Source organism: Zhihengliuella salsuginis, assembly GCF_014651715.1.
Lineage (GTDB): Bacteria > Actinomycetota > Actinomycetes > Actinomycetales > Micrococcaceae > Zhihengliuella > Zhihengliuella salsuginis.
Window position 1 is genome coordinate 115,344 of the sequence record NZ_BMXK01000007.1, and the last position, 55,966, is coordinate 171,309.

Here is a 55,966-nt window from a genome sequence, read left to right on the forward strand (position 1 = left end):
CAGCTGCCATGGCCCGGGGGGCGGCTCCACGCCGGCATCGCGGATGACCGGCGCCCGGCCGAGGTGCTCGAGCGCTTCGGCAGCGAAGCGCTGCTCCCCCGCCGTCAGCGCGCGCGGGGTGAACGCGCCGCGCCGCTCGATCAGGTTGGTGTCCAGACGGCCGGCGGCGACGTCGTCGTCGGCGAGCAGGAAGCGCAGGTACTCGACGTTCGTGGCGACGCCGAGGATGACCGAGTCGGCCAGCGCGGCGTCGAGGAGCCCGAGCGCCTCCGCACGGTCGGCGCCGCGGGCGATGACCTTGGCGATCATCGGGTCGAAGCTGGGGCTGATCGTCCCCGACGCGCCGAGCGCCGAGTCGACCCGGACGCCGTCGCGGTCCGGCAGGTCGACGCGGAAGGCGAATCCGCTGGAGGGCAGGAAGCCGGCGCCGGGGTCCTCGGCGTAGACGCGCGCCTCGATCGCGTGCCCCTCGATCCCGACCTCCGTCTGGGCGAAGTCGAGGGCGTGCCCGGCGGCGATGCGGACCTGCTGCTCGACGAGGTCCAGCTTCCGCCCGCGCACGCGGATGACCTCCTCGGTCACCGGGTGCTCGACCTGCAGGCGCGTGTTCATCTCCATGAAGAAGAACTCGTCCGGATTGTCGTCGGAGACCAGGAACTCGACCGTGCCCGCGCCGCGGTAGCCGACCGACTCGGCGGCGCGCACGGCGGCCGCACCGAGCTCGGCGCGGATCCGCTCACCCTTGGCCCCCAGGCCCTCGAGCAGCGGTGCCGGGGCCTCCTCGACGACCTTCTGATGGCGGCGCTGCAGCGAGCACTCGCGCTCGGCCAGGTGGACCGTGTTCCCGTGGGAATCGGCGAGGACCTGGACCTCGATGTGCCGGGGGTTGGTCACCAGGCGCTCCAGGAAGAGGGTGTCGTCGCCGAACGCGCTCGCCGCCGTGCGCCGGGCCGAGGCCAGGGCCTCCGGGAGCCCCTCCGCGGTCTGGACGGCGAACATGCCCTTGCCTCCACCGCCGGCGGACGGTTTGATGAGCAGCGGGAATCCGATCGACTCGGAGGCGGCGATCAGCTGCGTGTCGCTCAGGCCGGGCTCGGCGATGCCGGGGACCACCGGGACGCCGTGTGTCAGCACGTGGTTCTTGGAGCGGATTTTGTCGCCCATGAGGTTGATGGATTCACTGGGCGGGCCGATGAACGCGATGCCGGCCGCCTCGAGCGCGCGGGCGAAGCCGACGTTCTCCGACAGGAAGCCGTAGCCGGGGTGCACGGCGCGGGCGCCGGTGCGGCGGCAGGCGTCCACGACGGCCTCGATGTCCAGGTAGGTCTCGGCCGCGCTCGTGTGCCCGGAGTCGCCGAGCGCGACGGCCTCGTCGGCGAGGCGCACATGCAGCGCGTCGGCGTCGTCGGGAGCGAAGACCGCGACGGTACGGATCCCCAGGCGCTGCAGGGTACGGATGATGCGGACCGCGATCTCGCCGCGGTTGGCGATCAGGACGGTGTCGAAGAGTTCAGTCATGGTGTGGGCCCTACATTCGGAAGACGCCGAAGCTGGTGTCCGGCAGGGGCTGGCGGGAGCAGACGTCGAGCGCGAGGCCGAGGACCCGGCGCGTGTCGCCCGGGTCGATGATGCCGTCGTCCCACAGCCGCGCGGTCGAGTAGTACGGGTTGCCCTGCGACTCGTACTGGTCGCGGATGGGCTTCTTGAATTCCTCCTCGGCGGCCTCGCTCCAGGTCTCGCCGCGGGCCTCCAGGCCGTCGCGGCGGACCGTGGAGAGCACGCTGGCCGCCTGGTTGCCGCCCATCACCGAGATCCGCGCGGCGGGCCACATCCAGAGGAAGCGGGGCGAATAGGCCCGCCCGCACATCGAGTAGTTGCCCGCGCCGAACGAGCCGCCGATGACGACCGTCAGCTTCGGGACGCGGCAGGTCGCCACGGCCGTGACCATCTTGGCGCCGTGCTTGGCGATGCCGCCGGCCTCGTACTCGCGGCCCACCATGAACCCGGAGATGTTCTGCAGGAACACCAGCGGGATGCCCCGCTGGTCGCACAGCTCGATGAAGTGCGCGCCTTTCTGGGCCGATTCGGCGAACAGGATGCCGTTGTTGGCGACGATGCCCACGGGGTGGCCGTGGATGTGCGCGAACCCTGTCACCAGACTCGCCCCGTAGTTGGCCTTGAACTCGTGGAATCCGCTGCCGTCGACGATCCGGGCGATGACCTCGTGCACGTCGTAGCCCGCATTCACGTCCACCGGGACGACCCCGTAGATCTGTCCCGGATCGGCCTGGGGTTCGGCGATCTCCTGCACGTCCCACGCCGGCCTGCCGAGCGGCGGGAGCGTCTCCACGATGTCCCGGACGATCTGGAGGGCGTGCTCGTCGGTCTCCGCGAGGTGGTCGACGACGCCGCTGGTCTTCGCGTGCACGTCGCCGCCGCCGAGCTCCTCCGCCGTGACGACCTCGCCGGTGGCCGCCTTCACCAGCGGAGGACCGCCGAGGAAGATCGTCCCCTGGTTGCGCACGATGACCGTCTCGTCGCTCATGGCCGGGACGTACGCCCCGCCGGCCGTGCAGGATCCGAGCACGGCGGCGATCTGCGGGATCTTGGCCGCGGAGAGCTGCGCCTGGTTGTAGAAGATGCGCCCGAAATGGTCGCGGTCCGGGAAGACCTCGTCCTGCTTGGGCAGGAACGCGCCGCCCGAATCGACCAGGTAGACGCACGGGAGGCGGTTCTCGCGGGCGATCTCCTGGGCGCGCAGGTGCTTCTTCACGGTCATCGGCAGGTACGTTCCGCCCTTGACCGTCGCATCGTTGCAGACCACCATGACGTGGCGGCCGTGGATCAGGCCGACGCCGGCGATGACGCCGGCAGCCGGCGCCTCGCCGTCGTACATGTCCTCGGCGGCGAGCGGAGCGACCTCCAGGAAGGGCGATCCGTCGTCCAGGAGGCGGTTGACGCGTTCGCGCGGCAGCAGCTTGCCCCGGGCCAGATGGCGCTCCCGCGACTTCGCGCTTCCGCCGCGCCCCGCGCGGCGCAGGCGCTCCTCGAGCTCGACGGCGAGCTCGCGCTGCCCCGCCGCGTTCGCGGCGAAGGAGGCGGAGGCCGGGTCGACGTGCGTGTGCAGAGTCTCCATCATCAACTTTCAAAGTTAAGGATCACTAACTATGAAACAGGTTAGTGTTGATTAACTGCACGTGTCCAGCATTTCAGTGAGGCAGGGCACATAAACTGCGGAACCACCATCACCAACAGGACCGGATATGACTGAATTCCCGCTCTCCGAGACCGACTCCCCGGGCGACCGGCGCCAGGCCAAGGAGGAGCGCCGCACGGCCTACCTCGACGCGGCCGCGCGCCTCTTCGCGGACCACGGCTACCGCGGCGTGTCGATCGAAGACCTCGGCGCCGCCTGCGGCGTGAGCGGGCCGGCGGTCTACCGGCACTTCGCGAACAAGCAGGCCGTCCTTGCGGCCCTCCTGCTCGGAGTCAGCCGCTCCCTGCTCGACGGCAGCACGATGGTCGCCGACGAGGGCCTCGAACCCGACATCGTCCTGCAGCGCCTCGTCGAGTTCCAGGCCGACTTCGCGCTGTCCAACGCCGACGTCATCCGGGTCCAGGACCGCGACCTGGGCAATCTCGACGACGAGAGCGCCGCCCTGGTCCGCCAGTTGCAGCGCGACTACATCGGCGTGTGGACCGATCAGCTGCAGCGGCTCCATCCCCGCGAGAGCTCCGACGGCGCCAGGCAGCGCGCTCAGGCGGTCTTCGGACTGCTGAACTCGACGCCGCACTCAAACACCAGAGAGGAGTCCTCGACTCAGAGGTCACGTCTCGTCGCGATGGCATGGGCAGCCCTCTCAGCACCGGTACCCTAGACACAGACCGTGTCGCGCGAGCACCGCGACACCCAGTGATGCCCCTGAACAGGCGCCGCTCGTCACGGGCGCCGGACAGAGAAAGAGGAACGCCGTGAACCTACGCCCCGTGGAGCCAGCGGATCTCGACTGGTTTTTTGAGCACCAGCAGGACCCCGAGGCCAACATCATGGCAGGATTTACCGCCAAGAACCCGTCCGACCGCGGCGTCTTCGACCACCACTGGTCGTCCATGCTGTCCGACCCCGACGTCACGGTGCGCACCATCGAGCACGACGGCAAGGTCGTCGGATCCGTGATGGCCTACCCGAACGACGGGTACCCCGAGATCAGCTTCTGGACCGAGAAGGCCTACTGGAGCCAGGGCGTGACCACGAGCGCAGTGGACGCGTTCCTCGCGGAGTTCACTCAGCGCCCCATCCGCGCGCGCGTCGTCACGGACAACATCGGCTCGCAGAAGGTGCTCGAACGCCGCGGCTTCGTGGTCGTCGGCGAGGCGGACGGCTTCGCCAACGCACGCGCCGCCGTCGTGAAGGAACTCATCATGGAGCTCTCCTAGGGAGCCCCACGTGCCCAACCGACGCCCCACCGCCCAGGATGTGGCCAAGCATGCGGGAGCATCCCGCAGCGCCGTCTCCATGGTCATGAACGGCAACGCCGACGGCAACGTCTCGCCGGACATGCAGGAACGCATCCGCCGGGCGGCCGCGGAGCTCGAGTACACGCCGCACCCGATCGCGTCCGGCCTGCGCCGCCAGCGCTCGCGGATGATCGGGATCGTGACCGACGAAGCCGCCTCGAGCCCCTTCGCGGGCCGCATGCTGGCCGGCGCGTCGCAGGCCGCCGCCGGGCACGGGTACCTGACGGTCATCGCCGACGCCGGCGGGCCGGCCGCCGACACCACCCACTTCATCGACGAGCTGCGCCGGCGGCGGGTCGACGGGCTCATCCTCGCCACCCAGTCGCTGCGGACCATCGTCGTCCCGGACGGCCTGCGCCTGCAGCCCTCCGTCCTGGCCAACTGCCGCGACGCCGCGGGAACGATGGGCGCGATCATCCCCGACGAGGTGCGCGGCGGCCGCGAAGCCACGGAGCACCTGATCTCCCTGGGACACCGGAGGATCGTCTGGATCGGCGGAGGCGTGGACGTCGACGCCCGCCCCGCCCGCATCCGCGGGTTCCAGGCGGCGCTGGCCGCAGCGGGGCTGCCGCCCGGTGAGGTCGTCGAGGCGGGGTGGGACATCGATGACGGATTCCGGGCCGCCGAGGCCCTGTTCGCTCCGGAGAACGGGCCGCGCCCCGACGCCGTGTTCTGCGCGAGCGACCGCGTCGCGACGGGGGCCCTGCTCGCGGCCCGGACCGCCGGCCTCGACGTCCCCGGCGACATCTCGATCATGGGCTACGACGACCAGCGCCACCTCGCCGACGCCACGGTCCCGGGCCTGACCACGATGGCCCTGCCGCACGAGGGCATGGGCCGTGTCGCCGCCGAGCGGATCATCGCCGCCCTCGACTCGAACGCGGAGATCGGTGCGGAGACCACGCTTCTGGAGTGCCCGCTCGTGGTCAGGGGCTCGACGGGGCCCGCCGCCCGGGCCTGACGAGCCGCGAACCGCCCCCTCCGACTCAGTCCTCGGCGCGGTAGTCCACGGCCATCGCCTTCAGGGCCCAGACGTCGGCCGCGGCACCCGTGACACGCACCGCCCACGTCTCCCCCGCGACGGGGTAGGCGCGCACCGTGTGCGGCACACCGCCTTCCCGGAACGCCTCGACGATGCTGCGGTCGATGTAGACGCGGGCACCCGCGGCCGGCAGTTCCAGCACGGACCGCTCCCCCGCGTCCGAAACCAGCAGCACCTCGATCCCGGCGTCCGACCCCGCGCCCAAGCCCACGACGATTTCCGCCGGGTCGGGTACGGGATGGAGCGTGCCGGGCTCGAGCGTCGCGCGGTCCCCGCGCAGGGCCTCCAGCTCGGGCGCCGGCGCGACGACGAGACGCTCGGACTCCAGCCCTATCGTCCGGGGCAGCGTGAGCACCCCGGCCCAGCCGGACGCATCGGCGAACGATTCCTCGCGCCCCTCCCACGACCAGCCCCACAGCAGGACCCGGTCCTCGTCCACGAGCGCCTGCGGCGCGTAGAAGTCCGGCCCGGTGTCGGCCGGACCACCCGATGCGGCTGCGAACCGGACGGGCGCGCCGCTTTCGTCGGTGTCGATGTCGCCGACCAGCCAAGCGACGCTGTCGAGCCGGTGGCTGCCGCCCACCCACCGCCAGAGGGACAGCAGCAGGACCCAGCGCCCATCGAGCCGGACCAGCTGCGGGCACTCCCAGATCTCGGCCTCGGCCAGCTGGCGCGCCACGGGGTCGCCCTGATCGAGGAAGCGGCCCAGGTACCGCCAGGTCGTCAGGTCCTCCGCGTCGTAGAGCAGCACGGCCGGATCGCCGCCGCGCGATCCCGCGCCTTGGAGGGCGTAGCGGCGGCCGCCGAACGTGAAGAGGAACGGGTCGCGCACGTCCGTGAACGATTCGCCCTCGGGCATGCCGGTGGCGGGGACGGGCTCCTTCTCCCACGTGTCGAGGCCGGCGTCGCTGCTGCGGGCGAGCAGGACGGAGGACGTGCCGCCCTCCTGGCGCACGCCCGTGTAGACGAGCGTGGGCGTGCCGCCGTCGTCGACCGCGACGCCGGACCAGCAGCCGAACGCGTCCTCGGCCCCGTCCTGCGGGACGATCGCGACCGGGTGCTCGCGCCAGGACACCAGGTCGGCGGAGCTCAGATGGGCCCACGCGATCCGGTGGTGCCGGGCCGAGTCCGGGTTGTACTGGCAGAAGACGTGGTAGCGGCCGTCGTGGCGGATGAGTCCGTTCGGGTCGTTGAGCCAGCCCGCCCGCGGCCGGGGGTGGATGACGGGCCGGATCGGGTCGGCGGGGCCGGCAGCGCTGCCGCGCCGGTTCTGGTCGGCCTGGGTGGTCACAAGCTGTCCTTTCATGTGGGGTGGGCTACTTTCCGACGCCGGCGGTGAGGCCGGCCCGCAGGCTCCGCTGGCCGAAGAAGAACACGACCAGCGCGGGGAGCATGGAAAGGATCACGCCGGCGAGCACCACGGAGATGCTGCCGGTGCCCATGTTCCCCTGCAGGGACACGAGCCCGAGCGGCAGGGTGAAGTTCTCCTCGGAGATGGTGAGGATGAGCGGTCGGAAGAATTCGTTCCAGTGGTAGTTGAAGGCGAGGATGCCGACGATCGCCATCCCGGGCGTCGCCAGCGGCAGGTACACGGAGCGGAAGATCCGCCACTGGCTGGCGCCGTCGATCTCGGCCGCCTCGGCGAGCTCGGCCGGGACGCCCATGAAGTACTGGCGCATGAGGAACGTGCCGAACGCCGTCGGGATCGCCGGGATGATCAGAGCCAGGAGCGTGTCCGCCAGCCCCATGCCGCGGATGATCATGAACACGGGCACGATCGTGACCTGGACGGGGATCATCATGGTGGCCAGGACGAGCCCGAAGAGAAGCCTGTTGCCCTTGAACTTCAGGCGCGCGAACGCGTAGCCGGCCATGGCCGCCGTGATCATCTGGCCCGCGGCGATGAATCCGGTCATCAACGCGGAGTTCACGACCAGCCGGATCATGTCGATCTGCGCGAAGACCTCGGAGTAGGAGGTGAAGTCCGGGTCCCAGGGGATGAACCGCGGGGGAAGGTCGAACGATTCCGAGGGGAGCCGCAGTGAGGTCGACAGGGTCCACATCACGGGTCCGAGCGTCAGCACGGCGGCGACCAGGAGCACCGCGAGCCGCCCGATGAAGGCGCCGGTGACGGGCCTGCGCACCTTCCGGCGCACCTGCGGAGAGGCGTTCTTCTCGATCTGGGTAGTCATGCGAGCCTCACTGGTAGAAGACGAATCGACGGCTGAGCTGGAACTGCACGTAAGTCACGGCCATGATGAGCAGCATCAGGACCAGGCCGATCGCCGACGCGCGGCCGAACTCGAGCTGCTCGAAGGCCGACTCGAAGACGACCATCACGGCACTGCGGGTGGAGTCGCCCGGGCCGCCGCGTGTCAGCACGTACGGCTGGTCGAAGACCTGCAGTGCCGTGATCACGGCCATGACGGAGGCGACCAGCGTGGTGGGGCTCAGCAGGGGCATGGTCACGTTCATGAACTTCTTGATCCCGGAGGCTCCGTCCAGTTCCGCCGCCTCGTAGACATCCTTGGGAATATTGCCCAGTCCGCCGACGAAGAGCAGGAAGGAGAACCCGAAGTTCTGCCACACGTAGACGATGATGACGACGGCGGCCGCACCAGCCGGCGTCGTGAGCCACGGCACGGGGGCCATGCCCACCAGGCCGATGAGCCAGTTCACGACGCCGAACTGCTCGTTGAACAGGTAGCCCATGAAGATGGACACCGACGCGGCGGAGAGCACCAGCGGGAAGAAGAACGTGGACCGGAAGAAGACCCGGAGCCAGTCGGGCATCCTCTCCTGGATCATGCTGGCCAGCACCAGGGCGATGCTCAGCTGGAGCGTCACCGCGACGACGACGAACACGATGGTGTTCAGGAAGCTGACGCGCACCGTCGGGTCCAGTGCGATGTCGGCGAAGTTCGCGAGGCCGACGAACTCGGGCCGGGAGATGATGTCCCAGCGGAAGAAGGCCAGCAGGAGCGAGCCGATGATCGGCACGATGGTGAAGATGCCCATGCCGACGATCGTGGGTGCCAGCAGCACCCAGGCGAACAGGTTCTTCTTCCGTCGGCCGCGCGGTGCGGGTTTCCGCCGGACGCCGACTGGGGAGGTCCCGGAGCTCCCTGCGGCGATCCGGTCGGTGGTCGTGTCGCTCATCGGCTGCTCCCGAGGACTAGGTTGAGGTCGCGGTCCAGGTTCTGCAGCGCGGCGCGCGTCTGCCGCGAGGAACCGCTCACCGCATTGGTGACGTTCTTGATCAGGGCGTTCTCCACCGCCGCCTGCTCCGGCGGCGCGGGGATCGGGCCCGACGACGGGAAGCGGTCCAGGGTCTCGTAGAAGACCTGCCAGTTATTGGGCCCGGTCTCCGCGTAGAACGACGCGTTGACCATCGACCGGCGGGTCGGCGTCGTCGTCGGAGCCGGCATCGCCATCTCCATCGACTCGCGCCGGGCGGAGAACTTCAGCCATTCCCACGCCGCGTCCTTGTTCTGAGCCGTGCGCATGATCGCGTACCCGGCCGTGCCGAACTGGTGGCGCTGGGTGCGGTTGCGCGGGAAGAACTGGACGTCGAAGTCGTCGCTCCCCATGCCCGCCTCGTGCAGGCCCTGCGCCCAGTAGCCTCCGGCCGGCGTCGCACCGACACGGCCGCTGGAGAAGAGGCCGACGAGCGAATTGCCGCCCCCTCCCTCCGGGCGGACGCCGAGGCCTTCGTCCACAAGCTCGCGCATGTAGTCGAAGGATTCGAAGACGCGCTCGTCGAGGGCGTTGGATCCGTCCCAGATGAAGCCGCCACCGCGGGTGGAGCGGGCCGGATCATCGGGGTAGAAACCGTCCCACAGCCAGTCGCCGCCCGGCGCCTTGCGCTCGGTCAGGAACGAGGTGTCGTTGTTGTAGAGCCACGGCACGATGCCTCCGAACAGGCGGTTGGTCCAGTAGAACGGCGTGAAGCCGGCTCCCTGGGACTTCTTCATCGCCCGGAGCATCTCGGTGAAGTCGTCCTGGGTCCAGTCGTCCGCCGGGCGATCCAGGCCGGCCTCGTGCAGCGTGCTGGTGTTCAGATACATGTCCGCGGCGTTCCAATCGATGGGCAGTTGGAAGAGGCTGCCCTGGTACATGAACGCCTCGACGAGGCTCGGGTGCACGTCGTCGAAGTACTCCCGCAGCTCGTCCGCGTCGCGACGGATGTAGTCGTCGAGGGGCTCGGCCAGCTTCTCGGCGAAAAGCTGCGCGCCTTCCGTCGCCACGTAGACGATGTCCGGCGGACTCCCTGCGGCCACCATGGTGAGGATCTTCGCGAAGAAGTCCTTCCAGTCGGCGCCCTGGATGGCCTGGATGTGGACGTCGATTTCGGGGAACTCGCGGTGGAACTCCTCGGCCAGTCCGCGGCGCCCTTCGGCGTCGGCACTGTTGCCCAGGATGGCGATGGTGAGCCCCTCGGCCTTGCGGCCGGGAATGTCGCTCCCGGTCAGCCGCGGCCAGGCCCCGATCGTGACCCCGGCCAGCCCGAGGCCGCCCAGCGTCAACGCGCTGCGCCGGGTGAGCGTTCTGGCGGTCGATCCGCCGATCAGTTGTTTCATGGTCCCTTCCTAACACGTGTCAGGTCTGGCCATAAAGGTAGCCTCGGCACCTCGATGGTGTCAAGCATCACACCACAGCCTCGTGCCGCCCGGTACGGACCGGGACAAGGAAAGCGGCTGCGGCCGGCCACTTGCGTGGCCGGCCGCAGCCGCTCGACGTGCTGGTCGGATCTGGTTTCTAGACCAGCAGCTGACCGCCGGGGATCGCGTCCAGGAGGTTGGACGTGTACTCCGTCTGCGGAGTCGCGAAGATGTCGTCCGTCTTGCCGGATTCGACCAGCTGCCCGTCCTTCATGACCACGACGTCGTCGGCGATCTGGCGGACCACGGCGAGGTCGTGGGTGATGAACAGGTAGCTCAGCCCCAGCTCCGCCTGCAGCTTGTTCAACAGCTCGAGGACCTGGGCCTGCACCAGCACGTCGAGGGCCGAGACGGCCTCGTCGCAGATGATGACCTCCGGCTCGAGCGCCAGTGCGCGCGCGATCGCGATGCGCTGGCGCTGCCCGCCCGAGAGCTCGTTCGGGAAGCGGTGCATCGTCGAGGCCGGCATCGAGACGTGCTCGAGCAGCTCCTTGACCTTGTTCTGCCGCGACCTGGCATCGCCGATGCCGTGGATCTTCAGCGGCTGCTCGATGGTGCGGAAGATGCTATACATCGGGTCCAGCGAACCGTACGGATCCTGGAAGATCGGCTGCACGCGGCGGCGGAACCGGAAGAGCTCCTTCTCGCTGAGCCGGCCCATGTCCTCGCCGTCGAACCGGATGGTCCCGCTCGTCGGCTCGAGCAGGTTCAGGACCATCTTGGCCACGGTAGACTTGCCGGAGCCGGACTCGCCGACCACCGCCGTCGTCGTCCCGCGCCTGACGTTGAAGGAGACGTCGTCGACGGCCAGGAAGTCCGACTTCTTCAGGCCCTTCTCGCGGATCTTGAAGACCTTGGTGAGGTTCTCGATCTCTAGCACGTTGTCCGTGCCGGACGCCGATTTCTGCGCTGCCGCCTCGTTCTCCATGCGGTGGGACGACAACGACGGCGCCGAGTCGATCAGGCGCTTGGTGTACGGATGCTGCGGGTTGCGCAGCAGGTCGATGGCCGGGCCCGATTCGACGACCTGGCCCTTGTACATGACCACGACCTTCTCCGCGCGCTCGGCGGCCAGGCCGAGATCGTGCGTGATGAACAGGACCGCGGTGCCGAGCTCGGCCGTCATATTGTCCAGATGGTCGAGGATCTGCCGCTGCACAGTGACGTCCAGGGCCGAGGTCGGCTCATCCGCGACGAGCAGGCGCGGCCGGCAGGAGAGGCCGATCGAGATCAGCGCGCGCTGACGCATGCCGCCCGAGAACTCGTGCGGATACTGCCCCGCGCGCCGCTCGGCGTCCGGCAGGCCGGCATTCTCGAGGGCCTCGGCGACCTTCTTGTTCATGTCCCCTCCGCCGAGGCCGTTGGCCTTGAGCGTCTCCTTCACCTGGAAGCCGATCTTCCACACCGGGTTCAGGTTGGACATCGGGTCCTGCGGAACCATGCCGATCTGATCGCCGCGGATGTGGCGGAACTCCTTGTCGCTTGCGGCGGCGTAGTCCTTGCCGTCGAACAGGATCTGCCCGCCGGTGACCTTGCCGTTCCTGGCCAGCAGCCCCATCGCCGCCAGGGCGATCGTGGATTTGCCCGAGCCGGACTCGCCGACGATCGCGACGGACTCGCCCTGCATGACCGAGAGGTTGGCGCCGCGGACGGCCTTGACCGGTCCGTTCGCCGTGTTGAACGTGATCTCCACGTCCCGCATGTCGAGCAGCGGCTGCTCGTTCTTGTTCTGCATTTCCATGGCTAGGCCTTCCGCGACTTCGGGTCCAGGGCGTCGCGCAAAGCGTCGCCGAGCATGATGAAGCTCAACACCGTGATGGACAGCGCGAGTGCCGGCCAGAACAGGATCTGGGGATTGTTGCGTACCGAGATCTGGGCGTCCGAGATGTCGTTGCCCCAGCTGACGATCGACGAGGGCAGGCCGATGCCCAGGAAGGACAATGTCGCCTCGGCGACGATGTACGTCCCGAGGGAGATCGAGGCGACGACGATGATCGGCGAGAGCGAGTTCGGCAGCACATGGCGGACCAGTGCGCCGAACTTCGAGACGCCGAGCGAACGGGCGGCCATGACGAAATCCGCGCCCTTCGCCTCGATCACGGCGCCGCGGGTGATGCGGGCGACCTGGGGCCAGCCGAAGACCACCAGCGTCAATGTCACAGTCCACGGACTCTGGTTCTCCCGGAAGGCGGGCAGCTGCATGAGGACGATCGCCCCCAGAATCAGCGGCAGGGCGAAGAAGATGTCGCCCAGGCGGGCCAGCACGGCATCCATCCAGCCGCCGTAGTAGCCGGCGAGCGCCCCGAAGGTGCCGCCGACGATCACGACTCCGATCGTCGTGAAGAGACCGACGAGCACCGAGGCCTGCGCACCGAAGATCACACGTGCGTAGACGTCGCAGCCTTGATAGGTGAACCCCAGGGGGTGCCCGGGCGCCGCTCCGCCGCGGGCATTGTCCAGACTGCAGCTTCGCGGATCCACCGATGTGAACCATTGGGGAAAGATCGACACGACGACGATCAGCAGGATCAGCGCGGCGGAGACGATGAAGAGCGGCTGGCGGCGCAGGTTCCTCCAGGCCTCTGCCCAGAAACTCAGCGGATCAGCTGTCTCGTTGACGGAGTCGACAGCCTGCAGCGGCGTCTCCTCGAGCGGGGCCACGAAGTGGGGGATATGCCGTCTGGACACCTTGCCGGCACGCTTGACATCATTCGGACTCGCCTCATTGCGGACGATGTTCTCAGTATTCTCAGGCATATCGAATCCTCGGATCGAGCAGGGCGTAGAGCAGATCCACGGCCAGATTGGCGACGACGAACACCAGGACCATGACGCTGACGACGGCGACGACAGTCGGGCTCTCACCGATCTTGATGGCGTCGAAGAGGACCTTGCCGATGCCGGGGACGTTGAAGACGCCCTCGGTGACGATCGCGCCGCCCATAAGCATTCCGAGGTCGGCGCCGAGGAAGGTGATTACCGGGATCAATGAGTTGCGCAGGACGTGAACCAGGACGACACGGCCCCGGGTGAGCCCCTTGGCACTCGCTGTGCGGACGAAGTCCGCCGAGAGGTTCTCCGCGATCTGCGTGCGGCTGAGCCGGATCACGTAGGCGAGGGATACCAGCCCGAGTACGGTGGCGGGCAGGATCAGGTCGCCCCATCCGGCATCAGGGCCGACCGTCGGAGACGTCCAGTCCAGTTTCACGCCGAAGACGAACTGGAAGACGAAGCCCAGGACGAAGGTCGGGACGGAGATCACGACGAGCGAGAGCACGAGGACCGTCGAGTCGAAGATGCCGCCCTTGCGCAGGCCGGCGAAGACACCGAAGACGACGCCGAAGATCGCTTCGATCGCAAGCGCCATGACGGCCAGGCGGGCGGTGACCGGCATGGCTCGAGCGACGACGTCGTTGACGGACTGGCCTGAGAACGTGGTTCCGAGATCGAGAGTGAGCAGGTTCTTGAGGTAGATGCCGTACTGGACCCAGAACGGCTGATCGAGGTTGTACTGGGCGCGCAGAGTGGCTTCGACGGCATCCGACATCGGTTTGCCGCCGGAGAGCGCCGCGATCGGATCGCCCGTTGCGAAGACCAGGAAGTAGACCAGCAGCGTGGCCCCGAAGAAGACGGGGACCATGTGCAGGACTCTCCTGAGGGTATACATCAACATGGAGGAAGATTCCTTTAGACGTGCGACGGGGCGGCAAGGAGATCGTCCTCGCCGCCCCGCCGTCGGGGTCAGGCAGAATGCCTAGTCAGACGAATTACTCGCCCTTGGTGATCTGGTGGTAGAGCGGCTTCCCGTCCCATCCCAGCTCGACGTTGTCGACGTTGGTGCTCCATCCGGCCTGAGCGGCCTGGTACCAGAGCGGCAGCACCGGCAGGTCCTGGAAGAGGATCTCCTGCGCCTCGTTGAACTTGACCGCAGCGTCTTCGACCGAATCCGCCTCGAGACCCTCCTGAAGCTTCGCGTCGAATTCCTCACTGGAGTAGCGGCCGTCGTTCGCTCCCGCGCCGGTGCCGTACAGCGGGCCGAGGAAGTTGTACAGCGACGGGTAGTCGCCCTTCCAGCCGGCGCGCGAAACGCCTTCGAGGCCGTCCTCGCCGACCAGATTGCGCATCTCCTTGAAGGTCGCCTTGGCGTCGAGCTCGGCCTTGATGTCCAGATTGGTGCGCAACTGGTTCGTGATTGCCTCGATGTACTCCTTGTTGCCGGCGCCATCGGTGTTCGAGGTGTACTTCAACACCTTGTCCTCGGGCCACGGCGAGATCGCATCGGCCTCTTCCCACAGCTCCTTGGCCTTCTCCGGGTTGTACTCGAGGACCTCATTGCCGGGGATATCCTCGCTGTAGCCCTCGAGAACCGGTGCGGTGAACTCCGTGGCCACCTCCTTGGTCCCCATGAAGATCTGCTCGATGATCTGCTCGCGGTTGATCGCCATGGAGATCGCCTGGCGGCGCAGCTGGCCCGCCTCGCCCTGGAACTCCTCGATGTAGTTCGGGATGACCATCGTCGCGTTGCCGGCATAGGCCTTGCTGACGCTACGGCCCTCGAGATCGTCCTGGTAGTTCGCCAAGACGCTCGGCGGCATCTCCCCGAGGACGTCCAGCTCATTCGAGAGCAGGGAGTTGTACGCCGCGTCGTAGTTGTCGAAGATCGTGAACGTGATGCCCTCGTTGGCCGGCTCGCGCGGGCCCTCGTAGTCCTCGTTCGGGACGAGTTCGATCTGGACCTCGTGCTTCCAGCCGTCCTCGGCGAGGATGTACGGCCCGTTGGTCACCGGCGCCTGACCGAACGCCTGCATGTCCTCGAATGCGACCTCCGGCAGGGGCATGTAGGCCGAGTAGCCCAGGCGCTGCGGGAAATCGGCTTCCGGGCCGAGCAGTTCCACCGTGAACGTGTGATCGTCGACGACAGTCAGGCCGGAGAGCTCGTCGGCGCCGTCGTCATTGGACTGGGCGTAGCCCTTGACGGTCTCGAAGAAATACGAGCTGTTCTGGGCGTTGTCGGAATCGGCACCGTAGTTCCACGCGTCCACGAAGGACTGCGCCGTGACGGGCGTTCCATCGGAGAAGGTCGCCCCCTCCTTGATCTTGATGGTCCAGGTGATGTTGTCCTCGGACTCGACCGACTCCGCGAGCTCCTTCTGAAGCCCGCCGTCGGCGTCGTACGAGTACAGACCCTGGTAGATCAGGTCGACGACGCGGCCGCCGCCCACCTCGTTGGTGCTGGTGGGAATCAGGCCGTTCTGCGGTTCGGTGTTGTGTGCAGTCACGACGCCGCCGGCGGCTTCGCCGCCTTCACCGCCCTCACTGGTGCCGCCGCAGGCGGTCAGGGCCAGGGCGAGCGCCGAGGTGACGGCGACGCCCTTCAAGACGCGATTCATACGCATTCAATAACTCCTTGACATTTGGTCAGACGAAGGCCCGTGAATCTGAAGCAGACCTTTCGCCCCCTTGCTGAAACTCAGCGTTTCAACCCACGGGGAGCCTACACGTGCCGGACGGCACATGTGGGCCACGTCATGGGATCTGAACAGAAAATTTATGACTTTGAAACGTTTGATGCAAATCACACGTGCGTGATAAGCGAAGCCGGATCGCGCAGAATGCCCGCGATTCCAGCCAGGAACCGGGAAGCCTGGGCCCCGTCGACCAATCGATGATCGAAGCTCAAGCTCAAGGTGAGCACCTGCCGCAGCGCGACGGCCCCCCGGTGCTCCCACGGCTGGGAGCGAACCTGTCCCATGGCGAGAATGCCCGCCTCGCCGGGATTGATGATCGGCGTTCCGGCGTCGATGCCGAAGACACCGATGTTCGTGATGGAGAACGTTCCGGACGCCAGCTCCCGCGGCGACGTCTTGCCGTCGCGCGCCCGCCCCACCAGTCCGCGCATCTCGGCCGCGAGTTCCGCCAGATCCATCCGGTTGGCGGCCTTGATGTTGGGCACCAGCAGCCCCCGGCCGGTGGCCGCGGCGATGCCGAGGTTCACGTCGCGGAAGCGGACGATCTCCCCCGCTTCGCCGTCCCACTTCGAGTTCAGCTCCGGTGTCTTGGCCAGCCACAGGCAGGCCGCCTTGGCGACCAGGGTCAGCGGCGTCAGCTTCAGGCCCTCGAACGCGCGGGATGCACGCAGCCTCTCGAGCAGTTCCATACTCTCGGTCACGTCGACTGTCAGGAACTCGGTGGCGTGCGGCGCCGTGAAGGCGCTCTCGACCATGGCCGAGGCCATCGCCTTCTGCATGCCGGTGATCCGCACCCGCTCCTCGCCCGCTGCCGACGGCGCGCTCCCCCGCTCGACCTCGGGTGCGGACGGTGCCGCGCCGGCCGACTGGACGTCGTCGCGCGTGATCAGCCCGTCGGGTCCAGTGCCGGCGAGCGCTTCGAGGTCCACGCCGAGGTCGCGCGCCAGCTTGCGCACCGGCGGGGTCGACCGCGGGCGCTCGACCGGCCGTGCGGGCTCCTCCGCCTCGGTTGCCGGCGGCTCGGCCACCGCAACGGGTGCAGGCGTCGACTGCGGCTGCTCGCCGGCCGCAGGCACGGCGGTGCGACGGCGGCGGGCCGGCCGCGCACCGGACTCGATCGCGGCGCCGTACCCGACCAGGGTGGGCTCCCGCGCCGGTGCCCCAGCCGCCTCCGCGGCCCCGGAGGGGGCTGCGCCGGCGGAGGGTTCGGCGCCCTCGACCTCGATCGCGATCATCGGCTTGCCGACCTCGACGACCGTGCCCGGCTCCGCGTAGATCTGCGCCACGACGCCCGCGAACGGGCACGGGAGCTCCACGACGGCCTTGGCGGTCTCGACGTCGGCGATTACCTGGTTCAGGGCGACCGTCTCCCCCTCGGAGACCTTCCACGTCAGCACTTCGGATTCGGTCAGGCCCTCGCCCAGGTCCGGAAGGTTGAAGACCTTCAGCATGCCGCACCTCCGGACAACGAGTTGGTGCGTTCCATGACGCGGTCCACCCCGTCCAGGATGCGGTCCAGATCCGGCAGGTGGTGCTGCTCCAGCTTCGATGGAGGATATGGGATGTCGAACCCCGTGATACGCACCGGGGGCTGCTCGAGGTGGTAGAAGCAGCGCTCCGTCAGGCTCGCCGCGATCTCCGCTCCGAGCCCGGCGAACTGTCCGGCCTCGTGCGTGATGACCACGCGACCCGTCTTGCGGACCGACGCCTCCACGGGCGCGAAATCGATCGGCGACAGCGAGCGCAGGTCGATCACCTCCACCGAGACGCCCTCGTCGGCCGCAGCCGCCGCGACATCCAAGGCGGTCTTCACCAGCGGCCCGTACGTCACCAGGGTGACGTCGCTTCCCGCCACCACGACCTGCGCGGCGCCGAGCGGCAGCGCACCGAGATCGACCCCCTCGTCGACCTCGCCCTTCTCGTGGTAGCGGCGCTTGGGTTCGAAGTAGACCACCGGGTCGTCGCAGGCGATCGCCTGCCGGATCATCACGTGCGCATCCTGGGGGTTCGATGGCGAGACGACCCGCAGCCCGGCGGTATGGGCGAAGTAGGCCTCGGGCGATTCCGAGTGGTGCTCGGGTGAGCCGATGCCGCCGCCGAACGGGATGCGGATCGTCAGCGGCATGCTCACGCGCCCCTGCGTGCGGTAGCGGAGCTTCGCGACCTGGCTGACGATCTGGTCGAACGCCGGGTAGACGAACCCGTCGAACTGGATCTCGACGACGGGGCGGAAACCCCGGTAGGCCAGCCCGACGGCCGTGCCCACGATGCCGGATTCGGCCAGCGGCGAGTCGAGCACGCGCTCGGGGCCGAACTCCTGCTGGAGCCCGTCGGTGACGCGGAAGACGCCGCCGAGCTTGCCGACGTCCTCGCCCATGACGAGCACCTTGTCGTCGTCGGCGAGCGCGTGGTGCAGCCCGCGGTTGATGGACTTCCCGAGCGTCAGGGTGCTGGTGCCGGTCGTCTGGGTGGTCATCATGCCTCTCCCCCCGCGTCGGAGCCGAACAGGTTCTGGTAGCGGCCGTACTGCTCGCGCTGGCGGTTCAGCCACGAGTGGTCTTCGGCGTACACGTTCTCGAAGACGGCCGCCCACTCCGGGTCGGCCATCGTGGTGATGCCGCGGCGGAGCTTCTCGGCGACGTCGTCTGCCCGGTGCTGGGCCGCCTCGCGGAAGCCGTCGACGGCCATGCCGCGGGTGTGGAGGTACTCCTCGATCCGCGTGAGCGGATCCTTTTCCTTCCACTCGTCGAGCTCCGCCTGGTCCCGGTAGCGGGTCGGGTCGTCGGCGGTGGTGTGCGGGCCCATCCGGTAGGTGACGGCCTCGATGAACGTCGGGCCGCCGCCGGAGCGCGCACGCTCGAGCGCGATGCGCGTCGCGGCAAGGGCGGCCAGGATGTCGTTGCCGTCGATGCGCAGATGCGGGATGCCGAAGCCCTCGGCCCGCTGCGCGATCGGAACGCGCGACTGCAGGTCCACCGGCTCCGAGATGGCCCAGTGGTTGTTCTGGCAGAAGAAGACGACCGGGGCCTGGTAGCTGGCGGCGAATCCCAGCGCCTCGTTGACATCGCCCTGCGTGATGGCGCCGTCTCCGAAGTAGGCGACGGCGGCCTGGTCCCCGCCGTCGAGCTTCACCCCCATGGCGTAGCCCGTCGCGTGGAGGGTCTGCGCGCCGATGATGATCTGCGGGGTGGCCATGTTGATGCCGTACGGGTCCCACCCGCTGGAGGCGTTCCCACGCCAGACCGTGAGCATGTCCTCGAGGTCGACGCCGCGGCAGTACGCCACGCCGTTCTCGCGGTAGGACGTGAACACGAAGTCGTCCTCGCGCAGGGCCCGGGCGGAGCCGACCTGCGCGGCCTCCTGGCCGAGGAGCGGCGGCCAGAGGGCCAGTTCGCCCTGGCGTTGCAGGTGCGTGGCCTCGGTGTCGATGCGGCGCACCGCGACCATGTCGACGTAGAGGTCGGCCACGACGTCGTCGTTGACGTCCGCGAGCATCGCGTCGAATTCGGCGTGACGGCGGCGGGTCCCGTCGGGGGCCACGAGCTGGATCGGTTCGGAGGAGGCGGTATCCGCCGCGGTCAGTACATCTTCTCGGGACATGTTGTCTCCCTATGCTTCAGCGCTGTCCGCCGCATCGGCGCCCGAGCTTGTGGCCGGTACCGGTGTGCGGACGATGTGGCTGGTCACCACACTTACCTGTGACGATACTCACAGTCGGCTCAAGCGGCAACGTCGCTGGTCGGCGCGGCGCCGCCGCCTGCCGGGCGCCGCCGGCGGCGGGCGCACAAAAGCCGGCGCCCCGCACGATTTCTCGTACGGGGCGCCGGCGGTTTCCGGGTGCGGCGAGGGGCTAGTGGTCGACCGCCTTCTCGGCGCCGACGCCCGTGAGCGAGCGGACCTCCATCTCCGCCTGGATGCGGGGGTCCTCACCGTCCTTGTCGAGCTTCGAACCGAGCCAGCCGAGGAGGAAGGCCAGCGGGATCGAGACCAGACCCGGGTTGGTGAGCGGGAAGAGGGCGAAGTCCGCTGCCGGGATCATCGAGGTCTCCAGGCCGGACATCACCGGCGAGAAGACGATCAGCAGCAGCGCCGACCCCAGGCCGCCGTACATCGACCAGACGGCACCCTGCGTGGTGAAACGGCGCCAGAACAGCGAGTAGAGGATCGTCGGCAGGTTCGCCGACGCCGCGACCGCGAAGGCCAGCGCCACGAGGAAGGCGACGTTCTGCCCCTGCGCGCCGATGCCGCCCAGGATGGCGAGGACGCCGATCACGACGACGGTGCGCCGGGCGACCTTGACCTCCTTCTCCGGGGTGGTCCTGCCCTTGGCGATGACGTTGGCGTAGACGTCGTGGGCGAACGACGCCGACGCCGTGATCGTCAGACCCGCGACGACCGCCAGAATCGTGGCGAAGGCGACCGCGGAGATGATGCCCAGCAGCAGTGACCCGCCGAGTTCGAACGCCAGCAGCGGGGCCGCGGAATTCACGCCGCCGGGCGCGTTCTGGATCCGCTCCGGGCCGAGCAGCGCGCCGGCGCCGTACCCGAGGACCAGGGTGAAGAGGTAGAACGCGCCGATGAGCCAGATGGCCCAGACCACCGAGCGGCGGGCCTCCTTCGCCGTCGGAACCGTGTAGAAGCGCATCAGCACGTGCGGCAGGCCGGCCGTGCCGAGCACGAGCGCGAGCGCCAGCGAGATGAAGTCCATCTTGGTGGTGATGTTCTCGCCGTACTTGAGTCCGGGTTTGAACAGGTCCTCGTTGCCGCCGGCCATGGCGGCGGCGTCGCCCATGATCGCGGAGAGGTTGAAGCCGTACATCGACAGGACCCAGATGGTCATGATGAAGGCGCCGGCGATCAGCAGGCAGGCCTTGATGATCTGCACCCAGGTGGTGCCCTTCATGCCGCCGATGAGGACGTACATGATCATCAGGGCACCCACGACGACGATGACGAGCGACTGGCCCAGCTTGTCGTCGATGCCGAGCAGCAGGGACACGAGTCCACCGGCGCCCGCCATCTGCGCGAGCAGGTAGAACAGGCAGACCGCCATGGTGGTGATCGCCGCGGCGATGCGGACCGGCTTCTGCTTCAGCCGGAAGGAGAGCACGTCCGCCATGGTGAACTTGCCGGTGTTGCGCAACAGCTCGGCGACGAGCAGGAGCGCGACGAGCCAGGCGACGAGGAAGCCGATGGAATACAGGAAGCCGTCGTAGCCGTTGATGGCGATCGCGCCGACGATGCCGAGGAACGAGGCGGCCGAGAGGTAGTCGCCGGCGATGGCGGTGCCGTTCTGGCCGCCCGTGAAGGAGCGCCCGCCGGCGTAGTAGTCCGCGGCGGTCTTGTTGTTCTTCGAGGCACGCAGCACGACGACGAGCGTCACGGCCACGAAGAGGCCGAAGATCGTGATGTTGACCCAGGGGTTGCCGACCGAGGACTGCTCGGCGGCCGCGGCCAGCGGGATGAGGTTCGTGTTCATTACTTGGAATCCCCCTCGAGATCGGCGCGAAGGGCGGACGCCTGGGGATCCAGCTTCCGGTTCGCGAAGGACACGTAGGCGGCGGTGATGCCGAACGTGGAGACGAACTGGAGCAGGCCCAGCAGGATGCCCACGTTGATGTTGCCCGAAACCGGGATCGCCATGAATTCGGGGGCGAACGCCGCCAGAACGACGTACATGAAGTACCAGACGATGAAGACGACGGCCATCGGGAAGACGAAGCCGCGGTGGGTGCGGCGCAGCTTCTGGAACTTCTCCGACGACTGGGTTCCGCGGAAGTCGACGTCGGCCAGCTCGCCGGCGGCCTCCGCGTCCCGGACCTCGTCCGGGGTGGGTTGAGTACCCATGTTTTCCTCCTTGACATTGCGCTCGCCCCGACGAGGGGCCGCGTGTGATCACCATCACTCTGGCCTACCAGGGGGCGTCTGTGAATCAGGTCTCAGGCCGCGACCGTCGAACGGTCGCTGTGATGCGCCGAGCGGTCGCCCCGGCCGGTGAACGGCGGCCGCGACCGCACCGGCCGGATCGGTCGGTACGCTGGTGCCCATGATGTCGCCCGCCCTCGAGACCACCCTGATCGTCTCGATCATCGTCGTGGCTGCCGCAGTCGTCGTCTTCGTGGGGCTCAAGATGTTCCAGGCCCAGCGCGATCTCGGCACCGACGCCGACCGGGCGACCTTCCAGACCCTGCACACCGTCTCGCTCGCCGCACCCCACCTGGCCAACGGCCTCGACGAGGAGGGCGCCGGGCGCGCCAGCCGCCACCTGCGCGAGCTGCTCGGCTGCCCGGGCCTCGCCGTCACGGATACGACGGCGGTGCTCGCCGCCGACGGGACCCTGCCGGACGTGGACGTGCCCGCCCTGGCGGCGCAGACGATCGCCGCGGCCCGAACGCAGGTCGTGCACGAGAAGGACTGGGACGCGGTGTGCGCGCCCATCGTGGTCCAGGACCGGATCATGGGCACCGTGATCGCCTTCGCCGCCAAGGCCGATTCCGGGCTCGTTCGCGCGGGCAGCGAGGTCGCCGCCTGGGTAGCGGCGCATGTCGGGCTCGCCGAGCTCGACGAGTCCCGAGCGCGCCTGGCCGAGGCCGAGGTGAAGGCGCTCCGGGCCCAGATCAGCCCCCACTTCATCTACAACTCCCTCGGCGCGATCGCCTCGTTCATCAACACGGATCCGCAGCGTGCCCGCGAGCTCGTCGTCGAGTTCGCCGACTTCACCCGCTACACGTTCCGGCGCCACGGCGACTTCACGACCCTGGCCGAGGAGCTCACGGCGATCGACCGCTACCTGCTGCTCGAGAAGGCCCGCTTCGGCGAGCGGATCCGGGTCAGCCTCGAGATCGCGCCAGAGGTCCTCAGCACCGTCATCCCGTTCCTGAGTCTGCAGCCGCTCGTGGAGAACGCCGTGCGGCACGGCCTCGAGGGCAAGGCCGACGGCGGGCTCATCAAGATCACGGCCGCCGACGCGGGCCAGCACGCCGTCATCACCATCGAGGACGACGGCGTCGGCATGGACCCGGAGGAGCTGCGCGGCCTACTCGGCAGCCGGGCCGACGGGGAGCACGTGGGCCTGCGCAACGTCGACGTGCGCCTCCGCCAGCTCTACGGACCCGAGAACGGGCTCGTCGTCGACACCGCCGAGGGCGCCGGCACCCTGATCACGGTGCGGTTGCCGAAATTCCGCACCCCTAAACTGGACTCATGATCAACGTTGTCGTCGCCGATGACGAGCTCCCCGCAGTCGAGGAGCTCGCCTTCCTCCTCGCCAAGGACCCGCGCATCGGCACGGTCCACCGCGCCACCTCCGGAGCCGAGGCGCTGAAGGCCCTCGAGGAGTTCGACGTCGATGCCCTCTTCCTCGACATCCACATGCCGGCGCTCACCGGCCTCGACATCGCCCGCGTCATCTCCCGGTTCACCCGTCCGCCGGCGGTCGTGTTCGTGACGGCCGACGAGGCCCAGGCGCTCGAGGCCTTCGAGTTGGCCGCCGTCGACTACATCCTCAAGCCCATCCGCCCGGAACGGCTGGCCGAATCGGTGCGCCGCGTCTGCGAGACAGTCGAGGACGACGCCGACGCGCCGGAACTCGTCACCGTCGACCAGGGCGGCGTCACCAAGATGATCCGCCGCGACGAGATCACCCACGTCCAGGCCCAGGGCGACTACGCCCGGCTGCACACCCGGGAGGGCAGCTACCTGATCAGGGTGCCCCTGGGCGACCTCGAGCAGCAGTGGTCGGGAGCCGGCTTCGTCAGGATCCACCGCGGTTACCTCGTGGCCATGGACCACATCGGCCGGGTCAAGCTGCAGCCCGGCAAGGCGGCCGTCACGATCGGCGCCCTCGAGCTGCCGGTCAGCCGCCGCGCCCTGCCGAACCTGCGCGAACGCCTCGAGGCCCACCGCGTGAGGCCCCTCTGATGGAGTCGCGGCCCGAACGCGTGCGGGTCACCGCGCCGGCGGACGCCGCCCCGCGTCTCGTCTCCGGCGCGCGCGCCGGCTCGCCCGAGGACTTCTACGTCCGCTCGCTCATCCGGTCGCAGCTGCGGCTGGCGATGTCGGTAGCGGTCGGGTTCATCGTGGTCCTGGTCCTCCTGGCCGTGCTCATCACGTTCTGGCCGCAGATCCACAACATGCGCCTCGCCACCATCCCGCTGCCCTGGTTGCTCCTGGGCGTGGGCGTGTACCCGCTCATCTGGGTCGGGGCGGCGCTGTACAACCGCGCCTCCGAGCGGAACGAGCAGCGCTACCGCGACCTGGCCGGGAGGTGAGCCGTGCAGTCTTCCACCGCCCTCATCGCCGTCGCCGTCGTCACGGCCGCCACCGTCCTCATCGCCTTCAACGGGCTGCGGCTCTCGCGCACCACGAGCGACTTCTACGTCGCCTCGCGCACCGTGAAGCCCTGGTGGAACGCGTCGGCGATCGGCGGCGAGTACCTGTCCGCGGCCAGCTTCCTCGGCGTCGCCGGACTCATCGTCGTCTCCGGCCAGGACGGCCTCTGGTTCCCGATCGGGTACACCGCCGGCTACCTGATGCTGCTGCTGTTCGTCGCCGCTCCCCTGCGCCGGTCCGGCGCCTACACGCTGCCGGACTTCGCGCAGATCCGCGTCGGCGGCCGGCTTCCGCGCCTCGTCACGAGCGCGCTCGTCGTCGTGGTCGGCTGGATGTACATCGTCCCGCAGCTGCACGGCGCCGCCCTCACCCTGGGGATCACGACGCCGCTGCCGTCCTGGGTGGGCGCCGTCGCCGTCATGTGCATCGTCTGCGTGACGGTGCTGGCCGGCGGCATGCGCTCGATCACGTTCGTGCAGGCCTTCCAGTACTGGCTCAAGCTCCTGGCCCTGGCCGTCCCGACGATCTTCCTGCTGATCCACCTGGGGGTCGTCGGCGAGTCCGCCACGGCCGGCGGGGCCGCCTTCGACGCCCTGCCCGCCGACGGGTCGGAGCCGGGCTCGTCCGCCGTCAGCGGCGGCCAGCTCAGCCTGTTCCAGACGATCTCGCTCATCGTCGCCCTGCTGTTCGGCACGCTCGGGCTGCCCCACGTGCTCGTGCGCTTCTACACGAACCCCGACGGTCCGAGTGCGCGGCGCACGACCGCGATCGTGCTGGGCCTGCTCTCCCTCTTCTACGTGTTCCCCACGATCCTGGGGGTGCTCGGCCGGACCTGGCTGCCGGACCTGGCCTCGAGCAGCAACGCCGATGCGACGGTCCTGCTGCTGCCGAGCGCGATCGTCGGTGGCGTCGCCGGGGACCTGCTCTCGGCGTTCGTCATCGGGGGCGCGTTCGCGGCGTTCCTCTCCACGACGTCGGGGCTCGTGGTCTCCCTGGCCGGGGTCATGAGCCAGGACCTGTTCAAGGGGACCGTGCGCGGCTTCCGCATCGCCACCCTGCTGGCCTGCGCCGTGCCCCTGCTGCTGGCCCTGGCGACGCGCAGCTTCGCCCTGGCCGGCGCGATCGGCTCGGTGTTCGCCTTCACTGCATCGACGATCTGCCCGCTGCTGCTGCTGGGCATCTGGTGGCGGGGGCTCACCGCGCGCGGAGCAGTCGCGGGCATGCTCACCGGCGCGGTCGCCTGCGGTGGCGCCCTGCTCGCGGCCAGCACGCTGCGGTTGCCCGACGTCGTCGTGCAGATCTGCGAGCACCCGGCCGCGCTGACGGTGCCGCTGGCGTTCATCGTGACGGTCGCGGTCTCCAGGTGGGAGACCGCCGGGGACCGGTCCGAGACGGGTCGGGCCGGCGCGCAGGCTCGGCGCGCCCAGCGGGTCATGGCCCTGCTGCATGTACCGGAGGAGCGGTACGAGCGGGAGTTCTAGTCGATCGAGGCCATCAGTTCGACAACGCGGTCGAGGAAGGCGTCCACCTGGCTCTCCTCGTATCCGTCCTGCCCCTGCGCCTCGCGGAAGCTGGCGCGGCGGACGGAGTCGACGCTCATCGGGGCATCCTTCTCGAAGTAGTCCAGCAGTTCGTCGCACAACGCGTCGACGTCTTCGACGTTGTAGCTGGAGACGTTCCGGCGGGAGGGCCGGCGGAAGCGCTCGCCCGGCTGCCGGTGCAGGCGCCCGCGCAGGATGGTGGAGAGGCGTCCGACCTGCTGCAGCCAGGCTTCCTCCCCCTCGGCCTCGACGAGGGCCTCGCGCTCGCGCTTGGCGAAGACGTCCTCGAGGCGGTCGAGCGCGGCGTCGACGGTGCGGGCGTCGTACCCGCCCTTCTGCGGGTCGAATGCGGTACGGCGGACGAGGTGGCTCGTGACGACCTCGTCGTCGGAGCCCGTGCCGTTGAACGTACCGCGAGCCCGCGCCAGGAACTCATCGACCTGCTCGATGTTGTACCCGTATTCGGATGCTGCCACCGTCTCGAACGGCAGGGTGGCTTGGCGCATGTCTGGCTGGCTCACGAATTGTCCCTCTAGCTCCGGTTCGTACCGGTTGCGGTGGTCGTTTTCTCACGGTGGATCCGCGGCTGAGGCCGTGCGGGTCCCCTCATGACTATAGTACCGATTTCTCGCCGTTCCCGAGCGGATGCGCCCGCGGCCCGTTCCCGCTACAGCGTCTGGATCGCGGGCGCCAGCACAACCGCCATCAGATAGGCGGCCGGCGCGGCGAAGACGATCGAGTCGAGACGGTCCATGACGCCGCCGTGACCGGGCAGCAGATTGCTCATGTCCTTGATACCGAGCTCGCGCTTGACCATCGATTCGGACAGGTCGCCGGTCGTTGCGGCGGCGACGGTCGCGACGGCCAGCGGCACGCCGACCCACCATGGAACCTCCAGCAGGAAGACCGCCGCGCCGATCGCGACGAGCGTGGCCCCGGCGATCGAACCCGCGAAGCCCTCCCAGGACTTCTTGGGGCTGATCTTCGGCGCCATGGCGTGCTTGCCGAAGAACGCCCCGACCAGGTAGCCGAAGGTGTCGTTGGCGACCACGAGCAGCAGCATGGTGGCCACCATGAAGGGGCCCTTCTCCTGCGCGAACAGCAGGACCGCGAAGCTCATCAGGAACGGCACCCACAGGAACACGCCGGTGGAGGCGGTGATGGATTTGACGACCCCGGAGCCGCCTTCGATGAGACGCCAGAGCACGATGAGGACGACGGTACCGGCCACGCCGAATCCGAGGGCCTCCGCGCCGCCGTAGTGGGCGGCGAAGGGAAGAGCGACAGATCCCGCGGCCAACGGCACGAGCGGGACGTCGACGTCTGCGACGTTGAGCGCGCGCGCAACCTCCCAGCATCCGAAGACGCCGAAGACGGCGACGGTCGCAACGAACGCGACCGGGAAGAGGAAGAGCCCCGCCAGGACGACGGCGAGGAGGATGAGGCCGACCGCGATCGCGGCCGGGAGGTTCCTCCCGGCCCGCGATGGCGCCGCACGCGCTGCTCTCCGCGAACGTCGTGAAGCCGGCTCCGCAGGAGAAGTCATCAGACTTCCAGCAGCTCCGTTTCCTTGCGCTTGAGCATCTCGTCGATGATGTCGACGTGCTTCTTGGTCAGCGCGTCCAGCTCCTTCTCGCCGCGGTTTCCGTCGTCCTCGCCGACTTCGCCGTCCTTCACGAGCTTGTCGATGCCGTCCTTGGCCTTGCGGCGGTGGTTGCGGAGGGCCACCTTGGCGTCCTCGCCCTTGCCGCGTACGACCTTGACGTACTCCTTGCGGCGCTCGGCTGTCAGCTCGGGCAGAACCACGCGGATGGCCTTGCCGTCGTTGGACGGGTTCGCGCCGATCTCGGAGTCGGAGAGGGCCCTCTCGATCGCACGCAGCGCGGAGACGTCGTACGGGGTGATGAGGATCGTGCGCGCGTCGGTGACCGCGAAGGAGGCCAACTGCTGCAGCGGGGTCATCGAGCCGTAGTAGTCGACCATGACCTTCGCGTAGAGGCTCGGGTTGGCGCGGCCGGTCCGGATGGACGCGAAGTCCTCCTTCGCCGCCTCCACAGTGCGTTCCATCTTGTCGGTGGCATCTGCCAGGGTCTCGTCAATCACGTCAATACTCCTTGTCGTCGCCTGCCACGGGCGGACAGGCCGGATCTGTGGATGGACTCGTTTTCATCCTATGTCAGGTGACCGCTAGACCGTGACGCGTGTGCCCAGCGGTTCGCCGAGCAGGGCGTTCGTCACGTTGCCGTCGCCTTCCATGCCGAACACGCGCATGGCCAGATTGTTGTCCTTGCACATCGTCATCGCCGTCTGGTCCATGACGCGGATGTTCTTCAACAGCGCTTCATCGTAGGTCAGGCTCTCGAGCTTGACCGCGGTCGGGTCCTTCTTCGGATCCGCGCTGTAGACGCCGTCGACCCCGCTCTTGGCCATCAGGACCTCGTCGGCCCGGACCTCGAGCGCGCGCTGCGCGGCGACGGTGTCGGTGGAGAAGTACGGCAGGCCGGCTCCGGCGCCGAAGATGACGACGCGGTCCTTCTCCAGGTGCCGGATGGCGCGGCGGGGAATGTAGGCCTCGGCGACCTGGGCCATCGAGATCGCCGACTGGACGCGGGTGTCGACGCCGGCCTGCTCGAGGAAGTCCTGGAGCGCGAGGCAGTTCATCACGGTTCCGAGCATCCCCATGTAGTCGGCGCGGGAGCGGTCCATGCCGGACTGGGAGAGCTCGGCCCCACGGAAGAAGTTTCCGCCGCCGACGACGATGGCGGTCTCGACCGTGCCGACCGTCTGCGCGATCTGCTCCGCCACGGCCTGCACGGTCTCGGGATCGACGCCCAGCTTGCCGCCGCCGAAGACCTCGCCGGAGAGCTTCAGCAGAACGCGACGCCGCGTTCCGCCGTCGTGCGCCGAGGTCTCGTCAGTGCTCGTCTGTTCCGCAGTGACCTTGTCCATTGGGCCCTCCCCTGTTCGCTCGCCACCGGGATGGTCGCGCCGTGGTCGTTGACTGTCTTCGCCCCGTGCATGGCAGGGGGCAGGGAAAAGGGGTGGCCACCTTGTTGGTGGCCACCCCCTCTACCGTTCGTGCGGGCGGGCGGTTGTGCCGACCGCCGGATATCTGACTAGGAGCCTACGCGGAAACGAGTGAAGGCGGTAGCAGCAACGCCGGCTTCCTCGAGCACCTTGCCGACGGTCTTCTTGGTGTCCTTGGCGAACGCCTGGTCCGTCAGGACGATCTCCTTGTAGAAGCCGGTCAGACGCCCTTCGACGATTTTGATCATCGCGGCCTCCGGCTTGCCCTCGGCCTTGGCGGTCTCCTCGGCCACGCGGCGCTCGTTCTCGACCGTCTCGGCCGGGACCTCGTCGCGCGACAGGTAGGTCGGAGCCATCGCAGCAGCGTGCACGGCAATGTCGTGGGCAGCGGCAGCAGCCTCTTCCCCGGCCTTGTCGACGGCCATCAGGACGCCGACCTGAGCGGGCAGGTCCTTGGACGTCTTGTGCAGGTAGGCGTCGACCTGACCGCCCTCGATGCGGGAGACGCGGCGGACGACGACCTTCTCGCCCAGGGTCGCGCCTTCTTCGATGACGTACTCGGCCAGCGGCTTGCCGTCGACGTCGGCAGCCTGGAGGGCCTCGACGTCGGCGGCGCCGGAGGCGACGGCCGTCTCCAGCACCTTGTCGGCCAGCGCGACGAACTTGTCGGACTTGGCGACGAAGTCGGTCTCGCAGTTGACCTCGACCATGACGCCGACGGTCCCGTCGACGACCTTGGCTGTCACGAGGCCTTCGGCCGTCGAACGGCCTTCGCGCTTCGTGGCGCCCTTGAGGCCCTTGATGCGGATGACCTCGATGGCCTTGTCGAAATTGCCGTCGGCCTCGTCGAGAGCCTTCTTGACGTCCATCATGCCGGCGCCGGTGCGCTCGCGCAGGGCCTTGATGTCAGCAGCGGTGTAGTTAGCCATGTACAACCCCATTCGTTGTGGTTTGTCGAAGTTTCTACGGGGTGGGCCCTCGCGGGCCCGGTCTGTGAAAAGCCGGCGGGGTGTGACCCCGCCGGCTTCTACATCATGAGGTTACTTGGCATCCTCGGCAGGTGCCTCGGTGGCCTCTTCGGCCGGAGCCTCGGCAGCTTCCTCGGCCGGAGCCTCGGCAGCCTTCTCGGCCGGGGCTTCCTCGGCCGGAGCCTCAGCAGCCGTCGCGGCCTCTTCTGCCTGCTTGCCCTCGAGGAGCTCGCGCTCCCACTCGGCCAGCGGCTCCGCCGGTGCCTCCGTGTTGCCCGAAGCCTTGTTGTTGCGGGCGATGAGGCCCTCGGCAACGGCGTCGGCGACAACGCGGGTCAGCAGGTTGACGGAGCGGATGGCGTCGTCGTTGCCCGGGATCGGGAAGGCGACGTCGTCCGGATCGCAGTTGGTGTCGAGGATCGCGACGATCGGGATGCCCAGCTTCTGCGCCTCGTCGACGGCCAGGTGCTCCTTCTTGGTGTCGACGATCCACAGCAGCGACGGAGTCTTGGTCAGGTTGCGGATACCGCCGAGGTTCGACTGCAGCTTGGTCAGCTCGCGCTTGAGCAGCAGCAGCTCCTTCTTGGTGTGGCCGGAACCGGCGACATCCTCGAAGTTGATCTCTTCCAGTTCCTTCATGCGCTGCACGCGCTTGGCAACGGTCTGGAAGTTGGTGAGCATGCCGCCGAGCCAACGCTGGTTGACGTACGGCTGGTTCACGCGGGTGGCCTGCTCGGCGATTGCTTCCTGAGCCTGCTTCTTGGTGCCGACGAACAGGACGGTGCCGCCGTGGGCCACGGTCTGCTTGACGGACTCGAACGCGCGGTCGATGTAGGACAGCGACTGCTGCAGATCGATGATGTAGATGCCGTTGCGCTCGGTGAAGATGAAACGCTTCATCTTCGGGTTCCAGCGGCGGGTCTGGTGTCCAAAGTGCACGCCGCTGTCGAGCAGCTGGCGCATGGTAACGACTGGCATGTCGTCACTCCTTCCGGCAGTGGCGGACCGACCTTCGCGAGGCCGCGGTAACTGCCCTAGTCTTTCGGGTTGGATGGCTCTCCACCCCTGGTGGGTGGCGCCCCTGGCACAGGTCGCCTCTCGGCTCCCGCAGCCTGCCGGGCGAACCGGACCGCTGGCTGAGGGATTCGCACCCCACCCCGAGCTCGGAAACCGTGGTGGGACGCGAAGACGCTGTACGCGAAGTCACTCGGCTGCTTCTCCGCTTCCGGTCCGCGCCCGTGGGCGCAGGCAGATAGCATCGAGGCAGACGACTGCACGCACCAGTGTACTACAGGGCGGGCGGTGCCCTGGCCCTCGACTCGTCGTCCACAGCCGGCCGGCCTCGGGCGTTTCTCCACAGCGCGGGCCCGCGGCTCCGGCAGCTCGCGCCCCGGTGCCAGACTCGTCCCATGCACCGCTTGCCGCCCCGTAGTCGCCCCCACCGCATGATGGAAGCCTGCGCGGCCTCGGCGGCCCTGGTGGCCGCCCTGCTATCGGTGCCGGCGGCTGCGGCCGACCTCCCCGACGGACCTTCTAGCCTCCGCCCGCATCCGGCGGGGTCCTCCGGCTGGGCCTGGCCGCTCCGCGATGCCGGTCCACCGTCTGTCGCACGGACCTTCGAGGAAGCCGAGTCGGCGTGGGGGCCCGGGCACCGCGGTGTCGATCTGGTCGCTGCGCACGGCGACCAGGTCCGTTCTCCGGCGGCCGGAACGGTCGCCTTCGCAGGCGTCGTCGTGGACCGGCCCGTGATCAGCATCGACCACGGGAACGGGCTTCGCACCAGCCTCGAACCGGTCCGGGCCGACGTCAACGTCGGCGACGAGGTCGCCCGGGGTCAGGTCGTCGGCGATATCGCGGACGGCGGGCACTGCGGCTCGGGTTGCCTGCACTGGGGGCTGCGCCTCGACGGGGTGTACACCGATCCCCTGCCGACCATCAGAGACCTCCGGCCGTCGATCCTGCTTCCGCCTCCGGAGCCGTGACGCGCCGGTACACGTCGAGCATCTTCGCGGTCTGCCGGCTCTGCATCAGCTGGCCCGCCTCGGTGGCCGACCAGCGCAGGCCGGCTCCGATCTGGGCGACGGCGACGGATATCGACTCGGCCAGGCCTGAGACGGAGTCGTCCGGGGTCAGCCAGAAACTGCCGCCGGGCAGATCGGCGGCGATCCGGTGGTCGCTCAAGATGGTCGGGGTCCCCAGCGCCGCGGCCTCGAAGACGGTCATCCCCTGGGTCTCGAAGCCGATGGACGTCTGGACGAGCACATCCGCGGCGGCCAGTTCCGCGAGCATCTGCTCGTACGGGACCTTTCCGCGGAAGACGAACCGCGGGCCACCGGCGCGGCTCGCGCTCCCGGGCAGCGAGCGGGCGACCAGGGCCTCGGCTTTGGCGCGCTGACCGCCGTCGCCGAAGACATGGACGTCGACGCCCTGCCGCGATTCGACGACCGCCTCGAGGAACGGGAGGAGCCGCTTCTCCGGGCTGAATCGGCCCGTCCAGACGAGGCGGGGCCGCTCACCGCACGTCTCCGGGCCGGGCGGCACTGCGATCAGGCTGCGGGCGACGTCGTCGTCGAGCCCCGTCGGGATCACGTCGATTCGCTCGAAAACGTTGTGCTCCTCGAGGAGCGCGGCGAAATGCGTGGAGGGGGCCGTCACCGCCGCTGCGGCATCGGTGAATCCGCGCAGATAAGTCCAGGCGTCCCGCGGAGCCGGGCCCTGCAGCTTCATCAGCCGGCGCTGCGCCAGTCCGAATCCCCGCTGGACGAGGTGCGGGAACGGTACGGTCGCGGCCAGTCCGACGTCGACCCGGTTGTGCATCGTGTGGACGACGGGCAGACCGTGGCGCTGGGCGAAGCGGTAGCCGATGACGGCTCCCCAGAAATCGGCCTGGATATGGACGACGTCGACCGGCAGCCGGTCGTCGAAGGCGCGATCGAGGCGCTCGTCGAGCCGCCGGCGCGGCAGGCTGAGCGAGTATTCGCCGGGACCCAGCGGAACACCCGGCAGGCCGATCACCGACCGCGACTGCGGTAGTCCGCCACGGGCGGCGCCCCGAAGCTGCGGGGCGACGATCGTCACCCGGTGGCCCAGCCGTTCGAGGAAGCGCTGCTGCAGCAGCACCGACGTCTGCATGCCGCCGAGCGTGTGCGGGTGCTGGTCGGCGAAGACCGCGATGTGCAGGCTCGGGGCCTGCGTCCTGTCTGCCATCGTTGCCTTTCGCGTCTGGGCGGCGACCGGGGCGGAACAGCCCCGCCGCCACAGCGGAGGACGGGTGGCCTCCGGCGGATGCGTCGCACGAATGCATCCGCCGGGGCCGGTTTCCGTAGGGCGGGTGGGGCTTGAACCCACGACCCAAGGATTATGAGTCCTCTGCTCTGACCAACTGAGCTACCGCCCCGAACCGCTGCCGCCCGGGCAGCGGGGTCCATCCTATATCGATTCCGGCACCGGACGGCCCCGTGTGGCCGCCGGGCCGGCGGTCAGGGGGCGAGCTCGTCGAGGCCCGCCCCGCGGTAGATCGCCTCGAAGGTGCCCATGGTCTTGTCCTGACTGTGCTTGGCGGCCTTGAGGTGGCCGGCCTCGCCCATGCGCGCCCGTCCGTCCTCGTCCAGCGCGAGGACCCGGTCCAGCTTCGCTGCGAGGTCTGCAGCGTCGCCCGGCTCGAAGAGGTAGCCGTTGACGCCGTCGTCGACGAGGTGCGGCAGCGCCATCGCATCGGCGAGGACCACTGGTCGCGAGGCGGAGAGCGCCTCGAGGGTCACGAGCGACTGGAGTTCGGCGGTGCCGGGCTGGCAGAAGACGTCGGCCGCGAGGTAGGCGGACCGCAGCTCGGCGTCGTCGACGTGACCGCGGAAGTGCACGCGGTCTGCGACGCCGGCCGCGACCGCGCACTCCTCGAGATGACCCCGCTGCTCGCCGCCGCCGATCACCTCGAGGTGGGCCTCCGGGGCCGACTTCATCCTCGCCAACGCGTCGATCAGCACGTCGATGTTCTTCTCCACGGCCAGGCGTCCGACGCAGAGGATCGTCGGGTGCTCCCGGCGTGCGGCCCGCTCCCCGGGAGACAGCTCGTACTGGGCGGAGTCGATGCCGTTGGACAGCGCCAGGACCTGGGTGAGGTTCGCATTGCTGCGCATCGCCTCCGCGGCGAGCGGCGTCGGCGTGGTGACGACGTCAGCCCGGCCCATGATCTTGCCCATGTCACGCCACGAGTTCTTCGCGACGATGCGCTTGAACCACTTCGGGAAGGGCAGGAAGGGATCCAGGTTCTCGGGCATGAAGTGGTTCGTGGCGACGAGGCGGATGCCTCGCTTGCGCGCCTCGTTCACGGCGGCCTGGCCGATCATGTAGTGGCACTGGACGTGCACGACGTCGGGGCGCACCGCCTCGATGATGCGCGCCATGTCCTTCTTCGCCCGCCAGGGCAGGCAGATGCGCAGGCTCTCGTGGGTCGGGACGCTGTGGGAGGCGACCCGGTGGACCGTGGCCTCCGCCTGGACGTCGACCGTGCTGGGGCCGGAGCAGTTCCGTGCCGCCACGATGTGAACCTCGTGGCCCCGCGCATGCATCGCTGTCGCCAGCCGGTAGCAGAAGACCGCCGCCCCGTTGACGTCGGGCGGATACGTGTCTGCAGCAATCAGGATTCTGAGTGGTTTTTCACCGGACAAAGTGGTCAAGACTCCTTGGGGTTGTGGGTCTCAGTGCGGCGATGATGCGCGTCTGGATGGTGGCGTGAAAGCGCGATGACGCCCACGATAGCAACGGCGGCGAAGCCCGCCATGGACATCGCAACAACGGCGGGGACGTCGGGTCGCAATTCGCGCAGGACGGCGATCCCGATCGCGATCCCGACCATCGGGTCGATGACCGTCAGGCCGGCGATGACGAGGTCCGGCGGGCCGTGCGAGTAGGCGTTCTGCACGAAGTAGCTGCCGAGCAGCCCGGCGACGACCACCGCGATCACGACCAGCCAGGAGACGTTGGCGAAGATGTTGCCCTCCGACTGGATCAGCCCGATCGCCAGCGTGCGCACGAGAACCGCAACGAAGCCGAAGAGCACTCCGGCACCCATGATGTAGAAGAAGGCGTTCGGACGGTGGCGCATCGCGACGGCTACCGACCCGAGGACCGCGACGGCGATCGCGAGCAGCATCACGATGATCAGCTCCTCGCGGGCGCTGATCGTCGGGTGCGGCTCGGTGACCTGGATCGCGAGCAGGACGAATCCGATGCTGCCGCCGACGCAGGCGATGATCGCCAGGAACGTGGGGCGGTTGAGCCGGATGCCGATCTCCCGGGCGTGCACGACCGTGGTGATCACGAGGGCGATCGCGCCGATCGGCTGGACGACGGTCAGCGGGGCCGTGGCGAGCGCGTAGACGTTGAGGATCATGCCGACGCCCATGAGCAGCAGCCCGAGCACCCAGCGCGGGTTCGCCAGCAGGCGCAGGATGCCGCGGTGCCCGAGGTTCAGGCCACCGGTCGTCGACCTCACGGCCACCCCTTGCCGCTGCGCTCCGAACGCCAGGAAGAACGCGGCGACGACCGCACAGGAGACAGCTAGCCAGACCATGAGCCGCCAGCTGGCGCGGAGCCGTCGGCACCGCGCTCGCGCCGCCGCTTCCGGACGGCCGCGATGAAGTAGCCGGCGGCCGCGATGATGTGCAGCACGCAGCCGAGCGCCAGCACGATGGTGGCGACGCCGTCGTACACCGTGTTCCCGATGGACTCGACCTGTCCCAGCAGCAGCAGCGGCGCGCCCACGAGCAGGATCGCCGTGCGGATCTTGCCGATCACGCTCACCGGCAGCTCGGGACTGCCGCGGAAGAGGATCAGCGAGGTGACGAACAGGACGACGTCGGGGACGACGATCGCGTAGACGAGCCACGCCGGGGCGATCCCGGCGAGGACGAACGTGAACGCTACGACGAAGAGGGAGATCCGGTCGGCCAGGGGATCGAGCCAGGCTCCCACGGTCGACATCTGGTTGAACCGGCGCGCGATGAACCCGTCGATCCAGTCGGTCGAGCCGAGGACAGCGAGGATGGCCGTGGCCCACGCGAACTCCGACTGGAAGACCAGCCACACGAAGAACGGAACCATGCAGAACCGCAAGACGGTGATGACATTCGGCACCGTCCAGAACGTCGTGAGTACGCGGTATTCGATGTCATCGCGCGCACCCGCCCCGATGAGCCGCACGGCTCCCCCTAACCGGTTTCCCGCTACTTGTGCTCGGGTCCGCCCGAACCCGGACGGAACTTCTGCAGCCGCTCCTTGATGCCGTAGGCCTTCTCGGCCGTCTTCTCCGCGCTGCCGGCCTGCTTGCCGAGCCGGTCGCGCAGCTCGGCGAGGTGGGCGCGGCGGGCGTCGGAACGGGCCTTGAGGTCGGCGTAGCTGAGCTCGTCCTTCTCGGACTGCTTCTTGGCCTTCTCGGCGTCCTTCTCGGCCTTGAGCCGCTCCTTCTCCTCCTTGGAGACCTCGGGCTTGTCGAGCGTCTTCTCGTCGAAGGAGCTGCCTTCCTTCAGGATGCCCAGGTCGTGCTTGACGCCGCGCAGGGCGTCCTCGGGCATGAGCGGCATGGCCTTCTTCGCCTTGGGCACGGCGATCGCGACCAGGATGAGGATCAGCAGGAGGAAGAATGCGGCGACGACGAGAGCGGCCAACCACGCGGGCATGACCTCGGCCAGGCCCATGATGCCGGCGACGAGGAGCGCGATGCCCATGGCCGAAAGGAAGAACAGCGCGGCGACGGCCAGGCCGGCTGCGACGCCGACGTTGATGCCCTTCGCTTTGAGCTGCCGCAGCGCCAGCTGGATCTCGTCGTTGATCTGCTTCGGGACCAGCCGGCCCAGATCCTTGATCACGCTGATCGGCGAAGCTGCCCGGCGTCCTGTCTCGGTTCCTGACATGAATTGGTTCCTTCGTCGTCCCTGCAGGCCTCGGAAGGCCCTTGTCCTTACCAAAGCTACCAAATGAAAAGGCCGGGCCCCCGCGCTGTTTCCAGCGTGGTGGCCCGGCCCGGTGCGCTCCCCCGACTGGACTCGAACCAGTAACCCTTCGATTAACAGTCGAATGCTCTGCCAATTGAGCTACGGGGGAAAGAAGCGTCCACAACAGTAGCAGGGGAAAACCCCGAACCGAAAATCAGGGAATCCCCCATGCCCCGCCGAGTGGAAACGATCCATCCCGGGGTCGGATCTCCGCGCGGGACGGCATCCGCCGTTCAGCGTGCGGGACCGGTCGCGGCCGGGCATTAAAAATCCCGGCCTCACAAGGTAAGACCGGGATTGTAAGCTCCCCCGACTGGACTCGAACCAGTAACCCTTCGATTAACAGTCGAATGCTCTGCCAATTGAGCTACGGGGGAAAGCAACGCGTACAACTCTACAACACGATCGACCCGATCGGGAAATCGATCCGGTTCCGGTGCGGGCAGCATCACACCCGGGCAGAGTCATTCCTCGCGCAGGGACCGGCGGCGGATCTCCAGCTCCATCAGCTCCCGGTTGATGCGCTGGAACTCCTCTGGATCCCCGGAGGGGTCCATCCGCTGCAGCCTGCCGATGAGCTCGGCCTTCACGTGGGTGATCTGCAGTTCGAAGAGCCTGTTCATGATGTCCCGGCAGTACCTGGCCAGCGCCTCCTCCGAATGCGCCGGCAGCGGGCGCACGGCCAGCTCGGAGACCAGCGGTCGCAGCGGCTCCGGCACTTCCTGGCGGACGGACTCGACCCACCGCGCCGGTGCCACTCCCGACGCCCCGGCCGCTCGGATGGCCGCGTGGATGGCCGCGTGGGCCGGCGCCATGAACCGCGCCTCGTAGAACGCCTGCCACTGCTCCGGGGTGAGCATGGCCGGCTGCTGCAGGACGACCTCGAGGGACTCCCGCTCCATCCGCGTCACCGGGTCGCGCGGGTCGGGCAGCTCGAAGGCCGGCTGCTCCCCCGCTTCCTCGGCATCCCCGCCCGCGGGTGCGTGCCGGCCCTGCCCGTGCGACGGCGCCGCCTCGGCCTGGCCGTGCTGGCTCCGGCCGCGCTCGGGGCCGTGCCCGCCAGTCGCCCGCGACCTCTTGCCTGCCGATGAGACCGCCCGGTTGACGTCGTCCATGTCCATGCCGAGCCAGCCGGCCAGCTCGCGGGTGTACGCCGGGCGCATGGCCGCGTCGCGGATCTCGGCGACGATCGGTGCCGAGGCGCGCAGCGCCTGCACCCGGCCCTCGACGGTGTTGAGGTCGTACTTCTTCAGCCCGGCCTTGATGGCGAACTCGAAGAGGGGGCGCTTGGCGGCGATCAGCTCGCGGACGGCCTCGGGACCGCGCTGCTGGCGCAGGTCGCAGGGGTCCGCCCCGCTCGGCTCGACGGAGACGTAGGTCTGCGCGATGAAGCGCTGGTCCTCCTCGAAGGCGCGCAGCGCGGCCTTCTGCCCGGCCTCGTCGCCGTCGAAGGTGAAGACGACCTCGCCGCCGGTCCCGTCGTCCTGCAGGAGCCGCCGCGCGATCTTGATGTGGTCGGCGCCGAAGGCGGTGCCGCACGTCGCGACCGCGGTCCCCACCCCGGAGAGGTGGCAGGCCATCACGTCGGTGTAGCCCTCGACGACGATCAGCTGGCGGTTCTTGGTGATCTCGCGTTTGGCCAGGTCCACGCCATAGAGGACGTGGGACTTCTTGTAGAGCTGCGTCTCGGGGGTGTTCAGGTACTTGGGCCCCTTGTCGTCCTCGTGCAGCTTGCGCGCACCGAAGCCGATCGTCGCGCCGGTGAGGTCGCGGATCGGCCAGATCAGCCGGCCGCGGAAGCGGTCGTAGATGCCCCGCTGGCCCTCGGAGAACATTCCCGTGTGGCCGAGCTCCTCGTCGCCGAACCCCTTGCTCCGCAGGTGCTTCAGCAGGTGGTCCCACCCCTGCGGCGCGTAGCCGACCCCGAACTGCTCCGCAGCGGCCTGGTCGAACCCGCGGCCGGTCAGGAACTGCCGGGCGATCGACGCCTCAGGGCTGCCGAGCTGGTGGCGGAAGTACTCCTCGGCCAGTTTGTGCGCATCCAGCAGCCGCTGGCGGCGGCCGACCTCCTGCCGGCTCGGGCCGGTGCCGCCGTCCTCGTAACGCAGCTCGTAGCCGAGCTTCGCGGCGAGCTGCTCGACGGTCTCGGTGAAGGTCGTGTGGTCCATCTTCTGGATGAAGGAGATGACGTCGCCGGACTCGCCACAGCCGAAGCAGTGGAACGACCCGACCTGCGGGCGCACGTGGAAGGACGGGCTGCGCTCGTCGTGGAACGGGCAGAGGCCCTTGTACGATCCGACGCCGGCCGAGCGGAGGGTGACGTACCCTTCGACGACGTCCTTGATGTTGGTCCGCGCCCGGACCTCGTCGATGTCTTCGCGTTTAATCAGGCCGGCCATGCCTAACAGGATACGTCCCGACGGCGGCGCCGAGGCACGTTGTCCACATGTTCGGCGCAGGGCGTACGCGCCGGGTCCGCTAGAACAGTTCGTTGCGGAACGGCTCGCCCTGCACCAGGGTGCGGTGCCATTCGATGGCCGAGGCGTCGGTGAGGGAGGCCACCTGGTCGATGACGGCGCGCAGCCGGCTGCCGTCGTCTCGGGCGTCGTGCCAGTCGGCGGCGAACATCGGCTCGAGGTACTGGTCCCCGGTCTCCGTGAGGAGGTCCACGAGGTCGCCGAGCGTCTCCCGCTGCCGCTGGTAGATCGGCTGCCGCTCGTCGCTGGTCATGACGTAGGCGGTGGCCAGGCCCTTCATCGCGGCGATCTCGTGGTCGGTCGCCTCGGGCACGATGAGGCGGCCGTTGAACCGGGTCAGCGGATCGTGCCCGAACTCGGCTCGGGTGGCGTCGATCGCGGCCGAGCAGAAGCGGCCGATGAACTGGCTGGTCATGTCCTTCAGCGCGGCCATGGAGCGCCGCGACCCGTTGGCCGCCGGCACCCATTCCTCGGTGGCCTCGAGCCGGCCGAGGGCGGCGCTGATGGTCGCGTCGTCGACCCCCGGCAGGTACCAGCGGCGCGTGTACTCGATCACCCGCGCCCGGTGGTCCGGGTCCTGGATCCAGCGCAGCTGGAAGCGACCGGCCACGATCGCGTCCTCGACATCGTGCACCGAGTAGGAGATGTCGTCGGCCAGGTCCATCACCTGCGCCTCGATGCACTTCTGGCCGGGTTCGGGGCGGGCGCCGGTCTCGCCGCTGCCGGAGCGCAGCCAGTCGAAGATCGGCAGATCCTCGGCGTAGACGCCGAACTTCCGGGTCTGCTTGCCGTTGACGACGGGGGCGTCGGCGCGGGTCCACGGGTATTTGCAGGCGGCGTCGAGCGAGGCGCGCGTCAGGTTGAGCCCGGCCGAGCCGCCGTTGTGGCGGAAGGTCTTCGTCTCGAGGCGGCTGAGCAGGCGCAGGGTCTGCGCGTTGCCCTCGAACCCGCCGATGGAGGCGGCCAGAGCGTCCAGCGCCTTCTCGCCGTTGTGCCCGAACGGCGGGTGGCCGAGGTCGTGCGAGAGGCACGCGGTGTCGACGACGTCGGGATCGCAGCCGAGCGTCGCTCCGAGCTCGCGCCCGACCTGGGCGACCTCGAGCGAGTGGGTGAGGCGGGTGCGCACGAAGTCGTCGGAGTACGGCGCCACCACCTGGGTCTTGGCGCCCAGCCGGCGCAGGGCCGAGGAGTGAAGCACGCGCGCCCGGTCGCGTTCGAAGCTCGTCCGGTACGACTTCTTCGGCGGCTCGGGGACCCAGCGCTCGTGGTCGTAGGCCTCGTAGCCGGGCACCGCCCGCATCCCGTTGCCCTCAGCCACCGGACACGTCCGATTCCGCCGCGGAGATCATGGCCCGGTGCTCGGCGTTCAGCTCGCGGGAGTCCAGCCAGCCGTCCGGCAGCGCGGGCCGCTTCGGGCTTCCCGCGCGTCCGCGGGGGCCCTCGGCGTCGGCGCCGGGGTACCCGGCCTCGGGGTTGAGGCTGTCCAGCAGGTCGCGCAGCTGCTCGAGCGTGCCGACCGTGGCCATGGCCGCGCGCAGTTCGCCGCCGACCATGTAGCCCTTGAAATACCAGGCGACGTGCTTGCGGATGTCCCGCAGCGCCTGCTCCTCGTTGCCGAAGTAGTCGATGAGCAGCTCGGCGTGCCGGAAGAAGGTCTCCCCCACCTCGGTCAGCGTCGGCTTGTAGCGCGTCTCGCGCCCCTCGAACGCCGCCTGGAGGTCGCCGAAGAGCCACGGGCGGCCCTGGCAGCCGCGGCCGATCACGACGCCGTCGACGCCGGTCTCGCGGACCATGCGGATCGCGTCCTCGGCCGTCCAGATGTCGCCGTTGCCGAGGACCGGTACGTCGGGAAGCGCGTCGCGCAGCTCCTTGATCGCGGCCCAGTCGGCCTGCCCGGAGTAGAACTGGCCCGTGGTCCGCCCGTGCAGGGTCACGGCCGCGACCCCGTGGTCGCGGGCGATGCGGCCGGCGTCGAGGAATGTCAGGTGGTCCTCGGTGACGCCCTTGCGCATCTTGATGGTGAGCGGGACGTCGCCCTTGGCGGCCTCGGTCGTCGCCGCTTTGATGATGGACTCGAACAGCTCCGTCTTCCACGGCAGGGCCGAGCCGCCGCCCTTGCGCGTCACCTTGGGGACGGGGCAGCCGAAGTTCAGGTCGATGTGGTCGGCCCGGTCCTCCTCGACGAGCAGGCGCACCGCGGCGCCCACGGTCTTCGGGTCGACGCCGTAGAGCTGGACCGAGCGCACGTCCTCGTCCTCGTCGTGGGAGATGATGCGCATGGACTTGTCGTTGCGCTCCACGAGGGCGCGGCTCGTCACCATCTCCGCCACGTACAACCCGCCGCCGTACTCGCGGCAGAGCCGGCGGAAGGCCTTGTTGGTGATGCCCGCCATCGGGGCGAGCACGACGGGCACGTCGACGCGCAGCTTGCCGAGGTGCAGCGGCGGCAGCTCGAGCCTGGTGGTCGACCCGGCGCCCGCGGGCGCGCTGGAGGCCGGCGCCGCGGGGGCCGCGGCGCCGTCGTACTGGTTTCGAGGGGAGGAAGCTGTCACGGTCACTGACCCATTATCGCAAGGCCGTGCAAATCGGGCGGCGGCTACGCGTCCGGCTGCGCGCCCGGCATGGAGCGGCGCCCACGGCGGCGGGGCTCCGCCTCCGCGTCGTCGGGCCCGGGTCCCGCGAGTGCGGCGGCGAGCTCGTCCCGAGGCTCCGGAGCGCCCGACCGCGGGGCGGACGGCGCGCCTGCCGGCTGGGCCGGGGGCGTGCTGCCGGTGCCAACCGCCTTGACGACCGCGACCGCGATCGCGGTGGTGACCGGGATCGCCAGCACCAGGCCGATCGATCCGACGAGCGTGCGCACGACCTCCTCGACCAGCTCGCCGGAGGTGAACGTGTCCAGCAGCGCCCGGTCGTAGAGCGTCACGAGGATCAGCATCGGCAGCACGGCGCCCGCATAGGCGAAGGCGATGGTGTACACGGTCGAGGCGATGTGGTCGCGGCCGATGCGCATCGCCGCCGTGAAGAGGTCCTTCGCCGAGCGGCGCGGGTTGGACTCGGCCAGCTCCCACACCGCGGAGGACTGGGTGATCGTCACGTCGTTGAGGACGCCGAGCCCGGCGATCAGCAGTCCGCACAGGATGATCCCGGAGAGCGAGAGCTCGGGCACCTGGTTGACGAGCGTGTACTTGGCGTCGTCGCCGACGCCGGTGAGGTGGACGGCATCGGTCGCCCAGGCCGCCAGCAGCGTGGTCACCCCGAGGCCGAAGACCGTGCCCAGCAGGGCCGTCGTCGTCCTGGCGGTGAAGCCGTGCGCGAAGTAGAGCACGGCGATCATGATCAGGGCGGACCCGACGAGGCCGACGAGCAGGGCCGGTTTGCCCTCGACGAGCGCCGGGATCATGAACTTGGAGAGCACGAAGTACGCGCCGATCAGGCCGAGCAGCGCCCGGAACCCGCGCCACCTGGCGACCAGCACGACGACGAAGGCGTACAGCGCCGAGAGCAGCAGAATGGGCGCCGCGCGGACGAAGTCCACGAAGATGTAGGGCGCGGCCGACCCGGTGACGGCCTCGGTGAGATCGAGGTAGCGGATCTTGTCGCCGGGCTCGATGCCGGTGGCCGTCAGGATCTCGGGCGGGACCTCGACCGGGACGGGGCCGCCGCCCGCGTTGGGCTCGACGTAGGCGACGTCGCACTTCTGCGCCTCGCCGCCGACCGCCTCCAGGTCCCCGGAGGACGGACAGGTCTCGTTGACGACCTCGCGGACCGTTCCGGAGACGAAGTCGACCCCCGCGGCCGCCGAGTACGGGTCGTCGAGCTGGATCTGTTCCGCTCCCCCGCTCGGCCACAGGAACCACGTGCCGACAATGGTGAGGACCGCCAGCGGCAGCAGGATCGCCGAGAGGATGACCCTGGCCCGCCGCCGGCGGGCCGGATCGGCGATGCGTACGTCGTCGTGGCTGTGCCCGTGGCCCACCGTGTCTCCCCTTCGAGTCTCTAGTCGGTCGAGACGATGTGCGTCGTGGTGACGACCGTCGCCTGCCCGGCCGCGATGAGACCGTCGACGACCTCGCTGAGCGCGGTCATCGCGTCGTCGACCTCGACCTTGACCGGGTACTGGTGCGCGAGCATCGACAGCAGCCCGAAGACGGCCTGCTCGGCGGCGGACTTCTCGAGTTCCGGGTCCCAGCCGATGAGGACGTCCGCCGGGGCGTCGAGCCGGTCGGGCTCGTAGCTGATCGCGAACGCGAGGATCTTTCCGCCCCGGGCCTTCGGCTTGTCGCGCAGGACCACGGAGCCCTTCGCGCCCGTCGCCTCGGAGAGCAGCATGGTCTGCGCGCGGCCGAGGGTCATGTCGGCACGGTCCCAGTCGTGCACCGCGTTGTAGAAGGCGGTGACCAGCTGGGTGAGCTCGACGGAACCGGTGGCCGACTCCTCGAGGGTGAGCCCGTCGTCGCTGAACTCGGGCAGCTTCATGCCGCCCGGCTCGATGACGACGGCGCGGGCGCGCATGATCTGCGACTGGCCGACGGACGCGGCGAACCCGGCCGAGGCACCGGCGTCGTTCCCCTCGTCCGTGAAACGGGATTTCAGGGCGCTGACTTCGGACGGGGCACCCTCGCGGCGCAACTGCCGCAGCAGCTCCGTGGCGATGCCCTGTCGCCGGTGGTCGCGGGCGACCTCGACGTAGAACCAGAGCCGGTCCGGGTGCAGCGACGACTCGAACACGGTCGCGGCCGCGATCGGGACGCCCTGGTCCTCTGCGACGACGGTGCGCGCCCACGGGTCGTCGTGGCTCGCCCGCAGCATCGTGCGGTCGACGTGGGCCTGCGGCGTGGCAGGATCCCCCCACACCTGCAGGAGCGCCAGGTCGTCGCCCTCGCGCCACGGACGGTAGGTCAGGTGGTGCAGTCCGGACTGCTCGATCATGCTCAGGCTCCCAGCAGGCGGGCGGCGAGGTAGGACTGGACCTGGTCCAGCGCCACGCGCTCCTGGCTCATCGTGTCGCGCTCGCGGATGGTGACCGCGGCGTCGTCGAGCGAGTCGAAGTCGAACGTGATGCAGAACGGCGTGCCGATCTCGTCCTGGCGGCGGTAGCGGCGGCCGATGGCCCCGGCGTCGTCGAAGTCGATGTTCCAGTGCTTGCGCAGCTTGGCCGCGAGCTCGCGGGCCTGCGGCGAGAGCTGCTCGTTACGGGAGAGCGGGAGCACCGCGGCCTTGACCGGCGCCAGGCGCGGGTCGAGCTTGAGCACGGTGCGCTTGTCGACGCCGCCCTTCGAATTCGGGGCCTCGTCCTCGGTGTAGGCGTCGACGAGGAACGCCATCATCGAACGCGTCAGGCCGAAGGACGGCTCGATCACGTAGGGGACGTAGCGTTCGCCGGTGGCCTGGTTGAAGTAGGAGAGGTCGGCGCCCGAGGCCTCCTTGTGGGAGTTCAGGTCGAAGTCGGTGCGGTTGGCGACGCCCATGAGCTCGCCCCATTCCGAGCCCTGGAAGCCGAAACGGTACTCGAAGTCGATCGTGCCGGCCGAGTAGTGCGCCCGCTCGTCCTCGGGGACGTCGAACTGGCGCATGTTCTCCGGGTTGATGCCGAGGTCCAGGAACCAGTTCCAGCAGTCCTCGACCCACTGGTCGAAGTAGGTCGGCGCGTCCTCAGGGGCGGTGAAGAACTCGATCTCCATCTGCTCGAACTCGCGGGTGCGGAAGATGAAGTTTCCGGGGGTGATCTCGTTCCGGAAGGCCTTGCCGATCTGGCCGATGCCGAACGGGGGCTTCTTGCGGGACGCGGTGAGGACGTTGGCGAAGTTCACGAAGATGCCCTGAGCGGTCTCCGGGCGCATGAAGTACAGGCCGGCCTCGCTGTCGACGGGGCCGAGGAAGGTCTTGACCAGGCCGGAGAACATCATCGGGTCGGTGAACTGGCCCTTGGTTCCGCAGTCCGGGCAGGCGATCTCGCTCATGCCGTCCTTCGGCTCGCGGCCCTTCTTGGCCACGAACGCCTCGATCAGGTGGTCCTCGCGGTGGCGCTTGTGGCACTGCGTGCACTCGACGAGCGGGTCGGTGAACGTCTTGACGTGGCCGGAGGCCTCCCAGACGGCCTTGGGCAGGATGATCGACGAGTCGAGTCCCACCATGTCCTCGCGGCCGCGGACGAAGTTCTGCCACCACTCGCGCTTGATGTTCTCCTTGAGCTCGGTGCCGAGGGGCCCGTAGTCCCAGGCGGAGCGGGAACCGCCGTAGATCTCGCCGGCTTGGAAGACGAAGCCGCGCCGCTTGGCGAGGGAGATGACCTGATCGAGCTTGGACTGCGGTGCCATACATCTACTCCTGGTGGCGAGGCCGCTGGTTGCGGTCCGCCATGGGGGACAAATACCGACTACACCCTAGCCGAAACACGTCTCGGGGGCCTCAGCGGAACTTCAACCCCGACCGCGGGGCGGCCGCGATGACGACCGCGACCAGCGCGACGAGCGTGCCGAGGACCGTCGTCGCGCTCACCGTCGACCCGGGGACGGGCGCGAGGGCGTCGATCGCCAGGGAGCCGAGCAGCTGGCCGGCGATGAGGCCGAGGCTGACGACGAGGACTCCGAGGAGGCGCACCAGGACCGCGCCCGCGGCGATGAAGACGATGCCGAGCGGCCCGCCGATGTACATCCACCAGACGGAGGGCAGGTCGCCGGCCGGCCCGGCGAACGGCAGCATGACGAGGTAGGTCGCCACGAGGGCGATCGTGCCGATCAGGAAGTTGAAGAACGTCGCCGGCAGCGGGTTGCCGTAGTGGCGGGTCTGGACGCCGTTCATGGCCTGCTGGAAGCCCATCAGCAGGCCGGCGACCAGCGGCATCAGCATCGGCCCGACGACGGCGAAGGCCACCCCGCGCTCGGCGAGCGTGGGCCACACGACCCACACGACGCCCGCGAGCGCCAGCAGGGCGCCGACGAGCCGGGCGGTGCTGACCGGGCGCGGGCCGCCGGGCCCGAAGCCGATCCTGTCCACGAGGAGGCCCGAACCGATCTGGCCGGCGACATTCGCGACCGTGAAGAGCGCGACGCCGAGGAAGGTGACGACGAGGCCCTGGCTGAGGACGAAGAACGCGCCGAACGCACCCGCGAGCATGTACCACCAGGGGAACCGGCCCGCCCGGACGTGGCCGGGCATCTCGCGCAGGCCGCGGCGGCCGACCGGCAGGACGAGGATCACGACCGTCAGCACGAGCAGTCCGACGCCGAACGAGACGACCGCCGCCCCGATGCCGCTGCCGAGCTCCTCGCCCAGGGCGCCGTTGATGCGCCCCTGCAGCGGCATGGCGCTGCCGGCGACGAGGGCGAGGAAGAGTCCGAGCGGCAGCGGCAGTGTCCGGTGCTCGCCTTCACGTACGGCAGGTGTCATTCGTCCTCTTCCTCTTTTCCGGGCTGGCGGCGCCCTGCGGCCGGCGGAACCGCGTTCATCCGGCACCCCTACACTGTTTAACCATGACGGCAACCGACCCTGAGAACATTTCCATCCGCGACGAATCGATCCGCCTGGGCCAGCTGCTGAAGCTCGCGAACCTCGTGGAGGACGGCATCGAGGCCAAGGAGCTCATCGAGCACGGGCACGTGCTCGTCAACGGCGAGCCGGAGACCCGCCGCGGCAAGCAGATCCGCCACGGCGACGCCGTCACCCTCGACCAGACCACCATCACGGTCACCTCGACGACGGCCTAGGGCCGGCGCCGACGGATCAGCGGGCCGGGGCCTCGGCCAGGACGCTCTGGCGTAGGAACTCGCAGACGTGGCCCATCTCGGTCGGGTTGATGCTGTGCGCCATGTTCGCGTACATCATCTTGACGAGCCTGGTGTTGGCGTTCGCCCACTCGTTGGTGAACTCGATCTTGTCCTCCGTGATGATCTGGTCGGCGTCGCCGCGGCCCCAGAACAGCGGGACGGACGCGGCGGCGACCTCGTCGTCGCGGAAGTAGTCGCTCGGCGTGGGGATCGCGAAGCCGGAGAGGCCGACGACCGCCTCGATGTCGGCCGGGCGGCGGCGCAGCACCGACGTCGCCACGGCCATGCCCATCGAGAAGCCGAGCAGCGTCACCGACGTGTGGGCTCCCTTGACGGTGTCGAGCCAGGAGACGACGTCGTCGACAGCTGCGGTCACGCGTTCGATCGAGTAGTCGGGTTCGTGCAGCAGCGGGAACCAGGTGAACCCCGGGCCCAGCGCGTGCGGGGCCCGGACCGAGACGAGCGTGAACTCCTCGGGCAGCATCGGCGCGAGGCCGATCAGGTCCCGCTCGTGGGAGAGGTATCCGTGGAACATCACGATCAACGGCGTCCCCGCGCGTTCCGCTTCTGGCCTGCTCCACACGACTTCCGGGTTCCATGTACTGGTCATGGCCCCATTGAACCACCGCGGGCCGGCCCCGCGGGAAATCGTGAACTCGCGTGGCCGGACGTCACCGGGTGAAGACCGTCCGTTTCAGCACCCCGGAGAGCTGCTCGACGTCGGTGAGGAAGCCGTCGTGCCCGATCGGCGTGCGGATGTACTCGACCGGCGGGCAGTTCGGCAGCCGCGAGGCCATGGCCTCGGCCTGCACGGGCCAGTACAGCCGGTCCGAGTCGACGGCGGCGATGAGGAACTCGACGCCGTCCAGCCCGGCGAGCGCCGCGTCCACTCCCCCGCGCCCCCGGCCGACGTCGTGGCTCATGAGCGCCTCGGTGATGACGACGTAGGCGTTCGCGTCGAACCGGCCGACGAGCTTCGTGGCCTGGTGGTCGAGGTAGCTCTCGACCTGGTAGCGGCCGCGCTCGAGCGACGCGCTGCCGAGCGGCTCCTCGTCCTGCTGGGCGGTGCGGCCGAACCGGGCGTCGAACTCGACGTCGGAGCGGTAGGTGATGTGGGCCATGCGCCGCGCGATGCCCAGCCCGGCGACGGGCCCCTCGCCGAATCCGGCTCTCTCTCCCGGCGTTCTCGCCGGTGCACTGTAGTAGTCGCCGCCGGCGAACGCCGGGTCGAGGCGGATGGCCCGCGTCTGGATCTGCGCGAAGGCGATCTGCTCGGCCGTCGACGCCGCGGTCGAGGCGATGGAGACGCACCGGCCCACGCGCTCGGGGAACGTCACGGCCCACTCCAGGGCCCGGGCACCGCCCATGGACCCGCCGAGGACGGTGTGCCACGCGTCGACGCCCAGGGCGTCGGCCAGCCGGGCCTCGAGCCGGACCGAATCCCGGATCGTCGTGAACGGGAAGCGCGAGCCCCACGCCCGGCCGTCCGGCGCGGCGCTGCCGGGCCCGGTCGTGCCGTTGCAGCCGCCCACCATGCCGGGGGCGACGACGAAGTACTTGTCGGTGTCGACCGTCAGGCCGGGGCCGACGAAGCCGTCCCACCAGCCCGGCTCGCCGCTCGCGCCGCGGGCGACGTGGGTGTCGCCCGTCAGCGCGTGCAGCAGCAGGACCGCGTTGGAGCCGTCCTCGTCGAGGGTCCCCCACGTCTCGTAGGCGATGTCCATGCGCGGCAGCACGCCGCCGGTCTCGAAGGCGAACTCCCCGGTGCGCAGCACCCGCAGTGTGCCGTCCGCCGGGACCGCCGGCGCTCCGGCGGCCTCCAGGTGCCCGGCCGTGCCGTGCCGGTCGGCGGCCTGATTGATCGTGTCGACGTCGCTGCTCACTTCACCACTCGTCTTGTCTCCTCGTCCGCCCGCCGGGGCGGGTGGTTCTTGCTGTCCGCCGCGAGGCGGGGCCCGTGCCGGTCCGCCCGGCACGGGCCGCCGGTGTCAGGACACCGCCGCCTGCCGGCCGACAGCCGACTCGGCCGCGGCGAAGCCCGACTCGAGATCCGCCAGGATGTCGTCGACGTGCTCGATGCCGACGGACAGCCGCACCAGGCCCGGCGTGACGCCGGCGGCGAGCTGCTCCGCCTCGCCCAGCTGGGCGTGCGTCGTCGAGGCGGGGTGGATGACCAGTGAGCGGACGTCCCCGATATTGGCCACGTGCGAATGCAGTTCCAGGCCGTCGACGAACGCCTGCCCGGCCGCCGCCCCGCCGGCCAGCTCGAACGAGACGACGGCCCCGGTCCCGCGCGGGCCGTACTTCCGGCCGCGCTCGAACCACGGGCTGGACTCCAGGCCCGCGTACGCGACCCTGACGACGTCGTCCCGGCCCTCGAGCCACTCGGCCACGGTCTGTGCGTTGGCGACGTGGCGCTCGATGCGCAGGCTGAGTGTCTCCAGGCCCTGGGCGATGAGGAACGCGTTGAACGGCGCGACGGCGGAGCCGAGGTCGCGCAGCAACTGCACCCGCGCCTTGAGGATGTAGGCCAGGTTCGCCCCGAGCGCACTGCCGACGCCGAGGTCCCGGGCGAACACCAGGCCGTTGTAGGACTCGTCGGGGGTGTTGAACGTCTCGAACCGCTCCGGGTACTGGGCGTAGTCGAAGCTGCCGCCGTCGACGATGACGCCGGCGATCGCGGTGCCGTGGCCGCCGAGGTACTTGGTCGCCGAGTGGATGACGACGTCGGCGCCCCACTCCAGCGGGCGAATCAGGTACGGCGTGGACAGCGTGTTGTCCACGAGCAGCGGAACGCCGGCCGTGTGGGCGACCCGCGCGACACCCTCGATGTCGAGGACGTCCTGGCGCGGGTTCGAGACGACCTCGCCGAAGAACGCCTTCGTGTTCTCCTGCACGGCCCCGCGCCACTGCTCGAGGTCGTCCGGGTCGGCCACGAACGTGACCGCGATGCCGAGGCGCTTCAGCGTGTGCTTGAGCAGGTTCTGGGTGCCGCCGTAGAGACTCGGGCTGGCGACGATGTGGTCCCCGGCCTCGGCGACGTTGAGGAGCGCGAACGTGGTCGCGGCCTGGCCCGAGGAGAGCAGCAGCGCGCCGACGCCGCCCTCGAGGTCGGCGATGCGCGCCTCGACGGCGTCCGTCGTCGGGTTGCCGATGCGCGTGTAGATCGGCTCGAGCTCGGCGAGCGCGAAGCGGGCCGCGGCGCTCTCGGCACTCGGGAACACGAAGGAGGTGCTCTGGTAGATCGGCAGGGCCCGCGCGCCGGTGGCGTCGTCCGGGGTCTGCCCGGAGTGGATCTGGCGGGTTTCGAACGACCAGGATGCGTTTGGATTGGTCACAGTGACTGTCCCCTCTTGAACATGGGGTCGGCCCGCCCGGCCCGTGATGGGGCTGGTCTTCGGGAGGCGTTCCCGCGCTTGCCCTGCACCGGTTGGTGCGGGGCCAGGTCTTCACCCGGGGCACCCCACCGCGAGTGGAGGGTTGCCGGCCAGCAAACCGGGGTTTCACGCTGGCACTCATGACCTTGTCCCACCAGTGTCGGCGAAGCGCCGCCGCTCCGCAACTTCGCGGCCGCACGACGGGCGCGGAAACGACTTCGAGCGAAACACTCCTGCAAGTTAGGGCAGCCTAAGTCGAGACGCATCTCACAAAGTGCCATCATGAGCACATGATGAGGTTGGACCATGTTTCTTACGCTTGCGGACAAGACGGACTGACGGCCACGGCCGAGCGGGTCGCCGAAACTCTGGGCCTCGAGTCCGTGAAGGGCGGTATCCACCCCCGGTTCGGCACCCGGAACGTTATCTTCCCGATGCAGCACAACCAGTACCTCGAGGTTGTCGAGGTGCTGGACCACCCGGCGAGCGACAAGGCGCCGTTCGGCCAGGCCGTGCGCGCCCGCTCGGAGGCCGGCGGCGGCTGGATGGGGTGGGTCGTCGCCGTCGACGATCTCGCACCGTTCGAGCAGCGGCTCGGCCGCGACCGCGTCCCCGGCAACCGGAAGTTCCCGGACGGCCAGGAGCTCACGTGGCAGCAGATCGGCATCAAGGGGCTGATCGCCGACCCGCAGGTCCCCTACATGATCCAGTGGGACGAGGGGGCCGAGAAGCTGCACCCGTCGCAGGCCCTGGCGGAGCCCGAGGGCCAGATCGCCCAGATCTCGATCGCCGGTTCCAAGGACCGCGTGGCCGAGTGGCTGGGCCAGCCGGAGAAGTCCCCGCTGGGCGACGTCACGGTCGACTGGCAGGCGCCCAACGGCACCCCCGGCATCATGTCGGTCTCCTTCATGACCCCGCACGGCCTCGTCATCCTCTAGGCCCGCTGCGCACCACGCCGCCACCGGTCCCCGGCACGCCCGTCCGTGCCGGGGACCGCTGCGTCCGGGCGCCCTCCCGGGGTCAGGCGCCGATGCCGATCGCGCTGCCGAAGAGCGCGTAGCCGACGAACCCCGCGGCGTCGAGAAGGGCGTGCGCGACGACGAGCGGCATCACGCGCGGCTGGCCGCGGTCCACCCCCCGCTGGTAGAGCCACCCGAACACGAGCCCCATGGCCACGTTCCCGAGGAACGGCCCGATCCCCTGGTACAGGTGGTAGCTGCCGCGCAGCAGGGCGGAGGCGACGATGATGCTCCACGCACCCCACGCCCCGCGTCCCCACCCGAGCCGGCGCAGGTGGTGGAACAGGAACCCCACCACGACGACCTCCTCGAGCACGCCGTGCCTGACGGCCGAGAGCAGCAGCACCGGGATCGTCCACCAGTGGTCGTCGAGGTTGGCGGGAACGATCGCGGTGGTCACGCCGAGTGCGCGTCCGGCCGCGTAGACGCCGAGCGTGCCCACGCCGATGGCGGCGAACAGCGCGGAGCCGACGCCGGCGTCGTACCCGATGCTGGCGGGCACCGAGCGGCCCGGGCGCCGCACCCCGAACCCGAGCGTCCGGAACGGGCTGCGCCCGGTGAGCGCGAACAGGAGATAGAGCGCGAGGGCGACCGGCACCAGGGCGAAGACGATGTCGAGCAGCTGGTAGGTCAGGTCGAAGCCGGGGCGCTCGGCGAGCGAGCGGTTCATGCTGGTGGTCTGGTCCCCGAGCGGGGCGCGCGTGAGCTTGTCGAGCAGGCTGACCACCGAGTAGACGGCGGACTGGCCGAGCGAGAGGCCCAGCACGAGGGCGATCTCGACCCGCAGCCGCACCCGTCCGGCTCGGGTGGGCACGGGTGCTGGTTCGAGGTTCGCTGTCCGGCTCATAGGATCGATGGTATGCGCGAGCCCTATGAGAGTGAGATCGCCCTCGCCGAGCGCCTGTACCCCGGGCCCGATTGGCGCGGCGGACGCGTGGCCGAAGGCGGGCAGTTCCACCTCGTCCTCGTCGCCGAGGGCCGTGCCGTGCTGCGCATGGCCCGCGACGCCGCCCAGGCCGCCGACCTCGTGCGCCGGACGGCGCTCGTCGACGCGCTCGCGGCGCAGCTGCCGTTCCCGGTTCCGCGCTCCCTCACCGGGGTCTGGTCCGCCACGGGGCCGGACGACGACGGCGCGCGCCGGGCGCAGCCGGACGACGGCGGGCCGGGCCGGGTGGTGCCGGCCGCCGTCGTGCAGGAATTCATCGACGGCGCGGCGCACGAGCCGCACACCGGCGACGCCGCCACGCTGCGGGAGCTCCTGGAGGCGCTGGCCGCCGTGGACATCGTGCCCCTGCGGCACCTGCTGGCGCCGCCCTTCGCGTACGGCGGCCCGTGGACCGAGTCCAAGGTCGCCGCGACGCTGGACGCCCTCGGCGGGCACGCACCCGACGCGGCCACCGGTGCCGCGGCGGTCGTGGACGCCGCACGCGTGCTCGCGGCGCTGCGGGAGTTCGACGACGTGCCCGCCTCGCTCGTGCACGGGGACCTGGCCGGGCACAACGTGCACTGGGTCGGCGGCCGAATCTCCGGGATCCTCGACTGGGACCTCGCCGCGGCCTGGGATCCCGCTCTCAACGTGGCCTACCTGGCGGCGTGGCACGGGCGGGATCTGGTCGGCGCGCTGGCGCGCGACGCCGACGAGGCGCGGCGGGCTCGCGTCTGGGACGGCGCGATGCGGCTCGAGGTCGTCTACAACGCGACGCTGCGCACCGACGCCCCGGACTGGCCGAAGCTGGTGCGCCAGGCCGCCCCGCGCCTGGAGGATGCGGCCGCCGCGATCTGAAGCCGAGCCTGCGCGCCGCAGCGATGACTGGCAAAAACAGAGCGTATTCAGCGGTTGAAGACCACTATTCTGACGGTCATCCGGTTCGCGGCACGGGATGGGCACCGTCTTGTCGCTCCGACACACAACGAGAGGCCCGCCTCCCGGCGTCCGGAAGTGCGGGCCCCTCGTGGAGCGCCGAGCGCGGGGCCGCCGTCAACAAGGCGGTCGCCGGCGGCGTGCGGGATCAGGAGAGCGCGGCGATGGCCGACTCGTAGTTCGGCTCCTCGGTGGTCTCGGCGACCTGCTCCGTGTAGACGACCTTGTGGTCGGCGTCGAGGACCACGACGGAGCGCGACTTGAGCCCGGTCAGCGGGCCGGTCTCGAACTCCACGCCGTAGTCGTCGCCGAAGGTGGAACGGAAGGTCGAGCCGGCCACGACGTTCTCGATGCCCTCGGCGCCGCAGAAGCGGGCCTGGGCGAACGGCAGGTCGGCGGAGACGCAGAGGACGACGGTGTTCTCCAGCTCGGCGGCGCGCTTGTTGAACTCGCGGACGCTGGCGGCGCAGGTTCCGGTGTCGACGCTCGGGAAGATGTTCAGGACCACGCGCTTGCCGGCGAAGTCGGAGGACTTCACGTCGGACAGGTCCGTGCCGGTCAGCGTGAATTCGGGAGCGGCGGAGCCCACTGCGGGGAGCTCGCCGACGGTCTGGATTTCGGAGCCTTGGAGGGTGATGGTAGCCATGGCTCATGTCTACCACGCGCGCTCCGAGCGGGGCCAACGGCGCCGCTGTGTGACACAGGCCGTAGGCTGGGAGGATGGCCGAGTCAGCAGAGCACATCATCCGCACCGCCGATCTCCCCGTCTCCGCCTGGCGCAACGGCCGGGGCAAGACCCGCGAGATCCTCGCCGGCGACAACCGCCGGTTGAGCCTCGCGCTCGTCGACCAACCGGGCGAGTTCTCCTCCTTCGACGGCTTCACCCGGGTCCAGACCGTCGTCGAGGGCGAGCTGCTGCTGCTCGAGGTCGACGGCCGCGAGCACGCCCTGGAGCAGTACCGCCCGTTCACGTACGACGGCGGCGCAGCCACCTCCGCGGCCCTGCCCACCGGTCCGGTGGTCGCCCTCAACGCTTTCGCCGGGGCCGGCGCCGAGGTGTTCGTGCTCATCCTCGAGCTCTCCAAGAAGCGGCCGCTGCCGCTCGTCGACGGCCAGTACGGCATGCTGCTCTCCGGCCACGGCCACCTGACCGCGGCCGACGGCGAGCAGACCCTCGCCGAGCTCGACGTCGTCGTGGGCTCCGCGTCCGCGGACACGGCGGTCGCCGGGCGCGGGTTCTTCGCCGTCGTGACCTTCCAGGACGCCTAGGACGCCGGGAGGACGCAGGACAGTCGGGGCCCGGCCGGGGACCTCCCCGGCCGGGCCCCTTTCTGCGTGCGCTGCCTCCTACGCGCGGGGGTCCACCCGCTCGCCGGCGCGGAACACGGCCTGCGTCAGCGGCATCCCCGGCCGGTAGGCCAGATGCGCCGCCGCCGGCGCGTTGAGCAGCTGCAGGTCCGCGCGCTTGCCGACCTCGACGCTGCCGACCGTGTCCTGCACGCCGAGCGCCAGCGCCCCGCCGAACGTCGCGGCCCGCACCGCCTCCGTCACGGTCAGGCCCATCTGCAGCACCGCGGTGCCGACGCAGTACGCCATCGAAGACGTATAGCTGGTGCCCGGGTTGCAGTTGGAGGCCAGCGCGATCTCCACGCCGGCGTCGAGCAGCTCGCGGCCCGGGGCGAGCGGCTGCCGCGTGGACAGGTCGCACGCCGGAAGGCACGTGGCCACGACGCCCGCGGTCCCCGTCGCGCCCGCCGCATCCCAGCCCGACCAGGTGCCGGCCAGCAGCTCGACGTCGGCGGGCTCGAGGTAGTTCACGTGGTCGACGCTCGACGCGGCGAACTCGACGGCGAGACGCACTCCGGGCCCCGGGCCCAGCTGGTTGCCGTGCACGCGCAGCCCGAGCCCGGCTTCGCGGCACGCGCTGAGCACGCGGCGGGACTGCTCCTCGTTGAAAGCGCCCCGCTCGCAGAAGACATCCGCGAACTGGGCGTACGGCTTCACGGCGTCGAGCATGTCGGTGCAGACCAGCTCGGTGTACTCGTCCGCGTCGGCCCCCGGCGGCACAAGGTGCGCGCCGAGGTACGTGACCTGGTCGGCCACGGAGGACGCGATGCGGGCGTGCCGGCGCTCCTCCTCCACGCTGAGCCCGTAGCCGGTCTTCGTCTCCAGGTACGTGGTCCCGCCCGCGGCGGCCTCGGCGACCCGGCCGAGCAGCAGCCGCGTCAACTCGTAGTCGTCGGCGGCGCGCGTGGCGTCCATCGTCACGGAGATCCCGCCGGCGGCGTAGGCCTCCCCCGCCATCCGGGCCTCGAATTCGGCCGACCGGTCGCCGGCGAAGATCAGGTGCGTGTGCGAGTCGACCCAGCCGGGCAGCGCGGCGCGGGAGCCGGCGTCGTGCGCCTCGTCCGCGGCCGGAGCGTCGGCGGCGGCGCCGATCCAGGCGAAGCGCCCGTCCTCGATCACGACGGCGGCGTCCGTCAGCACGCGCCGCTCCGGATCCTGGGTCGTCAGTTCGCCGATGTTGGTCACTAGCAGGCTCATGAGAACTCCGGATGGTCGGTGAAGAAGCGGGTGAAGAGGTCGGCCGGGTCGCCGAGGCGGGTGTGGATCCCGTCCCGGGCGAGCACCGTGCCGTTGATGCGCACCGACGCCACGTCGGCGGCGGTCGCGGTCAGGGGCAGCTGCGGCGGCCGGGAACCGGCGGTGCGCAGGCTGTCGGCGCGCACGTGCACGACGTCGTCGTTGTCGCAGAGGCCAAGGCTGGCGAGCCCGCCGGCGCGGGCGGCCGCGGAGATCTCCGCCGGGGAGAACCGGCCGCGGATGCCGGTGCGCAGGCGTTCGCCGTGCTCGAGGGCGCGCATCTCCAGGTAGGGGTCGACGACGGCGTGCTGGTCGGTGCCGAGCGCGATCACGGC

At 69.5% G+C, this 55,966-nt stretch carries 52 protein-coding genes, 3 tRNA genes and 1 riboswitch (2 of these 56 only partly in view); of the genes, 12 read left to right on the forward strand and 43 right to left on the reverse strand.

Translation table 11 applies throughout. The annotated features are described in order from the left end of the window. Together IE069_RS09335 and IE069_RS09340 are read right to left on the reverse strand one after the other, a co-directional pair. A protein-coding gene (locus IE069_RS09335; RefSeq protein ID WP_189349871.1) for an acetyl/propionyl/methylcrotonyl-CoA carboxylase subunit alpha crosses the window boundary here: on the reverse strand, positions 1-1,518 show its 5' portion. 540 nt of this gene lie to the left of the window's left edge; only the first 1,518 of its 2,058 coding nucleotides appear in the window; the start codon lies at positions 1,516-1,518; the stop codon falls past the left edge of the window. 10 nt (positions 1,519-1,528) lie between these two features. Continuing rightward, positions 1,529-3,136 carry a carboxyl transferase domain-containing protein gene (locus IE069_RS09340; protein ID WP_189350021.1) on the reverse strand — a complete coding sequence of 536 codons (1,608 nt, stop codon included), beginning with the start codon at positions 3,134-3,136 and terminating at the stop codon, positions 1,529-1,531. 127 nt (positions 3,137-3,263) lie between these two features. On the opposite strand from IE069_RS09340, the gene IE069_RS09345 reads away from it, so the two are divergent. From IE069_RS09345 to IE069_RS09355, 3 genes are all read left to right on the forward strand, one after another. Further along, a complete protein-coding gene (locus tag IE069_RS09345) occupies positions 3,264-3,878 on the forward strand; it encodes a TetR/AcrR family transcriptional regulator (protein WP_189349872.1) in 615 nt (204 codons plus the stop codon). A 94-nt stretch (positions 3,879-3,972) separates the two neighbouring features. Then, positions 3,973-4,437 (forward strand): GNAT family N-acetyltransferase, encoded by a 465-nt coding sequence (locus tag IE069_RS09350; RefSeq protein WP_189349873.1) that lies wholly within the window; start codon positions 3,973-3,975, stop codon positions 4,435-4,437. A 10-nt stretch (positions 4,438-4,447) separates the two neighbouring features. Continuing rightward, entirely contained in the window at positions 4,448-5,479 is a 1,032-nt protein-coding gene (locus IE069_RS09355) for a LacI family DNA-binding transcriptional regulator (protein WP_229791054.1), read from the forward strand. Positions 5,480-5,504: 25 nt separating this feature from the next. On the opposite strand, the gene IE069_RS09360 is transcribed toward IE069_RS09355, so the two are convergent. From IE069_RS09360 to IE069_RS09420, 13 genes are all read right to left on the reverse strand, one after another. Further along, positions 5,505-6,851, reverse strand: a complete 1,347-nt coding sequence (locus IE069_RS09360; RefSeq protein ID WP_189349874.1) for a glycoside hydrolase family 32 protein — start codon at positions 6,849-6,851, stop codon at positions 5,505-5,507. 25 nt (positions 6,852-6,876) lie between these two features. Continuing rightward, positions 6,877-7,752, reverse strand: a complete 876-nt coding sequence (locus IE069_RS09365; RefSeq protein WP_189349875.1) for a carbohydrate ABC transporter permease — start codon at positions 7,750-7,752, stop codon at positions 6,877-6,879. A 7-nt stretch (positions 7,753-7,759) separates the two neighbouring features. Then, complete coding sequence (locus tag IE069_RS09370) at positions 7,760-8,719, reverse strand: carbohydrate ABC transporter permease (RefSeq protein ID WP_189349876.1); 960 nt, start codon at positions 8,717-8,719, stop codon at positions 7,760-7,762. Further along, the gene (locus IE069_RS09375; RefSeq protein WP_189349877.1) at positions 8,716-10,140 is read right to left on the reverse strand and encodes an extracellular solute-binding protein; all 1,425 of its coding nucleotides are present in this window, start codon (positions 10,138-10,140) and stop codon (positions 8,716-8,718) included. The genes IE069_RS09370 and IE069_RS09375 overlap by 4 nt, the downstream gene beginning before the upstream one ends. A 178-nt stretch (positions 10,141-10,318) precedes the next feature. After that, positions 10,319-11,962, reverse strand: coding sequence for a dipeptide ABC transporter ATP-binding protein (locus tag IE069_RS09380; protein ID WP_229791055.1), 1,644 nt, complete (start codon positions 11,960-11,962; stop codon positions 10,319-10,321). A gap of 2 nt (positions 11,963-11,964) precedes the next feature. Further along, positions 11,965-12,978: an ABC transporter permease gene (locus IE069_RS09385; RefSeq protein ID WP_189349878.1), complete on the reverse strand. Its 1,014-nt coding sequence runs from the start codon at positions 12,976-12,978 to the stop codon at positions 11,965-11,967. Next, the gene (locus IE069_RS09390; RefSeq protein ID WP_189349879.1) at positions 12,971-13,894 is read right to left on the reverse strand and encodes an ABC transporter permease; all 924 of its coding nucleotides are present in this window, start codon (positions 13,892-13,894) and stop codon (positions 12,971-12,973) included. The genes IE069_RS09385 and IE069_RS09390 overlap by 8 nt, the downstream gene beginning before the upstream one ends. 94 nt (positions 13,895-13,988) lie before the next feature. After that, complete coding sequence (locus IE069_RS09395) at positions 13,989-15,617, reverse strand: peptide ABC transporter substrate-binding protein (RefSeq protein ID WP_189349880.1); 1,629 nt, start codon at positions 15,615-15,617, stop codon at positions 13,989-13,991. Positions 15,618-15,796: 179 nt separating this feature from the next. Next, complete coding sequence (locus tag IE069_RS09400; protein WP_189349881.1) at positions 15,797-17,140, reverse strand: dihydrolipoamide acetyltransferase family protein; 1,344 nt, start codon at positions 17,138-17,140, stop codon at positions 15,797-15,799. After that, positions 17,134-18,165, reverse strand: a complete 1,032-nt coding sequence (locus tag IE069_RS09405; protein WP_189350027.1) for an alpha-ketoacid dehydrogenase subunit beta — start codon at positions 18,163-18,165, stop codon at positions 17,134-17,136. Before IE069_RS09405 ends, IE069_RS09400 begins: the two co-directional genes overlap by 7 nt. Next, positions 18,165-19,289 carry a pyruvate dehydrogenase (acetyl-transferring) E1 component subunit alpha gene (pdhA, locus tag IE069_RS09410; RefSeq protein ID WP_189349882.1) on the reverse strand — a complete coding sequence of 375 codons (1,125 nt, stop codon included), beginning with the start codon at positions 19,287-19,289 and terminating at the stop codon, positions 18,165-18,167. The genes IE069_RS09405 and pdhA overlap by 1 nt, the downstream gene beginning before the upstream one ends. 250 nt (positions 19,290-19,539) lie before the next feature. After that, on the reverse strand, positions 19,540-21,168 hold the full coding sequence (locus IE069_RS09415; protein WP_189349883.1) for a monocarboxylic acid transporter: 1,629 nt from the start codon (positions 21,166-21,168) through the stop codon (positions 19,540-19,542). Beyond that, positions 21,168-21,536 carry a DUF485 domain-containing protein gene (locus IE069_RS09420; RefSeq protein ID WP_189349884.1) on the reverse strand — a complete coding sequence of 123 codons (369 nt, stop codon included), beginning with the start codon at positions 21,534-21,536 and terminating at the stop codon, positions 21,168-21,170. Before IE069_RS09420 ends, IE069_RS09415 begins: the two co-directional genes overlap by 1 nt. Positions 21,537-21,735: 199 nt before the next feature. Between IE069_RS09420 and IE069_RS09425 the strand changes: the two genes are divergently transcribed. The 4 genes from IE069_RS09425 to IE069_RS09440 are packed head-to-tail and all read left to right on the forward strand — an operon-like array spanning position 21,736 to position 25,501. Then, on the forward strand, positions 21,736-22,896 hold the full coding sequence (locus tag IE069_RS09425) for a sensor histidine kinase (RefSeq protein WP_189349885.1): 1,161 nt from the start codon (positions 21,736-21,738) through the stop codon (positions 22,894-22,896). Continuing rightward, positions 22,893-23,609, forward strand: coding sequence for a LytR/AlgR family response regulator transcription factor (locus IE069_RS09430; RefSeq protein ID WP_189349886.1), 717 nt, complete (start codon positions 22,893-22,895; stop codon positions 23,607-23,609). Before IE069_RS09425 ends, IE069_RS09430 begins: the two co-directional genes overlap by 4 nt. Next, positions 23,609-23,959 (forward strand): hypothetical protein, encoded by a 351-nt coding sequence (locus IE069_RS09435; protein ID WP_189349887.1) that lies wholly within the window; start codon positions 23,609-23,611, stop codon positions 23,957-23,959. The genes IE069_RS09430 and IE069_RS09435 overlap by 1 nt, the downstream gene beginning before the upstream one ends. A 3-nt stretch (positions 23,960-23,962) precedes the next feature. Further along, positions 23,963-25,501, forward strand: coding sequence for a sodium/solute symporter (locus IE069_RS09440; protein WP_189349888.1), 1,539 nt, complete (start codon positions 23,963-23,965; stop codon positions 25,499-25,501). On the opposite strand, the gene IE069_RS09445 is transcribed toward IE069_RS09440, so the two are convergent. The 6 genes from IE069_RS09445 to rpsB form a co-directional block, all read right to left on the reverse strand. Next, on the reverse strand, positions 25,498-26,067 hold the full coding sequence (locus tag IE069_RS09445; protein WP_189350029.1) for a DivIVA domain-containing protein: 570 nt from the start codon (positions 26,065-26,067) through the stop codon (positions 25,498-25,500). The genes IE069_RS09440 and IE069_RS09445 overlap by 4 nt on opposite strands. 161 nt (positions 26,068-26,228) lie before the next feature. Beyond that, entirely contained in the window at positions 26,229-27,107 is an 879-nt protein-coding gene (locus IE069_RS09450) for a phosphatidate cytidylyltransferase (protein WP_189349889.1), read from the reverse strand. Next, on the reverse strand, positions 27,107-27,664 hold the full coding sequence (frr, locus tag IE069_RS09455; RefSeq protein WP_189349890.1) for a ribosome recycling factor: 558 nt from the start codon (positions 27,662-27,664) through the stop codon (positions 27,107-27,109). Before frr ends, IE069_RS09450 begins: the two co-directional genes overlap by 1 nt. A gap of 84 nt (positions 27,665-27,748) precedes the next feature. Continuing rightward, positions 27,749-28,510 (reverse strand): UMP kinase, encoded by a 762-nt coding sequence (gene pyrH, locus IE069_RS09460; protein WP_189349891.1) that lies wholly within the window; start codon positions 28,508-28,510, stop codon positions 27,749-27,751. 167 nt (positions 28,511-28,677) lie between these two features. Continuing rightward, positions 28,678-29,517, reverse strand: a complete 840-nt coding sequence (gene tsf / locus IE069_RS09465; protein WP_189349892.1) for a translation elongation factor Ts — start codon at positions 29,515-29,517, stop codon at positions 28,678-28,680. Between the two features lie 111 nt (positions 29,518-29,628). After that, on the reverse strand, positions 29,629-30,534 hold the full coding sequence (gene rpsB / locus IE069_RS09470; RefSeq protein ID WP_189349893.1) for a 30S ribosomal protein S2: 906 nt from the start codon (positions 30,532-30,534) through the stop codon (positions 29,629-29,631). 467 nt (positions 30,535-31,001) lie between these two features. On the opposite strand from rpsB, the gene IE069_RS09475 reads away from it, so the two are divergent. Further along, the gene (locus IE069_RS09475) at positions 31,002-31,538 is read left to right on the forward strand and encodes a murein hydrolase activator EnvC family protein (RefSeq protein ID WP_229791057.1); all 537 of its coding nucleotides are present in this window, start codon (positions 31,002-31,004) and stop codon (positions 31,536-31,538) included. Here IE069_RS09475 and IE069_RS09480 read toward each other — a convergent pair. From IE069_RS09480 to IE069_RS09550, 15 genes are all read right to left on the reverse strand, one after another. Continuing rightward, a complete protein-coding gene (locus IE069_RS09480) occupies positions 31,492-32,763 on the reverse strand; it encodes a glycosyltransferase (RefSeq protein ID WP_189349894.1) in 1,272 nt (423 codons plus the stop codon). The two genes, IE069_RS09475 and IE069_RS09480, sit on opposite strands and share 47 nt — an antisense overlap. Before the next feature lie 116 nt (positions 32,764-32,879). After that, positions 32,880-32,953 (reverse strand) — tRNA-Ile (locus IE069_RS09485). A gap of 82 nt (positions 32,954-33,035) precedes the next feature. Continuing rightward, the gene (locus IE069_RS09490; protein ID WP_189349895.1) at positions 33,036-34,232 is read right to left on the reverse strand and encodes a glycosyltransferase; all 1,197 of its coding nucleotides are present in this window, start codon (positions 34,230-34,232) and stop codon (positions 33,036-33,038) included. Further along, positions 34,229-35,128 carry a DMT family transporter gene (locus IE069_RS09495; RefSeq protein WP_189349896.1) on the reverse strand — a complete coding sequence of 300 codons (900 nt, stop codon included), beginning with the start codon at positions 35,126-35,128 and terminating at the stop codon, positions 34,229-34,231. Before IE069_RS09495 ends, IE069_RS09490 begins: the two co-directional genes overlap by 4 nt. Beyond that, the gene (locus IE069_RS09500) at positions 35,116-35,757 is read right to left on the reverse strand and encodes a CDP-alcohol phosphatidyltransferase family protein (protein WP_189349897.1); all 642 of its coding nucleotides are present in this window, start codon (positions 35,755-35,757) and stop codon (positions 35,116-35,118) included. Before IE069_RS09500 ends, IE069_RS09495 begins: the two co-directional genes overlap by 13 nt. A gap of 23 nt (positions 35,758-35,780) precedes the next feature. Further along, positions 35,781-36,467, reverse strand: a complete 687-nt coding sequence (locus tag IE069_RS09505) for a phage holin family protein (protein WP_189349898.1) — start codon at positions 36,465-36,467, stop codon at positions 35,781-35,783. 117 nt (positions 36,468-36,584) lie between these two features. Then, positions 36,585-36,657 (reverse strand) — tRNA-Asn (locus tag IE069_RS09510). Between the two features lie 195 nt (positions 36,658-36,852). Next, a tRNA-Asn gene (locus IE069_RS09515) sits at positions 36,853-36,925 on the reverse strand. An 87-nt stretch (positions 36,926-37,012) separates the two neighbouring features. Beyond that, positions 37,013-38,947: a DNA primase gene (gene dnaG, locus IE069_RS09520; RefSeq protein WP_189349899.1), complete on the reverse strand. Its 1,935-nt coding sequence runs from the start codon at positions 38,945-38,947 to the stop codon at positions 37,013-37,015. A 79-nt stretch (positions 38,948-39,026) separates the two neighbouring features. After that, a complete protein-coding gene (locus tag IE069_RS09525; protein WP_189350034.1) occupies positions 39,027-40,325 on the reverse strand; it encodes a deoxyguanosinetriphosphate triphosphohydrolase in 1,299 nt (432 codons plus the stop codon). A gap of 10 nt (positions 40,326-40,335) precedes the next feature. Continuing rightward, on the reverse strand, positions 40,336-41,475 hold the full coding sequence (dusB, locus tag IE069_RS09530) for a tRNA dihydrouridine synthase DusB (protein ID WP_229791072.1): 1,140 nt from the start codon (positions 41,473-41,475) through the stop codon (positions 40,336-40,338). Positions 41,476-41,621: 146 nt separating this feature from the next. Beyond that, a complete protein-coding gene (locus tag IE069_RS09535; RefSeq protein WP_189349900.1) occupies positions 41,622-43,001 on the reverse strand; it encodes a YibE/F family protein in 1,380 nt (459 codons plus the stop codon). Positions 43,002-43,021: 20 nt separating this feature from the next. After that, entirely contained in the window at positions 43,022-43,954 is a 933-nt protein-coding gene (locus tag IE069_RS09540) for a GNAT family N-acetyltransferase (protein WP_229791058.1), read from the reverse strand. A 2-nt stretch (positions 43,955-43,956) separates the two neighbouring features. Further along, positions 43,957-45,342 (reverse strand): glycine--tRNA ligase, encoded by a 1,386-nt coding sequence (locus IE069_RS09545; protein WP_189349901.1) that lies wholly within the window; start codon positions 45,340-45,342, stop codon positions 43,957-43,959. A 91-nt stretch (positions 45,343-45,433) separates the two neighbouring features. Further along, positions 45,434-46,414, reverse strand: coding sequence for a DMT family transporter (locus IE069_RS09550; protein ID WP_189349902.1), 981 nt, complete (start codon positions 46,412-46,414; stop codon positions 45,434-45,436). An 83-nt stretch (positions 46,415-46,497) separates the two neighbouring features. Here IE069_RS09550 and IE069_RS09555 point away from each other — a divergent pair, with 83 nt between their 5' ends. Beyond that, positions 46,498-46,731 (forward strand): RNA-binding S4 domain-containing protein, encoded by a 234-nt coding sequence (locus IE069_RS09555; RefSeq protein WP_189349903.1) that lies wholly within the window; start codon positions 46,498-46,500, stop codon positions 46,729-46,731. Between the two features lie 16 nt (positions 46,732-46,747). Here the strand turns inward: IE069_RS09555 and IE069_RS09560 are convergent, their stop codons facing one another. The 3 genes from IE069_RS09560 to IE069_RS09570 all read right to left on the reverse strand — a co-directional run bounded on the left by IE069_RS09560 (position 46,748) and on the right by IE069_RS09570 (position 50,129). After that, positions 46,748-47,401 (reverse strand): alpha/beta hydrolase, encoded by a 654-nt coding sequence (locus tag IE069_RS09560; RefSeq protein ID WP_189349904.1) that lies wholly within the window; start codon positions 47,399-47,401, stop codon positions 46,748-46,750. Positions 47,402-47,462: 61 nt separating this feature from the next. Then, positions 47,463-48,614, reverse strand: coding sequence for a homoserine O-acetyltransferase MetX (metX, locus tag IE069_RS09565; protein ID WP_189350040.1), 1,152 nt, complete (start codon positions 48,612-48,614; stop codon positions 47,463-47,465). Between the two features lie 165 nt (positions 48,615-48,779). Beyond that, positions 48,780-50,129, reverse strand: coding sequence for a bifunctional o-acetylhomoserine/o-acetylserine sulfhydrylase (locus IE069_RS09570; RefSeq protein ID WP_189349905.1), 1,350 nt, complete (start codon positions 50,127-50,129; stop codon positions 48,780-48,782). Positions 50,130-50,198: 69 nt separating this feature from the next. Beyond that, a riboswitch (SAM riboswitch) is annotated at positions 50,199-50,314 on the reverse strand. A gap of 144 nt (positions 50,315-50,458) precedes the next feature. Between IE069_RS09570 and IE069_RS09575 the strand changes: the two genes are divergently transcribed. Continuing rightward, the gene (locus IE069_RS09575; protein ID WP_189349906.1) at positions 50,459-51,106 is read left to right on the forward strand and encodes a VOC family protein; all 648 of its coding nucleotides are present in this window, start codon (positions 50,459-50,461) and stop codon (positions 51,104-51,106) included. Positions 51,107-51,188: 82 nt separating this feature from the next. Here IE069_RS09575 and IE069_RS09580 read toward each other — a convergent pair whose 3' ends face one another. After that, entirely contained in the window at positions 51,189-52,034 is an 846-nt protein-coding gene (locus tag IE069_RS09580) for a CPBP family intramembrane glutamic endopeptidase (protein ID WP_189349907.1), read from the reverse strand. Between the two features lie 12 nt (positions 52,035-52,046). On the opposite strand from IE069_RS09580, the gene IE069_RS09585 reads away from it, so the two are divergent. Further along, a complete protein-coding gene (locus IE069_RS09585; protein ID WP_189349908.1) occupies positions 52,047-52,970 on the forward strand; it encodes a phosphotransferase family protein in 924 nt (307 codons plus the stop codon). A 226-nt stretch (positions 52,971-53,196) separates the two neighbouring features. Here IE069_RS09585 and tpx read toward each other — a convergent pair whose 3' ends face one another. Next, on the reverse strand, positions 53,197-53,694 hold the full coding sequence (gene tpx, locus IE069_RS09590) for a thiol peroxidase (protein WP_189349909.1): 498 nt from the start codon (positions 53,692-53,694) through the stop codon (positions 53,197-53,199). A gap of 74 nt (positions 53,695-53,768) precedes the next feature. Between tpx and IE069_RS09595 the strand changes: the two genes are divergently transcribed. Then, on the forward strand, positions 53,769-54,317 hold the full coding sequence (locus IE069_RS09595; RefSeq protein ID WP_189349910.1) for a HutD/Ves family protein: 549 nt from the start codon (positions 53,769-53,771) through the stop codon (positions 54,315-54,317). Between the two features lie 78 nt (positions 54,318-54,395). Here the strand turns inward: IE069_RS09595 and hutI are convergent, their stop codons facing one another. Continuing rightward, complete coding sequence (gene hutI / locus IE069_RS09600) at positions 54,396-55,592, reverse strand: imidazolonepropionase (protein WP_189349911.1); 1,197 nt, start codon at positions 55,590-55,592, stop codon at positions 54,396-54,398. Then, positions 55,589-55,966 carry the 3' end of a formimidoylglutamate deiminase gene (locus IE069_RS09605; protein ID WP_189349912.1) on the reverse strand. Its footprint extends 843 nt past the window's final position, so 378 of the gene's 1,221 nt are visible here — the last part of the coding sequence; its start codon lies beyond the right edge, outside the window; the stop codon is at positions 55,589-55,591. Before IE069_RS09605 ends, hutI begins: the two co-directional genes overlap by 4 nt.

What these genes read in the sequence shown, in the direction of transcription:
- IE069_RS09340 (WP_189350021.1), bottom strand. Translation starts at nt 3,136, where the DNA reads ATGGAGACTCTGCACACGCACGTCGACCCGGCCTCCGCCTCCTTCGCC.
- IE069_RS09345 (WP_189349872.1), top strand. Translation starts at nt 3,264, where the DNA reads ATGACTGAATTCCCGCTCTCCGAGACCGACTCCCCGGGCGACCGGCGC.
- IE069_RS09365 (WP_189349875.1), bottom strand. Translation starts at nt 7,752, where the DNA reads ATGACTACCCAGATCGAGAAGAACGCCTCTCCGCAGGTGCGCCGGAAG.
- IE069_RS09370 (WP_189349876.1), bottom strand. Translation starts at nt 8,719, where the DNA reads ATGAGCGACACGACCACCGACCGGATCGCCGCAGGGAGCTCCGGGACC.
- IE069_RS09375 (WP_189349877.1), bottom strand. Translation starts at nt 10,140, where the DNA reads ATGAAACAACTGATCGGCGGATCGACCGCCAGAACGCTCACCCGGCGC.
- IE069_RS09380 (WP_229791055.1), bottom strand. Translation starts at nt 11,962, where the DNA reads ATGGAAATGCAGAACAAGAACGAGCAGCCGCTGCTCGACATGCGGGAC.
- IE069_RS09385 (WP_189349878.1), bottom strand. Translation starts at nt 12,978, where the DNA reads ATGCCTGAGAATACTGAGAACATCGTCCGCAATGAGGCGAGTCCGAAT.
- IE069_RS09390 (WP_189349879.1), bottom strand. Translation starts at nt 13,894, where the DNA reads ATGTTGATGTATACCCTCAGGAGAGTCCTGCACATGGTCCCCGTCTTC.
- IE069_RS09395 (WP_189349880.1), bottom strand. Translation starts at nt 15,617, where the DNA reads ATGCGTATGAATCGCGTCTTGAAGGGCGTCGCCGTCACCTCGGCGCTC.
- IE069_RS09400 (WP_189349881.1), bottom strand. Translation starts at nt 17,140, where the DNA reads ATGCTGAAGGTCTTCAACCTTCCGGACCTGGGCGAGGGCCTGACCGAA.
- IE069_RS09405 (WP_189350027.1), bottom strand. Translation starts at nt 18,165, where the DNA reads ATGACCACCCAGACGACCGGCACCAGCACCCTGACGCTCGGGAAGTCC.
- pdhA (WP_189349882.1), bottom strand. Translation starts at nt 19,289, where the DNA reads ATGTCCCGAGAAGATGTACTGACCGCGGCGGATACCGCCTCCTCCGAA.
- IE069_RS09415 (WP_189349883.1), bottom strand. Translation starts at nt 21,168, where the DNA reads ATGAACACGAACCTCATCCCGCTGGCCGCGGCCGCCGAGCAGTCCTCG.
- IE069_RS09420 (WP_189349884.1), bottom strand. Translation starts at nt 21,536, where the DNA reads ATGGGTACTCAACCCACCCCGGACGAGGTCCGGGACGCGGAGGCCGCC.
- IE069_RS09425 (WP_189349885.1), top strand. Translation starts at nt 21,736, where the DNA reads ATGATGTCGCCCGCCCTCGAGACCACCCTGATCGTCTCGATCATCGTC.
- IE069_RS09430 (WP_189349886.1), top strand. Translation starts at nt 22,893, where the DNA reads ATGATCAACGTTGTCGTCGCCGATGACGAGCTCCCCGCAGTCGAGGAG.
- IE069_RS09435 (WP_189349887.1), top strand. Translation starts at nt 23,609, where the DNA reads ATGGAGTCGCGGCCCGAACGCGTGCGGGTCACCGCGCCGGCGGACGCC.
- IE069_RS09445 (WP_189350029.1), bottom strand. Translation starts at nt 26,067, where the DNA reads ATGCGCCAAGCCACCCTGCCGTTCGAGACGGTGGCAGCATCCGAATAC.
- IE069_RS09450 (WP_189349889.1), bottom strand. Translation starts at nt 27,107, where the DNA reads ATGACTTCTCCTGCGGAGCCGGCTTCACGACGTTCGCGGAGAGCAGCG.
- pyrH (WP_189349891.1), bottom strand. Translation starts at nt 28,510, where the DNA reads ATGGACAAGGTCACTGCGGAACAGACGAGCACTGACGAGACCTCGGCG.
- tsf (WP_189349892.1), bottom strand. Translation starts at nt 29,517, where the DNA reads ATGGCTAACTACACCGCTGCTGACATCAAGGCCCTGCGCGAGCGCACC.
- rpsB (WP_189349893.1), bottom strand. Translation starts at nt 30,534, where the DNA reads ATGCCAGTCGTTACCATGCGCCAGCTGCTCGACAGCGGCGTGCACTTT.
- IE069_RS09475 (WP_229791057.1), top strand. Translation starts at nt 31,002, where the DNA reads ATGATGGAAGCCTGCGCGGCCTCGGCGGCCCTGGTGGCCGCCCTGCTA.
- IE069_RS09480 (WP_189349894.1), bottom strand. Translation starts at nt 32,763, where the DNA reads ATGGCAGACAGGACGCAGGCCCCGAGCCTGCACATCGCGGTCTTCGCC.
- IE069_RS09495 (WP_189349896.1), bottom strand. Translation starts at nt 35,128, where the DNA reads ATGGTCTGGCTAGCTGTCTCCTGTGCGGTCGTCGCCGCGTTCTTCCTG.
- IE069_RS09505 (WP_189349898.1), bottom strand. Translation starts at nt 36,467, where the DNA reads ATGTCAGGAACCGAGACAGGACGCCGGGCAGCTTCGCCGATCAGCGTG.
- dnaG (WP_189349899.1), bottom strand. Translation starts at nt 38,947, where the DNA reads ATGGCCGGCCTGATTAAACGCGAAGACATCGACGAGGTCCGGGCGCGG.
- IE069_RS09525 (WP_189350034.1), bottom strand. Translation starts at nt 40,325, where the DNA reads ATGCGGGCGGTGCCCGGCTACGAGGCCTACGACCACGAGCGCTGGGTC.
- IE069_RS09540 (WP_229791058.1), bottom strand. Translation starts at nt 43,954, where the DNA reads ATGATCGAGCAGTCCGGACTGCACCACCTGACCTACCGTCCGTGGCGC.
- IE069_RS09545 (WP_189349901.1), bottom strand. Translation starts at nt 45,342, where the DNA reads ATGGCACCGCAGTCCAAGCTCGATCAGGTCATCTCCCTCGCCAAGCGG.
- IE069_RS09550 (WP_189349902.1), bottom strand. Translation starts at nt 46,414, where the DNA reads ATGACACCTGCCGTACGTGAAGGCGAGCACCGGACACTGCCGCTGCCG.
- IE069_RS09555 (WP_189349903.1), top strand. Translation starts at nt 46,498, where the DNA reads ATGACGGCAACCGACCCTGAGAACATTTCCATCCGCGACGAATCGATC.
- IE069_RS09560 (WP_189349904.1), bottom strand. Translation starts at nt 47,401, where the DNA reads ATGACCAGTACATGGAACCCGGAAGTCGTGTGGAGCAGGCCAGAAGCG.
- IE069_RS09575 (WP_189349906.1), top strand. Translation starts at nt 50,459, where the DNA reads ATGATGAGGTTGGACCATGTTTCTTACGCTTGCGGACAAGACGGACTG.
- IE069_RS09580 (WP_189349907.1), bottom strand. Translation starts at nt 52,034, where the DNA reads ATGAGCCGGACAGCGAACCTCGAACCAGCACCCGTGCCCACCCGAGCC.
- IE069_RS09585 (WP_189349908.1), top strand. Translation starts at nt 52,047, where the DNA reads ATGCGCGAGCCCTATGAGAGTGAGATCGCCCTCGCCGAGCGCCTGTAC.
- tpx (WP_189349909.1), bottom strand. Translation starts at nt 53,694, where the DNA reads ATGGCTACCATCACCCTCCAAGGCTCCGAAATCCAGACCGTCGGCGAG.
- IE069_RS09595 (WP_189349910.1), top strand. Translation starts at nt 53,769, where the DNA reads ATGGCCGAGTCAGCAGAGCACATCATCCGCACCGCCGATCTCCCCGTC.
- hutI (WP_189349911.1), bottom strand. Translation starts at nt 55,592, where the DNA reads ATGAGCCTGCTAGTGACCAACATCGGCGAACTGACGACCCAGGATCCG.